Here is a 57,671-nt window from a genome sequence, read left to right on the forward strand (position 1 = left end):
AATATACCGTTATCGGACAGGTCTTTTTCGTTTCATCCGATAAGTTTATTGAGTCATTTGATTTTAAAGAAGTAATTGAATCTGTGACGATAGATTTATCGGCAGCACACTTTTGGGACGTCACCTCCGTTTCAGCATTAGACAAAGTCGTCGTTAAGTTTCGCCGCGAAGGGACACATGTGGACTTGATAGGAATGAACCAAGCCACGCGCACTATTGTCGACAAATTTGGCGTGCACGATAAACCCGAAGAAGTTGAAAAGCTATTGGCCGGACATTAAGGAAAACACATGAAAAACATAATCGCTTGTATTGATGGCGCTAACTCTACAACTTCCACCTGCGAAGCCAGTGCTTGGGTTGCAAACAAAGTAGATGCTCCGTTGGTTCTCTTCCACGCTTTGGATCATTCGACTCAGCCCGTGGTGAGTGAATTCTCTGGCCAAATAGGTTTAGGGAGCCAAGAAGAGTTGCTTGAAGAGCTGGCTGAACTGGACGAAGCGCGTAGTAAAATCATGCTAAAACACGGTAATACATTACTGGAAGAAGCTCAAAAATGGGCGTTAAACCAAGGCGTGAAAGACGTACGTAAATTGCAGCGTCACGGCAGTTTATTAGAAGGACTCTTGGATCTTGAAGAAGAGTTACGTGTGTTGGTTATCGGCAGATCAGGAGATTCTCACTCGGTCGGCTCGCAACTTGAAACCGTCATTCGCTCGATTAAAGCTCATATACTCGTTGTATGTGAAGGCTTTAAGCTTCCAGACTCATACCTGATTGCGTTTGATGGCAGCGCCATTAGCGAGAAGTTAATCGACAAGGCGATTCAAACACCTTTACTAAAAGGATTAGATTGCCACTTGGTGATGATCGATGATGGTGGAAATAAAGACGCCGCGTTCGAGAAAGCAAGAATCCAACTTGAAGAATCAGGGATCAGCGTAACCGCAGCATCACTAACAGGTACGGTCGATAAAGCACTTATCGATTATCAACAGCAGCATGAAATTGGAATGATGGTAATGGGTGCTTACGGGCATTCTCAACTGAGACAGTTTTTTGTAGGAAGTAATACCACCAAAGTTCTGTCGAACAGTCGTGTTCCGTTACTGTTAATTCGATAGGTTTTCGTCGGGTTTCAGTTCATTGGTGAAATCCCGATAGATCCTTATCTAATGCAATAAAAAATGGCTAAACATCGTGATTTAATCGCGCATGTTTAGCCATTTTAACAATCCGTCTTATTCCACCAGCCATTTGTTCTGGCCTAAGTTAGCATCCCATTCTATAAGCCATCGACCCTATAAGTCACCGAACCTAAAAGCTATCCAGACTATAAATCACCCAACGTATAAGTCACCAAACCATCATTGTTAACGGTGAAAGTCCAAACATTATCACCTTCAACGAAACGATACTGATTGTCTGAGTCAGTTGGCTTCACTTGTTGTAAGAAAGCCTGAAGGCCCGACTTCTCAACCAAAAACCCACCATGTGAGGTGTTATTGTCGAGATTATTAACCACCTCAATATCAATCGTCGATTCAGGCAAGATGTCAGGCAACCACCCTCTTTCGAACAAGCTATCCTGTTGCGCTTCTGCGTATGTCGCGTATTGATTTGTAACAGCATCAGAACAGCCAGCTAATAGAACCAAGGCTGATAGTAGAGATATAGCTTTCATTTTATGACCAAATACTTATAAATTTCAGGCTGGAGCACAATACAAATTGGCGACTCCAGAACCACTTCAAACACATCATTGTTAAAACAGCCAATCACCGTCTTACTTCCTAGACACCAATATAAACTTGTCAGTGAGCATTAATGCCACGATCTGGTACCACACTTTTCACACTTAAATTCTTCTTCGTGATCAAGATGGAATGATCCAGTATGAGAATCACCTTTAAACAACAAAGTCGTTAAATACTCGAATAAGATATGAAAGCTAGATTGCTTAACTTCTAATGCAGAATCTTCAGATCTTTGGATAGGAACATGCGGAGTCAAACATTGACACTTTTCGCAATTGTGCGGGTGTTTAATGTATTTATTATCAAACATTTATATAAACCAAGCGAAGATATAAAACAAACTGCACAATATCAGTTTATCAATCAAATCTCTAACATCATATTCAAGGCACCATTTGGTTAAATGGCATCAACAATTCGATAATTTAGACCTTAAAGGTCACCATAAATGCTTAGAATCTCTTGGCTTCTCGTCAGCAGCAATCCTGTCGATTCGAAAGAAATGTCAAAATAGAACACATTAGAGTTCTACGTGACACATGTTGATTCGTTAAGTTGATGGCTGTAAAATCATCACCAACTCATTTCCATCGGTAGTCTTAGTTTCAAAGCCAAAGTCTTGATACACCTTAATAGCTGCGACATTGCTGGCAAACACAGTCAGTCTCAACTCTTTTTCAGAGCGTGACTCTAAAATTGTATTAGCTTTAGCCAACATTTTAGACCCAATGGCTTGCCCTCTAAATTTTGCAGAGACATACATCTGAATAATTTCTAAAGCGTTCCCGTCAGCTGGAGTTAAACCGCATAAACCAACCAAATCCTCACCGACAAAAGCGCCAATCATGACACTTTCTTGAGTATCACTTTCAATGAGCCCCTCAAAATACAGAATCGGTAGTTGCGATTGAGCTTCGTAACCTGAACCAAAGCATTCAGGGTGTAATTTCAAGCTTTCAAGCCTTACTGCACGGTACTTTAGGCTATCTTTACTTGCTACGACTTTACAATCAACGTCCATATTCGATCCAAGATAATGATGAATTTTGCGTATTTCAAGCAACGCAATACATGAAATACTTAAGAGTGGTTTAACGTACTTTTTTAGCCATGCTTGGGTGGAAACATGATGATCGCCATGCCAAACAGTGCAATAGATCCGCCAACCAGATCCCACATTGTCGGCTTTTCGCCATCAACAAGCCAAAGCCATACCAGTGCAACTGAAATGTACACCCCGCCATACGCGGCATAAACACGGCCCGTTGCAGTCGGGTGAAGCGTTAACAACCAAGCAAAAGCAGCCAGACTTAACGCAGCAGGGATTAGAAGTAATATGCTCTTATCTTGCCTAAGCCACAGATAAGGTAAATAACAGCCCACTATCTCTGCTATGGCCGTTAAAACGAAAAGACCCACGGTTTTAAATTCAAGCATAAAAGCCTCAAACTGATGAAAGACGATACCTCACTTAAATGCGACTATCGAAGCATTCAACCAAAGTCGTTGTTCCTTGTATGTTACAAGCAATCGACATCACTTGTTAGAGGCAAACTCAAAGATAAATACCGAGCATAATGAATCAACTTAGATACGCTATCTTGTGTTTAGATACCGTATATTGCTATTTAGATCCACCGCCTTACTTTTCGGCAATAGTCTTCATAGTCTTGACCAAACTTATCGCGCATCATTTGTTCCTCAAATTTTATGTACCATCGGTCAGTCACAAGGACAAAGACCGCCGTAAGCAAAAAAGAGGAATTCGCGGCACCGGTCAGTATTGCAAAACCCAACAATGAAACAACAAACCCCAAATACATTGGGTTTCGAGTGTACTTATAGACCCCTTCTGTTACCAATAGAGTTGGCTCATCAAACGTCATGATATTTGTGTTTCGTTTTTTAAATAGTCGCTTGCCAGACATCGCCAGTAAAAGCCCAACACCAATGACAACCAGTCCAGCTAGGTTATACGGATAAAGCATGTGATGATGAGAGCCAAGCCACCAGCATATTAAGCTCATACTAATGGCAAAAATCAGGAAGAGAATGGGTGGTAATAGTTTTTTCATTTCGATACTCCGTTAAAAGAGTCATCAAGCATATAAAAACCGAATTGCCTTCACCTTAACCTATGTTAAGCCCATCTCCCGACGAATTCTCGATAGAGTCACGTCAGTAACCCCTATATACATAGCCACATGGCGAAGCGGTATTTTCTTACTTTCGTCACCAAATTCAGTTAAGAATTCTTGGTAGCGTTCTTTGGCACTCAACAGGAGAAAGCCAGCTTCCCTTCTCTCTTTCTTAAGCACAAGACGTTCGAATAATTTGCGCAGGAACTCGCCCCAATTACGGTGACTTCTAGATAGCTCGACCAAACTTTCATAACGTATCGAAGCAACAGTACATTCCGTCAGTGTTTGAGCAAAAAACGGGCTGGGACTCGATTCGATCAATGAGCCCATACTAGTGAACGCGCCACCTGTTCTTACCAAGGATTTATTACGCTCATTCCCCTGTTCGTCGATATAAAAATACCGACCGATCCCATCGAGAACAAAGTGAACATCTGATACCAAATCACCACAATGAAATATGTACTCTTTCGGTTGGTATGTCTGAGTCGTGAAGTATTGAATAGCCAATTCCACATCGTTTTGACTCAATGGAGCTATTTCCGAGAAAGTATCGTGTAATCGTATTTTGTGGGAATTATCCATAGTTCCTACTCAACCTAATTCGTTGACAGTTCACAATTACGCGACACCTGATGCAATAGTCATAACCTGTCCCTAAGCTCTTGTTATGTGTTTATTTCGCTTACCACTTTCTATCTAAGTCTTTGCTATAGAGTAAAATAGCTCGCTGATACTCTTTAATTGCATCGCTATTTGTTGTCGACACCAAAAGGTCGAGCAATATAGACATCGCTTCCTTATGACGTCCTACATTGTACAAACACATAGCATAAAAAGGCTGAACTTCTATTGAATCAGGATACTCACTCAGAGTTTGCTCGAAATAACTCAAAGCCTCTAGATATTGACCCAAGCTTCGATAAGTAGAAGCCAAGCCAAATAAAGCATCAAAGCGTTCTGTCTCTGACAATTCGCCAGACAAAGACAAGAGGTAATGATCGATAGCTTCTAGCTCTTTACCTTCGTTATCATATGACCACGCAATCTGTAGGTGAGCCTTCGCCGCATAATGGCTATTGGTTAGCAACCTACCTAGCAAAGAGCGAGATTCGTGATACTTAGCTTCTTTACGTAATTCAATGGCTTCTTTGATGACCTGTTCCATAATTCCCTCGAAACTTATAACGATTATCGACTAATGCTTAACCTTAACGATTAATCCTAACAAATATTGAGAATCAACCATCAAAATTTACCGCCCTACCGCTGACTAGTACAAATAACCTAACCAATAGACGTGAATAGAATGGCTCTTACTAAGATAAAACTTATGAAGAGAACGTCATTAGGTGATAACTGTCTAGCCCATCATCATAAGTTGAAGCAATCACAAAACCATTTGAGTGATAGAAATCAGTAGCGCTTTCATTAGCAACCAAGCATTTTAAGCTCAACGCAGAGTAATGTTGTTTACTGATACTCAATAGTCTTGCACCTGCTCCATGACGTAATTTGTGAGGGCTAACAAAAAGATGGTGGATAAAACCATCGGGCTCCCAAATTGAGATAAACCCTAAGACTTCGCTACCTTCGACAGCAACCAAAATTTGTTCGCCGTCAGTATCTCGTTCAAAATCTGACAGCTCGAATACGGTGGTATCTTGCCACGTAAACGTCGCTGTTCGAGAATCTAAATATAGCTGCCTTAGCGCAGGTAAATAGTCACGATGATACTTTTTTATTTCCATTATTCGCCTTTATATTGGAAGTCCAATTAAGCACTTTTAGCGCGACCAAAACCCAAAGGCATCAATCACCCTTCAACATGTCTAAGAAAATCTGTCTGGATTCTGGGGTATTGTCTCTATGTGTTTCATAACGTACGTGCATTTCTGAATCCACCGATGGCTCTAATTTAATGCTCCAAAGCGCTCTCAATTGGTTCGGTACAATTGAATACCGGACATCGATAATACGCATTTCATCCGTGGGATCTTGTGCCACATAACCATTTGAGAACCAGCGGAAACGTTCAATGTCTTTTGCTTGCTGTGAATTAAGGTCAAGCCACGGGAAATCCAGGCTAACATTCAGTTTTGCGATTGATTCACCAGGGTATGTCTTAACGGAGGTACCTACCCGTACAGCATCTACATAGTATCGATTCTCTGTTTCGTAGACCACTTTCCAAACTAAGATATTCGCAAAGCTCGGCTTAGCCTCTAACCGGATAGGCGTATGTTGTCGCTCTTGCGCTAGTTGCCACCCTACAGCCTCTGCCCTGTCCCTTTGTATCATTCCGAGAGTTGGATAAATCAAAGCCCAAAGAAACGCGACACGAGCCAACCAAGGGACTCGTTTCCATGTTGCAAACACAAGCAAGATTAAAATAGGCAGTGTATAGACAGGGTCGATGATCGAAATGGTGTTCCAAGCGTAACGCTCGTTGGTGAGTGGCCAAAACAACTGAGTGCCATACGTAGTGCATGAATCCAACAAAGCATGAGTGCCATAACCTAACGCGCAATACAGCCAACTTTGTTTAAAAGAGAAACCACGCCTTTTGGCGATCAATGAATGTAAAACCAACGCGCAAATCAAGCTGCCAATGGGGATAAACAGAAGTGAATGAGTAAATTGTCGATGGAACTCCAAAGCCAACAAAGGATCATTCTGCGATCGAATAAACGCATCTAAATCTGGCGCTAACCCAGAGAGTAAACCCAAAACTCCAGCAACCACCAAGTGCTGCTTTTTACTCGCTGATTGCGACAACGAAGCGCCTAGCACGCCCTGCGTTAACGGATCCATACGTCACTCATTTTTAGCATTCCATTGAATCGAATAAGTACATTTAGCTATAGCAGTGAATCGAGTCAAACAACAAGATTTCGTCAGCAGACTCATAGACATAATCGTATTAATGTAGACTGGCAAACAAAAAAAGAGCAGCTTCATGACTGTTATTTTTTGCGCTCACCGATAGATCACACGTCATATGAATAACTTTTCGCTTACAACTCTTCCCAACTTGTCAGTTCACACTTCCGATACGTCCAAAGATAATATGCGCTCATAAAAACAGCATAAAAGGCACCAGCGATGAATGATTCATACAATATGTTTGAAAAGGTCACTCCCTCTCTCGATATGCTTAGCAGCGATGTTAAAGGAAGAAAAAAGGCGAAAAACTCAACAAAGCGCACCACTACATTTCGTAGAAATGGAACATAGTAAGGTGGTCTTAACTTGATCCCAGCCTTACGCAACCATTGATGTAAAGGAGCGTTGTAGTTCCATTTTGAAATCTTAGCGGCTTGGAGTTGTTGCAATGCCCTCTCAAGCTTTCTTTCATAACTCATGTTGGTGTGCTCCTTAAGAGTTAACATTAAACACTTGGTTGCCTAGCCTTGCTTAAAGTATCCGGTCAGATCGCTCAGCCTGACGCTTACGAACATTGCCCTTGTGGTAACCTTTCTAAGTTAAACCACCTTTAGCGCTACCAACACAATTCGTATTGGTTATTTCGTTGTTTAAGCGTTAAATCAGAGAAACCATCAACGATGAGATCAGCTAATAGTAAATCTTCTTTTTCGTGACTGGTCAAAATGGCGACCGTAAAACATCCTGCATCTTTAGCCGACTTAACCCCTGCTGGAGAGTCTTCAAACGCAACACAATTGCCCGCATCTACACCTAAGTTTTGAGCAGCTAATAAAAATGGATCTGGATGTGGTTTCCCATTAGTGACGTCTTCTGCACAAATCATATTGGCGGGAATCTGAAAACCAGATGCAAGCAAACTGGTTTCCGCTACTTTCCTAGGCCCACTGGTTGCGATAGACCATGAATGCAAAGGTATGGTTGACACAAAATCCAATGCACCATCGATTTCGGTCGCAGCATTCATAGCTTCCATTGCAATCTCTTTCACAACCGCTTCTTCTTCAGAGTTTGAGTATTTTGAGCCGACTAGCGCAAGTGTTTCACTGATTTTTCTGCCATGCACGTGGGGTAATACTTTTGAGAACTCAATGGCATTTCGTGTTGCCCATTTCTGCCAAATATTATTGATAACCTGTGTGGTATCAACAAGAGTCGCATCGACATCAAAGATAAAACCTTTACAGACAAACGTATTCACTCACCTAACTCCTTAGAATTGACACTTCGATACTTAAACACAACGCAGACTAGCGCTTTATTAAAAAACTGCATCGTATAAATAGATTGCAACTTTAACCTTTCTTAGCGTCCTAGCTTGCACGTAATTGCTCTCCAACTTTACCTACGAACCCTCAAAAAGTTCGACCATTTGTCTTTTACTTCGGACGTCAAATCCAAGGTAAATTCATAACCTAAATGGTTCTCGCGGGTAATCTCAAAGTCGAGATGCTTGTGAAACTGTACTGACAATTCGTTCATGCGTAACACATTACTGACCAGAACATTTGCTTGATTGTTCTTGAGTGTCTCGGCAATTGAACGGAACAACGCAAGAAAAGCGGCCTTGCTTCGGTAATTAGGATGAACAACGAACATCGGCACAAACCATCGCCCATCACCTAAGTTCCGTAGCGTTGTGTACCCTATTAATTGGTCTTTCCTGCGATATTCGAAAAGTAGCCCTTGCTCGATGGATTCAGCTCGTGACGCTAAGTAAACTTCTCTCTCGATTGGAAACCCGGCCTCTTTCGAGATTGCCTCCAAAGTCAGTATGTCTAGTTCTAAATACTCTTCCATAACTCCCTTAAACCAACGAATGCTTGAATGAATGGCTATCCGTATTAAGTCGCTACTCAATCATGCGTCACTAACGCTAAAACCCAACCCTAAAGTGCCATGTATAATGAATCAACTTAAATTATCTATTTGAGCTAAAACTCATCGCTCGTATCTCGCTCATCATAGTTAGGGAAGTCGATTTTCAGGAAGCCATTTTCATCGAGAGTAAATGAGACTCTCCCACGCTCTATTCCTGATTCATTCATATCAGAGCAGCCACGGAAGACCTCCCAATCAAACGAATAATTGAGCTGATACTGAATACCTTCTACGTAATGAACACTTTCGATCTGAATACCGTTCACGTTGTGAGCCATATGATCTATGTGAGAAAGGTCAGGGATCAACTTACTTTCAAAGCCACTCTTATTTTCAGTGAGGAAAACGGCCAATTCAGAGCATAGCTCCGAACCACGAGCTAAAGATTTAGACGAACTAGAAAAGATCACGTTCAATTTCTCCCGAGAACAGTGTTGGATTTGAGTATTCACGCATCATTAAAGCGAGGAAAAAATTAACATAAAATATTTTATTTCAATAACTTAAAAATAAAACCTTAAACCTAGGCTTCGTAAAACAAGTATGTAACTTGATGATTCTACATGTTTGAAACCAACAACAGGCAAGTATTAACTCATGTCTGAACAATTGTAAGTTAGGCGTTTTAAACATTAGCGATACATCTTAGATGGGCATTATCAGCTAGCTAGAACCGACTACCCGATAATTGTCATACGATTAGCCGAAAAGTGTAATGGTTAAAGCTGACGCTATTAGCCCAAATATCGATATACAGAGTCTCTTTGTTACCGTCTCATTATACTTATACCAACCAATCAAAATTGAAAAAACAGTCGAGAATCGTCTTAGCGAAGATACAAAAGCAACGTTGCCTATCGAAGCAGCTTGATAAAATGTCAGCAAAGTTAGTAGGTGAGCCAGAGCGGGGACAATTAACGAAGAAAAGTCACTTAAACTTATAGTCGATGCCCGTATTCTGATCAGAAAAGGCAAATAATATAAGAACATGACTAAGCATATGTGCGCCGTCCAATTAACAGCTCCAATCTGAACAGAACCATCTTTATGAATGATTGAGCTAAGTGACCAAAGCAGAACGACACATATCATGCTGTTTACTGCTTTATCTTTTATTATGCTCATTAGGTTTAAACTCTCGCCATAAAATATAAAAAAGATCGCCGAAATTATTCCTATGAATCCAAACAAGGAAGGGACTTCATTGTAAAAAACAAAGTTTAAAACTAGCTGAAATACAGGAACAAAGCATAAAAGAGGAATGACTTTGGCTAAGGATCCATTGCGCAAAGCTAAGAGATAAAATGTCATAGCAGCGGCATCAAGAGTGGCAGCCGAGAACATCATTATCACTAGATCAACATCGTAGTTCACCTTTTCGAGAATGAATATGGTGGATAGACAAATAGGACAAAGAATGAACAACATTACCGCTGTAGATTGTATTGCTGATAATCTAGATGTCGACTTTTTTAATGAGACATCCTTCACGGTTAAAAAAACAGCAGATAGAAGAGAAAATAAAACCCACAAAATAGAGTTCTCTAAGTAAAGAATAGTGGTTCTATGTTCTATTGAAATTCAATGGTGTTAATTAACAATTGTTAATGCGGTTTTTTATTCTTGATAAACTAACAGGGCTTATCCCCATGTAATTAGCGATATCAACGCTTGTTAAGTGCTTGACCCAGTGGGGAAAATCATAAACTAAATGTTTATACCTTTCTTCATGCGTATTGAGCAGAAAAAAACTTTCTTTTTTTTCTTTATAAAGCAGTTGCTGTTCTAGGAGCTGAATTTTTGTGTTAACCCATTCTTGAGAATTAAGCATACTCATTGGGACTTTAATGAATTCTACTTTAGTTAATGATTCAATTTGATAGCTAGACTCTCGATTCTCTATCCAACTCGAAAAAAGTATGCAAAGGCTTTGTGGAAAATAAAACTCCTTACATCGCTCTACTCCTGAATCGGAATAATGGCAGGCCTTCAAGATACCAGAGATCAAATAGAATGCATGGGTCTGCTCTTCGCCTTGACGTAGCAATACACAAGATTCATCGACTAATGAAGTTGAAAACGTAGAAAAATAACGTTCAGGATGAGCAATACCTAGCCCTTCAAAAAATGAGCATACGGATTCTATATTTGTCATATTACCTACAATATTTCCTTGAATGGTAGGCTTTGCATTACCCTACACGTAAGCCTTTCATACAGAAACGAAAGTTAACCACAATATAGTCTAACTTGTATAGGGGCAGATCTGAGCTAGCTTGCACTTTGAGAGAGAAGTGCCACTAGTAAAACTTCGGGCCGATGAAGCCTCTGGACAAAACCAACTTAACGTAAAAGCTCTACAGTCCCGCTTTCAGATAACTTTTTGTATCGCAAAAAGTCATAGACCACCGTTCTCAGTGGTGGTTGGGATGACAGGGATTAGACAAAAATTTCCACCATAGAACGCTCTTGTTAGATTCGTAACAAAACGATCTTTAGCAGGATGTAGCATCACTATTACATGTTATCTGTAATAGCAGCTGTTATGAGTAATCTGCTCTCCGAGTTCTAAACTAATTTTCGTCTTGGAAAAGTTGCATATTACCTAATAGCCGCTCGGTCTTACCCGTCATTGTCAAAGGCATTATTCCTTCATCTGAAATCTTTTTTAGTACCAATGCTGATGGGCTTACGCCATAACAGCGAGCTTCTTCTCTAGTTTTCTTCACAATGTGTTTGTTAGCTTCGCTGTCGTAGTTATTAGGTAAAGCTCCATCAAACTCGAAGGATCCATCTAGTAGTGGTGAGTAAGCGACCAGGTTGATGTTTGGGTTCCTTTCTCTTAGTGCACTGATGATCTCGGTATCAAGACAAATTTGTACTCCCAAGTCGACTCCTTTTAGCGGTTCAATTACTGTGTGACGATACTGTGCATAGCTAATAGGCGTTAAATCATGAGCACTAATGACTTCCTGCAGTTCTTTGATTCGGGGTAAGGAAAAATTAGAAATTCCAAGTCGCTTAACTACACCATCGTTAATCAGGGAACTAAGTGCAGACCATGTTTCCAATAAAGGTGTCGATATATCATCAATGTGGGCATACAGAACATCAATGTAATCTGTCGATAAACGGTCAAGACATGCTTGCACTGCTCTGTCTATAGCTACTTTGCTCAAGCCTTCTGCTCTATCAAAGTTCCTACCATCAAGGGGTTGTGCGCCAATTTTTGTATGAATTTCGATTTGTTTCCTTTCTTTAGTTCTAAGCCAGTTACCAATAACTCTTTCACTTTCTCCGCCTCTTCCTGCCCAAAATGCATAATTGTTAGCAGTGTCGATTATGGTTCCACCGTTTTCAATAAAGGTATCCATGATTTCATGAGCTTGTGATTCAGATATTGATGTCCCAAAGCCTGCAGTTCCAAGTCCTACATTCATTATTCGCACCTCTTAACAGTTAGTTACATGTATTTTTTAAGGCAAAAAGATCAGTATGCCCTTTCTATGTTCTAAACATTACAGGACAATAGACTTTCAGCAATAAAACGATATGCAAAGGTCTTTTCATGAGTGAAATGGATTTAAACTGGAGTGATCTACAACTGTTTCTTTACGTTGCTAAGGAAGGAGGTCTATCCGCAGCCGCAAAATCAAGTCAACGCAGCCCCGCTACACTTGGTCGCAGAATGCACGCACTCGAAAAAACTCTGGGGAAAGAGTTATTTTTTCGCCATGATCGGGGATATGAGTTGCTTGCTGCTGGAGAAAAGTTGCTAAAAGAACTAACAGCGCTGGAGTCACAAATAACAACAATTACAGGAGTGTGTTCACAAGACAATAGACCTTTAGTAAAAATCTCTGCGGGCACATGGACTACGTTATTTTTGATACAAAATATAAACCAATTTTCAGCTACTCTAGATAAAACTCTTATACGCTTTATCTCTACAGAAAAAATATTGAATATATCCCATAGAGAGGTCGTCATAGGTATTCGGAATATCAGACCTACAGATGAATCCTTAGTTTGCCGTAAACTGAAACGAGTTGAGTTTGCTCCTTATTCAACTAAAAATTCCCCTGAAATATGGATAAAGGTATTATCAGATACCCCTTCAGGTCGTTGGCTCGATCGTTTTGTAGGTTACAACTCGATTTGTGAAGTTAGTGAACCACGAAATAGCCTTGATCTAGCTCTTCAGAATAAAGGTATTGCACTTCTCCCGACTTTTATTGGAGACGCACAACGTCAACTTCATCGCATAGGAAACATTATTGATGAACTGGGGCATGACCAATGGCTAGTAACACATCACGAAGATCGTTACTTACCCGAAGTAAAGACTCTGATTAGTACGTTAGGAGAAGCTCTGAGATAAGACTTGCATAGATACGCAGTAGTAAGTGGTTTTTATTATGCACTAATGAAGTGAGGATAATCTGGTTTCTATCAGTTCTGAGAAGCTTTGGAGCAGAAACGATTTAGGGTTATCGATCTAAACCGTTTCTAGCAGATTAGGAAAAGTATTTTGAAAAATTAAACGTTTGTTATATATCTTATTTAAATCTTATCCGCAAAGTAAGCCATGATTTCTTCTGTAGTCATTTCCTTGGTCTCGTTGGAAAAGCAATAATAGCTCGGGCGCATATCAATAAAGTATTGCATGTCCATTTTCAAACCCTCTAAGTTTGGAAAGAGACCTACTGGCATATTATATTCACCTGTTTCTTTTAACTTATAAAATAGATGCGTACCACACTCAACACAGAACCCACGAGAAGCCCAAGATGAAGACTTATACATTTTTACTTTGTTTTCACCCTCGATTTTCACCTGAGTTCCACATTTGACTGCGAAAAATGGTGCTCCTCCCCAAGTTCGGCACGACTGGCAATGACAAACAGTGAAGCTAGGGTTGATGTTTTCTGCGGTAATTTTTACAGAACCACAAAGACAGCTAGTCTCTGAATAAGACATTAAATTTCTCCTAAACTGATAAAAAATTTTTAGGCATAAAAGGTTCTGAGCCTACATTATGACTGCTTCAATTTTGTTTCCATCCAGATCTCGAATAAATGCAGCATAATAGGTTTCACCATACTCTGGCCGAAAACCCGGTTTACCTTCGCATTTACCACCTAGTCCAATTGCAGTGGCATAGAATTGTTCAACAGACTCTTTAGAAGGGGCATTGAAAGCTATATGTAAACCATTACTTGGAGTCGCTTTTCCTTCACAAGGACTACCAACCCAAAACTCAAAGTTTTCACCATAAGCAGCAGCAAGATTTTCTATATAGTGAGTACGCTTTATGGACAATATAGACAGAACCGAATCGTAAAACTTAACGGCTCTTACTACATCAGAAGTACCAATTGAGACGTGATTTAAAATCATTTGAAGTCCTTTTTATTGTTCAAGATAATAAGCTTGCAAGTCCGGAAGATGTTTATCGCATTCTAACAAGAACAACAAATACTGTATATAAAAACAGTATTTGTAAATATTAGTATGGGAGTGCAAATTTAATAACTCAATCAGATAAGCTTTATTAAGGCAAAAGCTCATTAACAGAATGTGGATGAGTAAAAGGTCTAACAAATAATGGGGTATAAATGCGTTAGCTGATATCAAGCTAGCATTGTGCTCTATGTCTTTATTGGATGGAGCTTAAGGCGTTCGGATAACTCCCATAAAGCTATTCGATTTGAATCATACTTGAGAAGCTTGTTCGCTTCAGATGCCTTACACCAACGAAACTCTGTGTGTTCCGAAGACAACTGTGGTTCACTCGAAAATAGCGCTGAGAATGAATATTCTGGTATCACATAAGGGTGCTCGCTCCATTTTTCATGACCAGAATAGAACACTCTAGGTAACATACACATAGAATCTAGCTGAACCCATTTAATACCAGTCAACGAAGTTTCTTCATACAATTCTCTTTTTGCTGCATCAAGCAAAGACTCTTGATCTTCGCCACCGCCAGAAATTGCCTGCCATTCACCATTGTCTGTTCGGCAAGCAATCAAGAAGATGGGCTCTGATGTTTCAAATTTATATGGAAATATTAGTACCTGAAATGGTGCTCTCATCGGGTTGGCTCCACTATTATCATGCATCAATAGATACTAATGGCATTAGGAGAAGTTGGGCAATTATCCGACCAGATTATTCTCTAATTTGTGGCGTGAACTCATAAAGGAATACGAATTACCTAGATTGAAGCATAACCCTTTTGACCACGTCATGAACGGCAAGGTTGAGAGGGCTTTGGCGATCGACAAGACGCATGCAGGACACAAGATTCAGATCGATCCTTAGAAGGCGTTTATTCAACACCTTCTTATGTAGTGACACTTATTGTAAGTCTACTGCTTTTAAGAGCTCTTTTAGTGCCGCGCGTTTATCGAGAGTTAGTTTTCTAAGCCAAATGCAGCCAATGCATTTTGCGCAACCTCAATGCCATACTCTTGAACGAAATGACCGGCATCGGCAATCTTCATCGGTTCTGGGCAACCTTTAATAAAGGTGCGTAGGTACTCCATTGGTCCCTCACCTAACGCGGTATCTTTCATACCAATAGCCATATAACTTTGGCCACTCCATTGTTTAGACCAGAATTGACGAGCACGTATACCATGCTCGACACCATCCATTGATGGATCTACAGGAACTATCGCCGGGAAACGTCTTGCTCCAGCTTTGTAGCTGTTATCAGGGAACGGCGCGTCATAAGCGAGTACATCAAGCAGATTAACTTGCGGACCTGCATCACAAGCAAAGATACCTCCAACCGGAATTTCGGGGGCATTAGCACAGAAATCACGCCACTGATAAAACCCTTCAGGCGCCGTTTCTCCCACGGATATTGCAGTATTCATTACAATGAGGTTTTTAAATCTGTCTTGCATATCCATTGGAATAGTTAATCCTAGGATGCCTCCCCAGTCTTGGCAGACCAAGGTGATATTTTTCAGATCAAGACGCTCGATAAAGCGAAGTAAACTATCTCGATGGAAGTCAAAGGTGTAGACCGATTCATCAACGGGTTTATCTGAACGGCCAAAACCAAATAGATCAGGGGCTACAACACGATGCCCTGCCTCGGTAAATACCGGAATCATCTTGCGGTATAAATAGCTCCATGACGGCATGCCGTGTAAGCAAAGAAAGGTATTTTCAGCCGTCGCATCACCTTCATCAATGTAAGCCATACGCAGAGAATCAAACCCCTCCAAATCATCAACATAATTTGGTTGATATGGGAAAGCAGGCAAAATAGAAAAGCGTTCATCTGGTGTTCTTAGTGCGTTAATCGTCATAATTTTTCTCTTAATATTTAGGGTATAGATGGATATAAAATACAGATATCTTGCTTAACGTTGATTCGGTGAGCCACCTAAAAGCAATCGCTTAAAAGGCAAGCCAGAGGCCTTAACACTACCGATGAAATAAATAGCAGCAACAATAAGGTCCATTACTCCAATAACAACAAAAGTAAGGGGAGCCACGCCTAATACCCCGGCATAAGCAACAACTAAAAAGCCAACACAACGCACTAACCCACCCCATACAATAATCGATGAACGCGTTTTGAAATCGGCCGTTGACCAAAGCAAGGCAACGCCAGTGAAGATCAAAAAGGCCCCTAATGTCACCGCTATAACCAGCGTGTTTGGGTTTGGATTTACCAGCTCTGGGATCATCATCCCCAGCCCAATAAGAAAGTTGAACCATGCGGTCAATTTTACAAATGATTTAAACATGACTTATCCCAATTCATAGATTCATAGGTTTATTGAGGCTGGTTTCTAAATGGTCGTGTTTTAGAAACCAGAGTGCACTGTATCGTTAACCGTTAGAATTCTTGTACAGTCGGGCGTAATACGATCTCGTTAACATCGACATCAGCAGGTTGTTCAATCACATAAGCGACAGCATTAGCGATAGACGTCGCTGAAATGGCATCTTTATACACCTCGTTTACAAATTGAGAGGTCGTTGCATCTGAACTGCCATGTTTGAGTTCAGAATCAATGAGTCCAGGTGAGATAACGGTTGTGCGAATATTACGACCCACTTCCATACGTAGTCCTTCACTGATCGCACGAACAGCAAATTTAGTGCCTGCATACACACTGCTCGCTGGCGAAACTTTATGGCCCGCTACAGAAGCAAGGTTGATGAAGTGTCCTGTTTCTTGTTGCTCAAACACAGGAAGCGCGGCAGCAATACCATTGAGCACACCTTTGATATTCACATCGATGGTGTCGTTCCACTCTTGCACTTTCAGTGCACTTAAAGGAGAAAGCGGCATAATACCAGCGTTATTGATCATCACATCTGCGCGACCAAACGTCGTTACGGCTAAATCCACCAATGCTTTCACACTCTCAGCTTTAGTCACATCTGTCGCTAACGCTACTGCATGTCCATTCTCATTTTTAATATCCGCAACAATCGCGTTCAGTTTTTCAACTCGGCGAGCACCCAGTACGACACTTGCACCTTGAGAAGCTAGCTTTCTCGCCATAGCTTCACCTAGTCCACTACTCGCACCTGTGATCACAATGACTTTGTTTTCAATATTGGTATTCATGATTTATTCCTAATGTCTTTCATTTATTTCGGTTTGTGTTGGACGGAGGTTATGCCGCTAAGGTTTTTTCCAAAGCTATTCTCTCGATAAGTCGACATGCATGTTCATTTGCAATATTAGCCGCTCTATCACGTTCTGCTCGGTTCTCTACGGTTGGGTTATATGACACACCATATGAAATCTCTGGTTTAAGGAAAATCATACCTGTCGCACTCGCAAGGCGATAGAAAGGCTTAAGGTAATCTTCAACAGCATAAAGGTGAGCACCTGTCGCTGAATAAAGCTCTTCTCTCCCGCCCACAGTGGTGGAAAGTAACAATTGCTTTCCTTTCAAGTGGTCAGCATCAGGGCCATAGGCAAATGAATGGGTCAGTACCGTATCCATCCACTCTTTTAATAGTGATGGCACACCAAACCAATAAAACGGGAATTGCAGTACGATGACATCAGTATTAAGCAATGCTTGCTGCTCTACTTCTACGTCGACAATACGGTTTGGGTACATCTTGTATAACTCACGTACCTCAACCGAGGTTGTATCGTTTAGAGCATCAAGAACAATTTTGTTTCCGATTGAGCCATTTTCCACATCGGGATGAGCAAAAATAACAGTGGTCTTCATAATTAATTCCTACGTTTACATTTTGGTGTGATTAACTAATACATACATTATGTATCGATCGTTACACTTTAAGTTGCGTGCATTTTGTATCGATCATTACAGAATGTCAATAGGCCAATTGACATTTTGTATCGATTACTACAAAATTATGTAAACAAGGTTATTTAGAAGAAGAGAACATTGATGGCAGGACGAAAACGAATATTTGATAAAGATGTTGCGTTAGATAAAGCAATGCGCACATTTTGGGGGAACGGTTATTCAGGAACTTCGATCTCTCACTTAACATCAGAAATTGGGATAAATTCACCTAGCCTGTATGCTGCATTTGGCAATAAAGATCAGTTATTTAAAGATGTTCTAGTGCATTATTCAACACAATACGCAGCTCCCCATTACTATCACCTCACCGCTTCTTCTGGCGCGAGCCTTAAAGAAAGGCTGAGAGCTTGCTTCTATGGACTCATTGAATTGTTCACAGATAATGAGACACCACTTGGGTGCTTGTTGATAAAAAGTTTGAATGAATCAGATAGCGTTGCCTTTCCAGAGGAAGCAAAAACTTACTTAAGAGATGTTGGGATAAAAACAAAGTCGACATTAATTGCTTTAATTGATTCAGAGATTAACTCCGAAGAATTACCTAAAAATACGAGTGTCGAGCTCTTGGTCGAGTATCTGTTGTCCGTTAGTTACGGATTAGCGATACAAGCCCGAACCGGCCAACCAAAAGAAGCTTTGAATGAAATAATGGACTACGCGTTGAACACGCTTCCATACAATGACAAGTAAATGGAATAGCACACCCATTAACGTTCCCTTGAATACAACTGCCTGATAGAGAATAGAGCTACCTCCATGTGTAATCATCTTTTACGTATTGATAATTATGAGAAAAGGTAATTCAGATTGACCTAGAGGAACGCGATAAATCACCTACCATCGCTGGAATGAGGCATGCATTACCTAGATTGAAGCATAACCCTTTTGACCACGTCATGAACGGCAAGGTTGAGAGGGCTTTGGCGATCGACAAGACGCATGCAGGACACAAGATTTAGATCGATCCTGAGTTCTTGGGGTGGCTCTATGGTGTAAAGCGAAGCGTCCTTCCAACTATCGCTTAATACGCAGGCGTGTTCACCCTGCTCTAGGATTTGCCTCGCAACTGAAAAATTGTCCACCGTGATACTGATGTGCGGCTCAATCCCACTACTTTTCAACATTTCTAAATATCGGTAACGATCTTCATTCCAGCCTTGGCTTCGGATCTTGATAAAAGGCAATTTCAACGCCTCTTCCCATGTTAATTGCCCCAATGACTTTGAAACAGCGACCACCAGTTGATCGGCCATGATGCGTTTCTGGAAGATATTCGTACTGCGGTCTTCAGTTAGAAAGTGCACACCTAAGGTAATGTCACCCTGTTCTAATTTTTGCTCTGTATCGGATGCCCAAGTCTTCAGCTCTATTTGCGCTTTGGGAAACGTTTTCGAGAGTTCCCTAAATAGATCAACACCTGAAAATTCCAATGTATAGGCGAAAAAAGCAAGGGTGATAGGCCCATCATAGCTGGCAGAATCGAATGTCACTGGTGAGGTAGCGGAGTGCATCAAGGACAAGGCGTGTTCAATATCGGGCAAAATAGATTTGCTATAATGTGTTGGCCTTAGTCCTTTCGTGGTGCGTTCGAAAAGTGGGAGCCCCAATTGCTCTCTTAGCTTGGTCATTTGCTTGCTGACTGCGCTCTCAGAGATCCCCAGTTTCATCCCCGCCCTTTTAAGGCTGTTCGACTGACACAACAATACAAAGGTACGCAGCAAATTCAGGTCTATACTTTCCATTTGGGCAAGTCCTATTTTCCATACTTTCCATTTGGGAAGTATAAAGTAACCTCTATCGGCAGAGCAAATAATACTCTTCCAAATGACATTCACTTTGAAATATAAAGGTCGCTACTATGAAAAAGCTATTCCCCCTTACTGCTGTCGCTTTATTCTCAACCAGCGTTTTTGCAGCGCCAACTATCGTCACGGAAGATAATTTTGCTCAGGCATACACCAACATGCGTCTCGGCGCGGTCGTAGAGAAAGCCGGTGGTATCAATACATTCTTTGAGATGCCAGTACCGAGCAGCGTTCCTGAAGAACAGTTCGTTGTACGAATGAATCGAGACACTTTTTACTCCGTTTCTGTCATCGATATGTCGAACGATGATGTTTACGTGACGGTTCCAGAAACTGACCAATATGTGTCACTGCAAGTCGTGGACGAAAACCACGAGACTCAGCCAATGATCTACGGTTCAGGTCGTCATAAAATCAGCGCAAAAACCGACCACGCATTTGTCATTGTCCGTGCTCTTGAAGATGACGCACGCCGTAACCTGAAAATTGAAACCGGCAGTGAGAAACCGTTTGAAGTAAAAGAGTGGGATATGGCGTCGTTCAGTGCCACGGATAAAGCTGGCAACATCGATTTCAGTGACGGATATGACCAATCAAAAGCGTTTGGTAACAAAGAAAGCGGCCAAACTGATTATATGAATTATGTTGGCGCAGCTGGCGGTTGGGGTGGCGCGATGGTCGAAGACAATATCTACCAAACCAGCCAGTACTTCGATGCGAATGCATGTTATGAGACGACTTTCAAAGATCCAAAGGCAGGTTCATTCTGGTCAGCGACGGTATATAACGCTGATGGTCGAATGTTTAACGATAAAGCCAATATTTCGAGTGAAATGGCACCCGTTATGAATAGCGATGGAACCTACACTCTCCGCTTTGGGTGTGAAGGTCAGCCAAACAATATCCCAACGATGGAAGGTAATAAGACCGGAAAATTTAATGTTCTTGTGCGCCATTACAATCCTAGCGAGCCCGTAAGCAAGGGCGAGAAAGGTTACAATCCAGCAGTTATGATTAAGAAAGCAGGCTAACTTAAGTCATCAAATTGATGCTAGCCAACGCAAGTGAACGAACATAACTCATGAAAAGCGACGTGATACCGAGTAAGCAAAGTGCTTCAAAGGTATCGCGTCTTTTTTTTATGACTGTTTTCAAATAAGAACAGGTAAAGCCAATGTGTGTGTTTCCTTTTCAATTGATGGCTTTAAATGAATCGCTTTCAATGAAAAGGAATGGGGCAAAATTAGGTAAGCTGAGATTTCACAAACTTGAAGATAGACAAAAACAGCTTACAGAGTATTGCATTAGGAGCTAGGCAGCACTGCCGCCTGATGTAAACCATCAAATCATCAGCCAGCGCTGCTAAACAAAAACTATAGAACGGTAACGCCTTCAATCTCGATCACTGAGTTAGCGTTCGCTCTCTCGATTATTTTTAATAAGGTTGTTTGAATGAGCTCATTGTCTCTGATTTCAGTTTCACATGAGAAGCGCTCTTCTTGGACACTGTCGCCCTCGCCTAACGTGAATTGAACAGCCACTTCAGTCGCGCATTCTTTGGTAGCGCCATAGTACGCTAGAGTGATTTTAGGGTAACCGTTGAATCCCTTTTTGACCTGTTTAGCGATACGTTTTTTAGCTTTATCCAAGTTCATACTACTTCCTGTTTAATAGTGTTCCTAAGACCAATATAACGCCCTATTCAATCGTAAACCAACACAAATCTGAACCTTACGTAAAACACCTTCACTGTAAAATTATTAAGGGATGAAAATGCCAAGTAATAGGAATTAACTTCCAGTGCTTAGCTATCAATCTAACTCTGCGTTAAACCTCTTTTCTAACCACATAGAACTGATGTACTGCCCGTTTTTCTTTGCGTACTCTTTGAATACGCCGACTTCTCGAAAACCAAAACTCTTGTGTAACGCAATTGAAGCATCATTTGGTAACGCGACACCAGACAAGGCTCTATGAACACCGTGGGTGCTAATGGATGAAAACAACTGAGAATACAATTTCGAACCTAAGCCTTTACCTGTCGCTTCTTCCGCCAGATAAACGGTGACTTCGACAGTATCTTCAAATGCTGACATCGCTCTGTACTGTTGAGAACAGGCGAAACCTAATAACGCACCATTTTCTGTCGCGACATAAAGCTGATGTTTACTGTTGTTTGAAAACTGAGCGAACCACTGTTGGCGATTTTCCAACGTAAATTCCTCTTCTTCAAATCGAGCATTGGTGTGTTTAATATAGAAGTTGAAGATATCCGTGATGCCTGCAATATCAGGTAATGCCCCTACTCTGATTTCCATGTAATGTCCTTTTTAATTGGTGCACTAAACACTAAAACCAATACATAGAAAATTGCCAAATATGTTGAGTTATCTTTGGAGTATTAGTTTTGCGTATTCCTACCAGTTGTACTCCATTTGCCGAGCAACTACCTTGGCAAATTCTAAACCATAGCGCTCAGATATCAGATGTAAGCTCATATCTATACCAGCAGAAATACCACCTGAAGTTGTGAATTTACCTGATGTCACCCAGCGCTGATCGGCAGTCACATTTAAATCAGGGAACTGTAATGCTAAGTCGGAAATATCTTCCCAATGGGTAGTGACAGTGAGCCCCTTGAGTAAACCAGCTTTAGCCAATAGAAACACGCCAGTACAAACTGACACAACTTGTTCAGCATTTGGCTCAACAGATACCAACCAATCCAGTACATTCGACTTGTTCATCTCGTCAGTATGCACACCGCCAACTACCATTAACAAATCTATCTCTGGATGATTTTGTAACGAGTAATCAGGCAAAACTTTAAACCCACCACGGGCTACAACTGGCTCGGTGTGCTCAGAAACCATGAATACATTTAGATCTTCAGCACCTAAACGCTTTGCCGTACTAAAGACTTCAAATGGGCCAGAGAAGTCGAGAACTTCTGCTTGATTATAAATATAGATACCGATGTTCATTGTACCTCCATGTACAAAATGATGAATGTTTAAACTTACCTTCTCATCTTATTTAACTAATTAACACACCTATTTAAGAACTCGTATATGCAGACATTTGACTTGTTCAGAGCTTCCTATTTTCAACTGCGATAGAAAGGAGATGTGCCTGTATAACAGATATCGTGAACACGATTAACGGTACGACTATTGAAAATAACGAGACGAAAATTATAAAGCCAGACATAAACAATTTATCAATGTAACCAGTGCTATGAGCCCAACCCGCAACGTGGCCGTCGGCAAAAAGACCGAATGCACCATAGTAATAAAATGCATAAATCACAGCAGACTTATGCCATGAACCTCGCTGAAGGTCATCTATTGTATAAATCGATGCGAAGCCTGCTAAAACAACGCCCAACCATAAGAACACAAAGTCGGTCGGGTAAACGGATGCTGTGGCTAGATAGTCTCCTCGAGAACTTAGCCATACAATTACAAACCCTATAGTCAGCGTAATTAACGCATTTTTAATTATTAACCATCTCATACTTTCCTCCTGGATTTAGTATGGATAGGTGCCAATATAGGATTGTGTGAAAACCCGATCTTTTCGAGCCGCCTCAATAAAATTGGGGAGAGAAGTCAACATGCCTTAAGCATTGGGCAACACCAAGCACGTAGCGCATCATCACTGTGCGATTCAAAGACTCGAAAGCTCGATTAGCTTGTGCGCCCTTCTGAATGTTTTGGTAAGTCTGGCTGTAATTCACACCAGTTCGCTTTGTATTTTGTATAAATCTGAGCATCAATTTTGACAGGAATATCGACATCGAACGTTGATATCGCCAACTCGATATTTTCAAGAGGTTCACCTTGTACTCTGAAGCCAAGGCTTGATCCACAGTTGGAGCAGAATGTTCGTGTTGTGCCGTTTGATGCGACAAACTCTTTGAGTCGATCTTTGCCTGAAAGCCAACTTAAGCCTTGTACGCCAACTAACGTACCGAAAGCGGCGCCATGAAATTTTCGGCACATCGAACAATGGCAGTTTGCTGCTTTTTCGCTGAACCCTTCAACCGAAAAACGAACACTTCCACACAAACACGAACCTTTAAAATCTGTACTCATCCTGAGCCTCCTTCCCTTTCATATACTGAGTTAACCCACTGGTTAAAGTAGGCTTCTAACCATTTAACGCATTGCGCCAATATTGCACCGTTTTATCAGACACAGAACCGGTTTCATTCGCTGTTGCGATCAAGAAGTCACATAAGTTGGTCGCAACCTCTTCATTGCCTAACAAGTATAAACTGCGAATGACTCGTGTTAGTCGAAGCTGGTTATGGTCATGATTTTTAAGCCATACATGGTTCGCAGGGCTACGTGGCAACAATGACGATATCTCACTTCCATCTCGCTGCATTCCCCAAAACTCAAGCATCAGGTCAAGCACTTGTAGGTGAGCTGTGCGGAGGTCTTCTGAGTTAGAAAAAATCGCCCTATCTTCTTGAGTAACCAACGGTGCATGTTGATTAAACTTAGTCCCTTCATCGATTGGGAAAAACACTTGAATATACTTATGGTCATGCTCCAACCAAAAATGATTGTAAGCCAATAACTGTTCTATATTTCGACCAAATTTATCTAGCACTTCACCAGAGATAAAGCGAGCGATCTCACTCATTTTAAAATCCTACTGACTATAAACCCCCACTTGTGGGCGAATGCATTATTACGCAGTAAGCCGTGAAAAGCCTAGTCCTTTACGTTGTAAGTACCGATCTTACTTCGAACTCCACATACCACGCATTAGGAATCATTTTCGAATACTTTCGACTCACTTTTCTAACAGACGACACTGGTATTCTGCGACATATTTTGGCTCTGCTGCATGTTCAAGGAAGCGTTCATGAAGAAAAAACAATGCATCCACTGGCATTACCTAGAGGCAGGAATGGCACTAATGTGGTGTATAAAGACTATGCATTAGCTTCAATTTTGGTTGGCGTTGGCGTTGGCGTTGGCGTAGCGTATAAGTTTTAGATTTAAGCCAGCAACCAGTGTGTTAATAACTGAGTACTAAAACCTGAACGGCTAAAAGAGATAGGTAATATATGCACCGATAGATTACATCTTTCAAAGACAAAACCCTTCAGAAAGCGTCCTTCGGTGCATACAATTTCAAGCGACTTACATTAGTGACTAATGTAAGTCGCTAACATAAGAGACTAACGCAAGCGTCTCAACACAACCTGCTGGTCGAGCTCATTCTGATAGTCCGTGTAATCAAGTCCTTGATCAAATATGTACTCAGTGACAAGAGTACGAATGCACTCAACTAACGTGCTTGCTTGCCAAGGCTTTTCAAAGTAACGGTCGATACCTGCTGCATTAATCGCATTGATGGTATCGGTGTGAGTGGCCTGCCCCGTAAGAAGAATTTTCTTTGTATTCGGAAAGCGGCTGTCATGGAACACGTCAGTGAGTAACTCCACACCCGTTTTCCCTGGCATCACATGATCAGACACGATGACGGTAATGTGTTCGCCTTCTGCGTCAAGTTCATCAATGAGATCAAGCACTTCTTGCGCTGATTCACAATCTTCAATATTCAGCCAACTCGCCAGCGGCTCTAAATCTTGTATCACTGCGCTCAGTACTTCTCTCTGGTCATCGACACAGATTAAATTAAGCTTCTCCATGTTCACCCTCTACTGGTAACTTGATTCTAAATACAGTTTTAGAAGCATCACTTTTCACAACGATACTTCCGCCATAACCCGCCACAATCCGCTTAACTATTGATAAACCCAAGCCCAATCCAAACGATAAACCACCTTTTTTCGTGGTGAAGTTGGGCTGAAATATCTTTCTACGAGTCACCTCGTCTATCTCAGGGCCGTTATTCGTGATCGTAACTAATATTCTTTTCTTACTTAATCTGGTTTGAATTTCTATTGCAGCATCGTCTGACTTCGACATTGCATCACAAGCATTCTTTACAATGTTGACCCAAATCTGAACGAGCTCTGTTTTCGAGCCTTTAAAAGACGGTAAATCCGCAGGACTCAATCGCACAGACACTCTACGTAACTCACTTTGTAACAACGATAAGGCATGGTTAATGGAGTCGTTAATATCAACCGCTTCTTCGGTGTCAATATCAACTCTGCCAAGTTGTTTAACCGATTTTACAATGCCGACAGTGTGTCTAGATGCCAAGCGTAAATCATGTAAATCACAGCCCATCTGCCAAAAGCGAATCGCTTCTTCTGGGTTTTTCAGCCAATGTTTTGAAATAACGTCTGTTGCAGATAAAGCGTCAATTGGAATCGCCTTCGCAAGAGAGCGAGCAATGTTTTTGTCTAAACCATATTTTCTTTCAAATTGTCGCCCACGTGTTCGCGCTTCTGACGACGTCGTTTTCTGACCATGCATTAACCCAAAATCGAAAAATTGACTGGCTTCTGGATGCACTTCTTCAAGCAGATCCATGATGACCGTTTCAAGTCGGCCAGATTTACTATTTACTACACCAATAGCGTTGTTAAGCTCATGGGCAATCCCCGCAGCCAATTGACCCAAGGTCGTCATTTGCTCAGCAGTATGTAACTTCTCTAGCGCTTTTTGTTTCGCTATCGCTTCTTGTGTTGCACGGCGTTGACGACGCGACAACTCATTGACAATCACAGGTGTGAACTGTGCGGTAAGAGGACCAAATTTACGTTCATCTTCTGCAGGCGTGTCTTTATCGATCCACGCTAACTCAACATCGGTTTTAGCAACAACCGTTGAAGATGCTGTCCAATTACCTGAAAAGAAGCTATGAACGCCTATAAAAGCCCCACTACCCGCGCTAAATACTCGCACTTGCGGTGTATTCACATCGGTATAAAACCCTTCAAGTTCTCCACTAAACACATAATATAAACGTGTGTTTAACGCTGATTGTTCAATAATGGTGTTACCGGCACGGCACGTCACCCGACGTTCTGTCTGATTAAAATAACGATCGATAAGTGCTTCTAGCTTTTGTTGATACACGTATCGTTATCCTATGTGACCAATTGAATGTAGCACCCACACCATAACAAAACTCAGTAGCACACCAACCACACCCAAAATAATACCGATTCTGGCCATTTGATTACTTTGCACATGACCAGTGGCATGAGCCAACGCATTCGGTGGCGTACTGATTGGCAGCGACATACCTAATGAAGCGGCAAAAGTCACAACCAGAATTAACGTTAACTCACCGCCTAGTGGCGTGAGTGAAGCCATAGACGAACCTAATGCAGCCATAATTGGCATTAACAAGTTAGCCGTTGCGGTATGAGACATAAAGTTTGCCATTACCAAACACAAGAACGCCGCTCCAAACAACACCACATAGGGTGAGTAAGTATCAAACGGAATACTGTGTACCACCAGCCTTGCTAAACCAGTTTTATCGAGAGCTAAACCAAGCGCAATACCACCTGATACAAGCCACAATACGTCCCAAGAAATTTTCTTCAGGTCTTCTTTATTGATGATCCCAGAGAGAGAGAACACAGCAACAGGAATCAGAGCGACGGTGTAAGAATTCATGCCATGGCTTGAGCCCATTAACCAAAGAATGATGGTCAGCGCAAAAGTGACGTACACCGCAATGGCTTTGGGCGTTTTAAGGAATTTACCTTTAATGCTTAGCTCGATTTTCTTTTGGTCAGCTTTGTACATAAAGCCGATTAAAAACCACGCTAACGCCATCATAATAACGACAAACGGCACACCAAATGCCATCCATTCACCGAACGTAATGAGGTTATCACCAACTAAATATTTAAGTGCGATAGCGTTCGGCGGGGTACCGATCGGGGTACCAATGCCACCGATGTTAGCGGCAACAGGGATACAAAGCGCAAACGCTATACGTCCGGGGTCTTTCGGGCCAAACACAGCCAGTACTGGCGTTAAAATAGATAGCATCATTGCCGTTGTTGCCGTGTTAGACATAAACATCGAAAAGATACCAGTGATCAGCATTAAGCCGAGCATCACAAACTTTGGGTCTTGTCCAAATGGCTTCAATAATACACGGGCTAAGTTTACGTCTAATCGATATTTAGTGGCAGCCATCGCTAAGAAGAAACCACCTAAAAACAGCATGATGATTGGGCTAGCGAATGTCGCCATGATATCGCTGTATTTTAACAGCTCACCAAAATGTTCTTCCCCATGATCAAACCTTAAAAAGATCAGCCCTTTATCCGACAACATCAACAATTGCAGAACGATAATAACAACAGACGTCGCGTAAATCGGGATAGGCTCGAACACCCAGCACAATGCCGCTAATAAAAAGATCGCGATAACGCGTTGTTGAATAATCGTAAGGCCTTCAAATGGAAACGCTGATAGCGGCATTACGAGGATAATGAAAGGAATTAAAATAGGGATAATGTATTTAATATAGGGGCGCATAGCACAAAAACTCTTCCTGAGATAACAACTACTTAGAAATTAGATTTAAAGTTCTAATTTAGTCCGACAACGAATTATCGACCTCTTATCACTATCTCACTATCGGCTAGATCAATGATTCCGTAATCGCGATATCCCCTTTTTCGATTCTGTGCGCTACCTCTACGTTTGTATGTGATTTACTGTGGCAATTAAATTCCGAGAAACAAAAGGCAAACGTTCGCCTTTGCGTAGGAGATCCGTAATATGTGAGCCATATTTGACACCGGATTGGCTTTCAGAAGTAAAGAGCATAGCTGCATTATCGAGTAGCTCTTTTTCTCAATTTGAGACCTGATTAGCGTGTAAGTTGTACTTCTGCGCTAACTAGACTGATAACGTTGCATAAGTTAAATGCAACGTCCTAATTAAACTCACTTTTCTAACAGACGACACTGATACTCGGCAATGTGCTTTAGCTCCAATGCATGTTCAGGGAATCGTTCGTGAAGAAAACATAATGCATCCGCTAACGTTATCTGGTGCAGGTTCAATGTATACCCAAAAACCAAACGGTGGACATTGTCATAGAACTCGTCTGAATTATCTGAACTTTGACACTGAGCTAAGATAGATTGATCAATCTCATCGTCAGGATCTTCCAAAGGGCTATTGGCCTGTTGATAGAGATTAGAAATCATCGAGTCATATTGCTCTTTCGACAACTCTTCCTTGCAACGCATTATCCACGTAAGCGTAATTAGGTTATGCCCAAAGAAACCAAACTGTTTTAAGCATGCTTGTAATACCCTATTGCGCTCTACGACTTGGCTTATGTCAGTGCTTCGGTCGCCATCAGAACGAGTCGATGTGACAAATTCAGTGAAGCGGTTAAGGAATGCTGGAACTTGAGACGGCTCTAAACCACGGTAAACACGATTCAGCGCCAATAAGATAGTCACATTGTGGGAAAGGTATTCGCTTGTTTGAGAAGCCTGCGAAACGTAATGCGAGAAGATATCTTGAAAGCCCTTATTCTCATGCCACTGCATTAAAGCAGCATACGCCGCTGGGTATATCCCGTTATCCAATATCCTTTTAATACGAAAATCTGAGAAGTTGGGTGCTTGCACCATTACAGAGTACACGCCTAACACTTCAATCTCAGTTTGGTCTATCAGCTCACTCGTTTTAAGCCACACATTGTCTGTTTTAGCGAAATAGTTGTTAAGGTGATTCGAAGCCAAATAGGCTTTTAAAGAATGAGGTTGATGGATGCTGGCACTGCTATAAAGTGCCTTTTCCAATAGTTGGTCGCTTGTCATGTTTCCTCCGTGAAACTGACGATGAATAAAGGTGGTGGTTATGTGACTAGCATCTTTGAGAAGCATATCTACTCAAATACTTCTCTATAAACTCGATATCTGCACGATAAAAATCATCAAGAGGAATCGCTGAGGGCTCTAGACAATAGAAAGTTTGCTGTCTTTCTGCGTCAACCACTTTAGGCTCATCATCCTGACCCGCACGCAAAACTACATAATGAATTTCACCACCTAAGTCGTTCTGACCTTGATGAGTGCCGAGAAGTTGTAAATCTTTAAGACCTGTTTCTTCCCACAACTCTCTAATTGCGGCTTGGCTACCCGACTCACCGGGATCAACTGAACCTCCTGGGAACTCAAAGACCATACCTTGACCATGTCTAAAGCGCTTTTGGACGAGGACTTTCCCATCTCTTACAACCACCGCCATAGCTATGTTTTTCATGTAGCTCTCCTTGTTACTCCAAAGGTAATCAATGCGGTCATCGACAGCTAAAACATGAAACCCAACGATAGTATAAATATACCGTACGTTAGATTTCACTCTTAAGTACATGGTTATAAATTATTTAGAAGCACTAAGGTTTTGGTATTCTTCAAGAGCAAAACCATCAGTCATCCCACTAATATAATCAATGACTAACCTAGAACGGTGGTAAATTTCATCTAGTTTTTGAGCATTTGAAGGGGTCTCAATGTCATAAAGATCAGACACAGCAAAAAAGTAAGTGTTCTTATGTTTACTTGATAACTTATGGAACAAACGAGTTTCAATCGGATGACTTTTCAATCTGTTACTTTGTGCTAGCGTCTTAAATTCAGAAAACGATAGTTTGATTAATGGAGAGTATATTTCCAATAGTCCGGATATTACTGCATACCCCTTTAACTCTAAATTTTCCACTTCAGCATGATTAAATACGTTATTTACCGAAAGAAGCCTTAAAGTCTCAGTCGCAAGGTTATACTTATCGCATCCATCAAGCAAAGATTCGTCAAAAGCACCCGAGAAAACCAAATCATGATATTTAACATAACGGTTAGCGGCATAGTGCGCGAGATCATTAACTAAAGTCGTACGAAGGGTCAAAATATAGGTATGGTTACCATTAAATTTTTGCTCCTTTGCTTTTTTCATAGCTATATCAGAAATCTTCAGCAAATAACCTTCATCTACTACTGAGTCGTCAACACCATTTCTCCCTCGGAAAGACTTCCATATTCTCGCTATTTCAGAATGAAGTTTATCTATTGAAAGAATTCCTTTATCTACGGCATCATCTACGTCTGCGATACAGTAAGATATATCATCTGCGGCCTCCATAATGTATGTTAGAGGGAACCTTGCACCATCTTCAATACCAAGATTTTCTTGTATTGATTTGTACAACGCTTCTTCCGTTAGATAAAAACCCGGCTTCTTTTTTCTGTATTTAAACTCATCATCAGTGGATGAAGGCTTGTCTTCATAAGCAGCTCTCGTATACTTTACTAAACAAGCCAACTGCGTATATGTAAGATTCAACGCTTGGATTTGATGTAATAGTCTAATCCCCTGCGCATTGCCTTCAAAGTTACAGAGGTCTTTAATTAACTTCTGACAATCAGCTTCTTCAGAAAAAACATCATTTATGGTTTTTGCGAGAAATGACTTCGTCCATAAATTAATAGCCTCTTCACCAAAATGACCAAATGGTGGGTTACCAATATCATGTAGCAAGCATGATACTTCGACAGCGCTAACAAAACCTTCCGAATACTCCGAGAGGTCAATTCCCTGTTTGCCAAGTTCTTTAAGGATAATTTTACTTATGTAGCGTCCAACCTGCTGAACTTCTAGCGAATGCGTTAAACGACTACGAACTGCTGCATTAGATTCTAATGGGAAAACCTGTGTTTTCTGCTGTAAACGTCTTACAGCGGCAGAGTTTACCGCTCTGCCACGGTCACTTTCCATTTCTTCGTTGAAATCTCGACCTCCAATAGTCGAAGATCGATGTCTATCTGATTTTAGTTTTTCTTTATAATTCATATTATTTCCAAATGATTGAAACAACACCACGTAACGTAGTGATTCATTTTCTCTTGTAATCTCAATTAATTTATTGAGCCTTGCATACAAAATCCTACTTGAACTAAAAGTATTGAGCACTGTGAATAAGGCTCAAATACTTTTTTATAACCTTATGAGTATTGCTCAATGATTTGCCTAATTTTCTGCGCTGCCAAAAATATTTGAAATGCTGTTAAACCAGAAATAATAACCGCGTTTAGTAAGATAGCACCTAAAACTACTTCGCTTAAATCTGATATGAAAAACCAAATAGAAAAGCTTGCTGCGCTACACAATATTGCTATTAAGTATGACGCTATTATTCTATCAGTTATTTTATTAAACGAACTCCACTCGTAGAGCTGCTTATTTGATGTATTTTCCAAAGGAGCATGAAGTTTTTGCGAAATTTTAAACGTAACACCGACAAATACAAAAGGAAGTGTCGGGATAAACTTCCATAGCTCATCATTGCCTTTTAGCTTCTGACCGACAAGCTCAAAAAACTCTGGGAAGTTGTAAGTGATAGCAATACTCAAGAGCAAAACTAAAAACTCCGGTGAGATAATACTGAAACGGATAATGTCTGCTAATCGTTTCATCAGTGACCTAGGTGCCTTTTTTCTTTGATTTCATCAAATATACCTATAGCTTTAAGATATAGCTCTTCTGGCTCGGGATTTTTATCAAAAGAGAAGTTTTTTACCGTTTCAGAGGTTTTTATGGTCACTACTTCATTATCTCTTTTTCCTCTTACTGTACCGTGCCCATACCCATCAGCAGCCATTAATATCGCAGCGTCACCAATTGGCAGAGGCTCTTCTGAAACATATTGTTCTTCTATTGTTTGGTTTGCCGCTTTTTCGATATGGTAAGGAAGATCTGTGTTTAATGGCTGATTTTCTGGAGCATCTTCAACGACAGTCATACGATCTGTATTTCGCTTAATTAGGTAATCTTTTAGCTCAGCCCACAAACAACCAAACATAGGGTTTGGTGGAGAAATCTTAGCGTTAACATGGTATATACCGTCAAGAGAAGAGACTTTTGCAGCAAATGAACGTAAATCTGATACTAACTCGATATCACAGTCTACAAAAAACCTTTGATATGTCTCTTCTATAATCGAACAAAAACGGTTCACAAACGCTTTCTGTTCAATATGATTATATACGTTTAAAAAAGCTATACCTGAATGGGATGGAATGTAAACAAAAGGGCTAGATGCCACTTTGAGATTTGGCTCAATTTGTGTTTCTTCAGTTCGCTTATGAGTATCCACAACCGTAACCTCACCCAGCGGTTTATATTTGCTAAGTCGACCAAATATGTAATTTACACCATCTGACTTAACTTCTTGCACATCGATAAATGTCCAAGATGAGCCTCGATGAGATATTGAGACTGGTTCTTTTATTGCGTTCATTAACTTTTCTTGATCAAGAGTACCAAGCTTTAATACTCGACCTAAATAATACGTACCTGAGCTAGACACTCATGACTCCTTAAAAAATTCATAATAGATACTAAACAAAAATTCTTTATTTAAGTGGAAAGCTGTCCGTCTAGTTCCCTATGTAGCCTATCTTAAGCGACTTACTTTATTCATAACAATTACTTATCGTTCTTAGTTTGCGATTGAACAAGAAAATGAAGAACTTTTTTATCTGACAAAATCAAATGAAAAAAACTTGATAACTGCTCTGACTGATATTGTTAAAACAAGTTTACTATTGATAATAAAGACAATATCCCCACTTCAAAAAATCAGTTATTTACTCATCTGTAATTAAGATAAAACCAAAAATATCGAGATTAACTTAGATACTTTCATTCTATAAATTAAAACAAAGCGGATTTTAATAACTACCGATTCTTCATATGTTTACGATAAATAATAAAATTTGATTTTATAAAAACAATTTGATCAATAAGGATTTTTGTAAACTTTGAATTACATACTCTAAAAATAAATCTCCCTGATAAACTTGTCATAATTCTAAATGCTCTTCCAATCTTGATTCGCAACACATGGCATCAGCGTGTTGCATATAGACTTCCTATAAAGCCGTTGGGAAGAAGGAGTTTATATTAAAATCAGGAACGAAAAATGAACCAACAACGTCAATTAAGCTGGAAAATAGCAGCTATTCTAGGTACGTCTTTCGGCTTTACTGCACACGCTGCAGAAATGGTCAGAGTCGATAACGATACACTGCTACAACAAAGCCTCGTCGCTCAGTCGAAGAGTGTTGCCCCACTAGAATTAGGTTTTTCTGAAGTTAAACGGGTGGTATTGCCCAATGGAAAAACGAAAGTCCGCTACCAACAAACTCACTTAGGTTTACCCGTCTTTGATACTTCGGTCGTGGCCACCCTTTCCAAGAACCAACCCACTCAAGTGTTCGGTTCCATGGCACAGGGGATCAGTGGAGACCTATCCAGCATCGCGCCAAAACTGAATCAAGAGCAAGCGATTGAAGCCGCACTGTCCGCTCACCGCACGTTTACCGTCGGCAAAAAGTCGATTGAAAATAAAAATGCGAAACTGATGGTGAGATTGGATGAGAACCAAGTCGCCCAAGTGGTGTATCTGGTCGATTTCTTTATCGCATCCTCTATGCCAGAGCGCCCTTTCTACTTTATTGATGCCACGACTGGCGATGTGCTCCAAAAATGGAATGGACTAAACCACGCTAAAGCATTAGGTACTGGCCCAGGTGGCAACCTCAAAACCACTCGATATGAATATGGTAGTGACTTCCCTAGCTTTCCCATCGACAAAACAGGCACCACGTGTAAGTTAGAAAATGAATCAGTTAAGACAGTCGATTTGAGGAACGGAACGTCTGGCAGCGCAGCCTACAGCTACAACTGTGCCGACGGAACCAACTACACCGATCATAAATACATCAACGGGGCTTACTCGCCGCTTAACGATGCGCACTACTTTGGTAATGTCGTATTTGATATGTACAAAGAGTGGATGAATACATCGCCTTTAACTTTCCAGCTGACGATGCGAGTTCATTACAGCACCGATTATGAAAATGCCTTCTGGAATGGTACATCAATGACTTTTGGCGATGGCAAAAATACCTTTTACCCATTGGTCGATATTAACGTGAGTGCTCACGAAGTCAGCCACGGGTTCACAGAGCAAAACTCCGGTCTTGTATACAGAAACATGTCGGGTGGTATGAATGAAGCCTTCTCAGACATTGCAGGCGAAGCGGCTGAATACTACTTGCGTGGCAATGTGGATTGGGTGGTCGGTAGCGATATCTTCAAGTCTGAAGGTGGCTTACGTTACTTTGATCAACCTTCAAAAGATGGTCGCTCGATTGATCATGCCTCTCAATACTACGATGGTTTGAACGTCCACTTGTCTAGCGGTGTTTACAACCGCGCCTTTTACCTTTTAGCGAACAAATCGGGTTGGAATGTACGTAAGGGCTTTGAAATATTCACAGTCGCAAACCAACTGTATTGGACGGCAAACAGTACCTTTGATGCCGGTGCGTGTGGAGTAGCGAAAGCCGCAGCAGACATGGGCTATGTGGTTGCCGATGTTGAAGATGCTTTCAATACAGTAGGCGTTAATGCGAGTTGTGGTGTAACGCCTCCCACTGCCAATGTGCTGACTAAAGGCACGCCGATTGCGAACCTAAGCGGGAATCAATCTTCGGAGAGCTTCTACACGTTCACCGTTGATTCTGCATCAAACGTGACGGTTTCAATGTCTGGAGGTTCAGGCGATGCAGACCTTTACGTGAAATCGGGCAGCAAGCCAACGACATCGAGTTACGATTGTCGCCCTTATCGCGCTGGCAACAATGAGCAGTGCAATGTGAGCGCTCAACCGGGTGTGACCTATCATGTGTTACTGCGCGGATACTCGAACTACTCTGGCCTAACATTGCGTTTAGATTGAGTTAATACGTAGAACTAAGCGCTGAAGGTAACAACCAATAACAAAGCCTACTCACATGAGTAGGTTTCATTGTTTATTAAGCGGTTAGATTTATCTAGAAACTTGGGCGACCTATTAAGAAGCCAAATTGGTCACGCAGACAGTTTTAAGATCTCACTGGTAAACAATTCTCTTAGCCATCGGTTGACGATGTCATCATTGCGGTTACTGTGCCAATACACGCTCAGTGACGGTTTGGTGTATTCGAACGGCAGTTCTAACATCTTTATTTTTTCTCCATCGAAGTAAACTTTCGCCACGCTTTTGGGGAAGGTTGCGATCCAATCACTGTTGTAAATGGTGTCGGAGAAGTCAGCGATCGAATTCAGCTTTCTTGCCACTTTCCTCTCTGAAAAGATTGGGCTGTGAAACTCAGAGAGCTGGTTCACTCGGTAGTTATCATGCGTGAGTGTCACATGCTTTTCTGATAGGTATTGCTCTAAGCTGACTTGCTCGTCGATGTTAGAGTGGTTTTGGCTACACACGATACACAACTCGTCGCTCCATACCTCTTGGCTTAATAAGGTTGGATGTGCACTGGTTAAGTCGACAACAAGGTCGATCTTTTTCTCTCGAATGTCGGTCGCCATGTCTTCTTTGATGTTCACGATTTCAATCACGCAGTCTGGTGCTTCTTTCTGAATCCTATCCAGAACTTGCGGCAACGTCACACTGCTAGAAATGCTCATCGCGGCAATTCTAAACGTGTAACTGCACTCTTTCGGTTCAAAGTCGTGGGTTTCAGGCAGCGAGTGAGAGACAAGCTTGTGCGCTTGCTTGAAGATTGGGTACAAGTCGTTAGCAACAGGCGTTGGTTCAAGTGTGTACGATTTTCTAACGAAGAGCAGATCGCGATATTCGTCTCGAAGCTGCTTCAAGTGAGCACTGAGGCTAGGTTGTGAGATGTTGAGCCGTTCTGCTGCGTACGTTAAGTTTCCTTCTTCATATATCGCAATAAAGTAATAGATGAGGTTCAGATTAAATCGTTTCATTCGAGCCCTTTAGGCGGTCATTTATATCAATAAACGGTGAAAATAATATCGTTTAACTTACCTTCTATTATCGTGTTTCATTCCCATCATTCAGTTAAGGGCATGACAGTTCATTGTAAAAACACCAAGTTCAAATAACATGAACTAGTACGATAGGATCGAATTGAATAGCGAGAAAAACAGACAAGGTTAATAGGCAAGGCTCTGGTTTATATAGAGATATAGGATTTCCTGATATCTAGTATAGGCGTGGCATTATATTAGAACGCAGATGACTTTGACATAATTCTCGGTTCCTAAACAGACACGTATAGAAATAGATAATGATGAACCGACTTGTAAAACCGATAATAATCTCAATGAGCCTTGTGACCTTATTTGGCTGTGTGGGCAGCAATGCTGTGACAGGAAAATTAATGGAGTTCAACGTTAAAGCCGTTGATAACCGTTACGCTCGTGGTGGCCTAAACATGTTACTTGCCCCTGCTTACGGTATTACCGTTGCCGCCGATTACATCGTATTTAACTCACTGGAATTCTGGACGGGTAAGAACCCAATCAACAAGAAGCCACACATCTTTGACACCAAAGTAGATACCTACATTGATATCAATGATCAACTGGATGACAGCCTAACAGATGCGCCAATCGACCCGCTGGCAAAGCATGTGATTGACCACAGTGACATGAGAGTGATCAACGAAGACCAAATCGCAATTGAGCTAACTTACAACGACGGTTCTCACGCGACATTAACGGGCGAGCGCTTTGGCGATGAAGTTCACTACTCGATTGATAACCAAGTTATCGCAAAAACAAGCTTAGAAGAGATGCAAATGTACATGGCATCCGCAGAGCAATCACAAGGCTAAACGCCATTATTTAGCGCTGCGTCGAACTGATAGTTACAGTTACAATTACAGTTACAACCGTCAGTATTTATAAGTACTGCCGTGTACTTATAGACATAAAAGGGTTAGCCAATCGCTAGCCCTTTTTCGTATCTATCAATATGACAACCAACCTACATTCGCCTATCTAAACATATATAAGAAAAGCCTCAGTAGTTAATAATCTTGTTAATTAACTATTGATTGGTTTATAAATTCGCATATATCAAGCCAACATCCGTTTGATATTTTATAAATTACTTAAATTGGGATCCTGTGCTGCACAATGAAATAAAAATAGCTGTCTAACTTTTAAACACATTCACGTTACTGATAGGTTAATCCTTATAGGGCAAATGCTCTATTAATGATAAAAACTAAAATAAGGATTATTTATGAGACCATCTTTTTCTATCAGTATGGTACTTGCAACGACAGTGGTTGGCTTTCAGTCCTATGCAAACAACATCGACACAACAAACTCACGCTCTCTTTCGGAGAACGTCTCAGCACAAAAGCAATCTTTGGCGTTGCAAATCAGTGCCCGCTACTCCGACCTTGAGCTCTCTTTAAAAGACCAGATAACAGAAAAGCAGCTGTCTACGCCGATAGACAAGCTTAACTCAGCCAAGCCCTACTCTGCGTTTTCAAGCAAGATGCAAAAAGCCGATCTTAGCTACCGTAAGATGAAAGGGGTCAACGACTTCAGTGACTCTTTGCTAGAGATTCGTATGGCCGATGAAGCGATGATTGAAGCTTGGAAAAATGGTGAGAGCCCGCTGTTTGCTTTCGAACCATCAGGTGATGATTCAAACTGGCAATACATCGAAGCTTATGATGTGTATGGGCAAGTTCACGAACTAGACGTGTACCAAACACCAGACGTTCCCGTGTTTGTTATTGATAGTAACGGCGCAGAAGAACTCAAAGCAGGCCTAATGGCGATGCAGGCCGAGATGCAGAAACTAGGTACAACAACGCAAATCAATAACGATAGCAAAACTGACACCAGCATTTCCAAAACGCAAAAACAAACGTTCTTAGGCAAAGCGGCTCGATCAATGACCATGTCTGAACCAGAGCCGTTGAACACCACACAATTAACGAAGATCCGTTTGGCTGTCGACCAAGAACCGTGGATCTCTGGCAAAGCTGAAGTCTATGCCATTGTGACGGGTGTCGATTCAAGTCGTTTAGAGCCACAGATTGACCTGGTTGAGATGCCTTATCTGGACTACGACAAACAGACATACTACCCAAATCAAACGGTAATCTTCTGGCCTCGCTACCGTTGGGGCGCAGCAGATATGATTTTGATGGAGCACGATGACGGCACCGATTATAAAGCGTTAGCCAAACTGCTAGTTGAAGCCGCAGAAGAGATATTGAAGATGATTCCAGATCCTGAAGTTCAGGGTTATGCGATCATTCCTCAAATCACAGGTAAGATCATTGATGTGATTCCTGAAGGCGTATTAGTGAATGATGATGACTTTGTAGACGTGTATTACACCTTAATGCAAAACACGCCTTATGTTGATCGCCCGGGTGCTGGCGGTAATGCGGTTGCTTCGTTCACCCCTGTTACGATTTCACCGACAGAGTAAATCGTTCTTTATTGGTTAGGGCTTAGTCACACAAGCCCTAACTCTTCATTATCAAAGGTGAGAAAAACATAAGAGACGTACTGAGAAGCTGATTACAGGGAGTAATCAAACACGATAATGTCATCTAACAAAGGACGAAACACATCTTTCAGCGCATCATGCTCTGGGTGTGGAAGGTAGTTCTGGCGACCTGCTTCATCAGCGAACGTCATTAGTACCGAATAGGTATAACCTTGGTTCTTATTTTCAGGGCTGTCATTTAGCCCCCACTCGACTGAAGTCACGCCTTCAACCTTGCTTGGCATCGCTTCAAACAGTCCTTTCAGCTTCTCTATTTCAGAAGCTTCAGCCTCTTCTTTAAACTTAATCAGCAAAATATGACGAATCATTCCCGTTTCTTTTCGATTCATTCCTAGTCCTTTTCGAGTCTTCGTTTGCTTATGTGTCTTTCTGAGCCCACACCGAGTCGCGAGTTAACGTTAATAGAAACACAAAATGCCACACGTTACACACCATGCCAAGGCTAGATGGCTGAATTTTATAAAAGATTTTCAAACCCAAAACGAAAAATGCTGCACCCGAGGGCACAGCATTTTTCATGACAATGGTAAGCACTGTTCAAGCGTTAGTCACGACGACCTGTTAATTGAATAGCTTGGTCTTGTGGCGTATTCGTTTCGAATTTCAAACCGCCAGTTGACGCTTCATTTCTTCCTTCAAGAGTAAGATCAGACTCAACACGCTCTACGTTTACTTGATTGCCTTCGCTCGTTGTCATATCAATGGTGCCTGTATAGGTTCCATCAGCAGCAAAAGCAGTATTCATTGAAATAGCCATCAAGCCTAGTGCGATTAACTTGTTCATACATCACCCCTCGTTATTTTTAATATTATGTTCGTTTGTTACTGTGTTTCTTTGTTGAGGTGACTTTAACAACCAGATACGGGTGATTCGAGGAAAAGCAAGATTTACAAAATGGAAACTTGCCCGAGAAATCAACGAAATAGTTCACATCTTGACGTTGTGCTGTCTTAAAACTTAGATCTCATGACTATGATATTAGAGTCAGATGCTTTTACGTTTCTTTGCTGTCGCGCTTTTATGCTTTAACGCTTCATTCTCAACAAAGAATCGCATCGCTATCACCTAACCAATTCGGAGTGCTTGTGGACATCAATCTCGATATTCAGAATATCTTGGTCATCAAACGTATGTATGAGCTTCGCAATGTTGGTTTGGTTGCAGAGTCGCTAGGGAAAACCTCTGGGGCGATCAGCAAGAACCTGTCGAAGTTGAAGTTACAACTCGACGACCCACTGTTCATTCAAACCAAACACGGCTTTGAACCAACGACTTTTGTTGAAAACAATATCGACAATTTTGAACAGATACTGAGCAGTGTCGAAGCAATAAAACATCAAGTGTTCTTACCTGAATCTTATCAGGGCGATATCAAGATCTACGCCAATACCCTGTTTTGGGAACGCTACGGATCTAAGCTCTACTTCGCACTCAGCCAAGAAGCGCCACATGCTCACTATTCATTTGTGAGATGGGGAACCAATGTTAAGAATAGGCTCATCGACGGTGAAGATGCTGTCGCGGTTCACTACTTTGATGAAGGCTTGCCGCAATCCATTTCACAGAAGGAAATCGGCAAAGGCAAAGCGGTGTTTTTCGTTCGAAATGACCACGAAGCACAAACCTTTGAGTCATTGGTTAACTACCCAATCATTCTATTCAAGACCCCTGGGTGGAATGACAATAAATACCCAATTATCGACAGGCTCAGAAGCGTCGGTTTCAACGTCACGCCAAAAGTCGAAGTCGACCACCCTGCGATGATCCACGATGTTGTGTTGAAGTCTGATTATTTTGGGATCACCTTAGATGGCAGTGTTCCAGAGGGATGTCGGAGTATTAATTTACCAGAGAAGCTGACTATCGGTGTCAGCTATGTGATGAGCTGTCGTCGTTCACAAAAAGACGCACCTGTGAATCAATGGCTTTTGAAGATCCTCAAGTCAGTATTGCAAAACAAATAGCCCGCTTCTAATAGATCTGCTCAACAAAAAAGAAAGGCTCCCGCAAGAGCCTTTGTAATACGCAAGAGCCTTTGTAATAGTGACTATTCGCTTATGTTTTTATTTTAAAATGCTTCTTCGAGCGTTTGTTCATTCTTTTTTCCTGCTTGTTTCTCGCTCATTTCTACCTCTTTCAAGCGCGCAGTAAAGTGTCTTAACACTGGCGGTTCATAGGTAAAACCGAGCCCCTTCACTTTGCTTGCGTTCTCTTTCACTTTCTCGAACGCTTCAATAATGAAATCCATGTGTGTTTGTGTGTAAGTCGCGCGTGGAATGGTCAGGCGTAATAGCTCTGCAGGACATGGATGCTGCTCGCCCGTTGCTGGGTCACGACCTTGCAGTAAAGAACCAATCTCAACCGCTCTGATACCTGCCACTTTGTACAGTTCACACGCCAAAGCATGCGCTGGGAATTGGCCTGCTGGAATATGAGGAAGCAGTTTACCCGCATCGACAAACGCAGCATGACCGCCTGCTTGCTGACATACGATACCCATCGCTTCTAAGCCATCAACGAGATATTGAACCTGACCGATGCGATACTCCAACCAATCTTGACGCATACCGTCGTATAGGCCAACTGCAAGGCGTTCCATTGCACCGCCCTCTAAGCCACCATAGGTTGGGAAGCCTTCTTGCACGACGCACAAGGTTCGACACTCTGTGTACACATCCATGAAGGAGTCGTCTTTAAAGCACAACAAACCGCCCATTTGTACCATCGCGTCTTTCTTGGCCGACATAGCCAAACCATCCGCGTATTTGTAAGACTCACGAGTGATTTGTTCGATAGTCCAATCTTGATAACCGGCTTCACGCTGCTGAATGAAGTAAGCATTTTCAGCGTAGCGAGCAGAGTCCATGATCACTGGAATATCGTACTTCTGTGCGATTTCATACACCGCTTTAAGGTTAGCGATAGAGACAGGTTGTCCACCAGCCGAGTTACAGGTGATGGTGCTCACGATGTAAGGAACGTTGGCAGCGCCCGCCTCTAAGATCGCCTCTTCCAATTTGACGATATCGAAGTTGCCTTTGAAGTCAGCATTCACTGAGGTATCGAACGCTTCTTTGGTATAAACGTTCTTCGCCACGCAGCAATTCACTTGAGTGTGGCCTTGCGTGGTATCGAAGAAGTAGTTCGACAAAGCGACCATTTTGCTGCGATCGAGTCCCTTTTCCATTTCACGCTTTTTAATCAGTACAGGGATGTAAATCTGCTCTGCACCACGCCCTTGGTGAGTAGGAATAGTCAGCTCATAGCCAAAGATATCTTTCACCGCATTTGACAGTGCATAGTAACTGCGACTGCCGCTGTAAGCTTCATCACCCATCAACATCGCTGCTTGCATACGCTGTGTGATTGAACCCGTACCGCTGTCTGTCAGCAAGTCGATAAACACGTCATCACTGTCGAGCAAAAATGGGTTCATACCAGCTTCGACAATGGCTTGTTCACGATAGGCGCGAGTTGTTCTTTTTACTGGCTCTACAACGCGAATACGAAACGGTTCTGGTAGATGTTTGAAGTTTTCCATAATAGTCCCTTTTAACAAATTCAGCCTTAAAGCGAAAAATCTGAATTCATTATTTTAGATGTCACGAGTCATCACCATTAATTTAGTTTCACGCACGATCACTCTCGTGATAATTACGATAAAAATTAATAGCTAGAAATAGATTATTTAATCAATACGGATTGATTAGGTTCCAATTAATAATGACTAGAAGATAAGAACTGCATGCACCAAAACACAAAAATCGAACGCATGAGTTACGACATTTCTTAAAGACAAAATTAACAGGATTGGGCAAAGCTCAAGGCTCTGCTGGCGCGTGACGCCTAGAGGGTACTACTCTGAAGAAAGGTGGAACGAGAGCTGATGATCTAAAGTATACCAAGCTAACAAGGTTAGCCATGTTGTTGATTGCCATTTCAGATACATGTTCACAATATATCCCTACGTTGAAATCAAGGTGATCCGAAATTTAAATATAGTGCAATTGTTTTATAAATACAGTTAAAGAAAGTATAAATGTGATCAATATTTAGAATGACAATTAAGTACGATAGCGTGTTATATAAACTGTGAAGACCATCATTTTATATACTATTAAACTAGTTCGTGGAATTAACCAATCGTTGAAAAAAAAGCTGTAGTGATACGGAGTTGCGGTAATAGAGGTTTAATTATAAGTAATGGTCGATAAAAACGAGCTCTGATAATCACTGAGTTCCGTTAACTTCAGCTTAATCAGAGCTTGGTTGCTATTGTTGTTGCCATAGCTGTTGCCATTAAATCGGGTTACTTCTTCTTAACCACTTGTTTAATCGCCATTTCAGCTAACTTCGGTGTCGCGGCTTTCAGTGCACTGGGTGCCACCTTCTTACCGGCTTTTACCGCTTTGTTCAGCTGTCCTTTAACCGACGTCCCTCTTTTCATTGCTTCAAAACGTTGGCGATTTCTCTGCACATTATTTGCGTCAGCGATACGCTCAAGCAACGTCTGCCTTAAAGCATCTAAACCAAACTGCGCCTTTTCAGGAGCAATCGCCAGTGGCAAAGCAATGTCCGGCTGTAACAGTGTTTGATTGTATTCGAGCGCCTGGGCAATGATCTTAGCCTTGGCCGATGTCGGGTTATCCAAATCATAAGGCGGCTGCCATTCATCAACAGGCTTTAGTCGATCGACCTGATTAACAACCGTGACAAGTATTGGCTTCTTGCGTGAGATGTTCTTCGGATCGTCATAGAAAGCGTCAAACTTATCCTTCAACTGTTTATCCAGTTCACGAGCCGATTGATTGGCTTTAAGCACCCAAAGCACCACATCGGCTTGAGTCATCTCTTTAAGCATCAAGGCTTCGGTTTTGGCATTGCCATCAAGCCCTTGCAGATCAACCACCCGAACGTCATTGTCATCGACAAACGCGTTGTAAACGGTTGAAGTATCGGTTGATGGCAGAACATCGACTTCGGCAACCAGCTCTTGCTTAAGGGCATTAATCAGAGAGGATTTACCCGAACTTGTTTGCCCCACCAGCACAATTCGCACGGGCTCTAATTCAGGAGCAAAACGTTTCTCGTCGACTTCAGACACATCAGATGCTGTTAACGCTTCGTCTTCAATGCTGAATCGCCCGCTATAAAGATCAATCGCTACCGCAGCCACTTCATCAAGTAAGGCTTGTTTAGCGGCATATTGCATGTCATCGACCACGCCTTTGGTCATGGTCGATGTGGCTTGCTCCCGACCTAAATCGGAAATCACCTTCAATGGATTCAAATACAGGTTTTTAAGGTGATTTCCCCAGATAGCCGCTTTGAAGATCTTTTGCCCTAGCTCACCGTATTTATCATAGGCTTCGTAGCCCGCTTTGATGTAGGAAACCTTAAGGTATTCAATACCCGGAATGTGTTCTTTCACCACCAACTTGTAACGGCGGCTAACCTCTTCAAATAACTTAAGCCCTTCAGGAATCGAAAAATCGAGAGCTTTCTTATCAAACTTTTTGGCGACAAACTCAAGTACCTCTAAACCAGTTTGGTCGAGGTTACCCCACTCTACCTCGTTACTTAATTGCTGACGTACGTAGTGTTTCGAGTCGTTCCAAATCAATAGCTCAGCTTGCGACCATTCATCAGACGCTTTGACCATCGCATCGTTTACTAACGCATCATTTACTAACACATCATTGATGTCAGCACTCTTTGTCGGTGATTCGGTTTCACCCTCGCTTGCTGAGTTTAAAGAAGTATCGCTATAAGTAGCTTTACGCGAAGAACGACTAGAAATGAATAAAGGAATGGTGAACACCAAGGTACTTACCGCAATGGCAATCGACATTTCCAATAAGTAGCCATATTTGACCGCCAAGAAAAGACCAAAGCCCATCATGATAATGCTTGGGAGGATGGCCGAAATCAGCGCAATACCCCAGCGGCCACTCGATAGAACCGCCAGTAATCGAAATAGGTTTCTAATTTTCTTCATAGCCCGACGCTGCCTTACCTTTTTTCAGGGATTCTTTGTAGATCTTTTGCATCTCTTGTTCAGAGACTTCTTCGCCTTTGTTCTTATGATAGAAGTAAAAACAAGCTGCTCGACCTAAACCATAGGAGGTTCCGAAACTCATGGCCGCAGCAGCAACTGCCCCCACCGTTTGACCATACACTGGAATCAGCTTTATCAGCTGTCGAGTGCCCAATTTCATTCCGTATTGCAGAGCAAAGCTGCTTCCCAAGGTACCTATCAATTCACTGAAGACTCTCTTATTCCATTCAACCCCATATTGGTTCGCCAAACTGTGGAGCATCTTCGCTTGAATTGCAGGCACAGACACCAAACCAACACCTGGAATCAAGTCACTGGCCGCTGCACTTCCTGCATACCAAAGCACTTCGTTTTCTACTTGATCAAAGTTGGCTTCTTCTTGAGTAGAATGCTCTTTGTCTACCACCATCATGCCAATCACAGGAAGGATGCTAGTCAGCTTCTCTAACAAAACGTCATAGTTGTAGATTGCGCCACTGTTGTTGCTAGATCCATCCGTTTCAAAATCCACTGCAACCGATTCAAATCCCTTTCCCCACACCTTTTCTATTTGATTGGTGTTGAATTGAATTTGCCTTGCGCGGTCTGCTTCATTGGAAGACAAAACCGCAGTATGAACAAGCAGTAAGTGCTTAATCTTCTTTTGCTTTTTAATCTGTTTCAGAGCAGCAAGCACGGCAGATTGTTCAGGCTCATCGGCTTTCATCACCACGACTAACGCATTACCCGCTTGACCGATCTCTTTAAGATCCTCTGTAGGATCATAATCGGCCTCACCCAAGCCTCGGGTATCGAGAAATCGCATTACAGGTTTGTCTTGAGGAAACGCATACGACATTGCCGTCATGGTGCATGGCGCAAAACCATTGCCCACTTCAACAGAGGAGTCCCCCGTGACCGCTTGAATAAACGATGACTTACCTGCGCCCGTTTTGCCCAACAGCCATATCGTCGGTAGATGCTGACGCTGATATTCATGAGCCTGCGTCAGATCGGGGTTCTTGCTCGGATTAATGAAATCTTTAATTTGATCAAACATGGTTAGACTAACGCTCACTTGATGTTGAGATTCGGGTTGGTGACAAGATGCGATGACTTATATAATCACATCATCGCATTTAACTTACGTTTATTCAGTGGCGCGTTTGTTCAGTGGCACTGCTTTACAATGCTTAAGCGCTTGTTTTTATGAGCCTGTTTATATACGGTTCTATCACGTATTTAAGCATGCTCCAAGCTATTGAATGCTTGAAGCCTCAACAGTTTAGGCTGCCTATCAGTAATCTACAGTTATCAATTAGAAGCTAGCAACAAACACAGAGAGCTCAAAGAGAAGTATGGAACAAATTTATTTAGCAGGCGGATGCTTGTGGGGCGTGCAAGAGTTCATCAAGTATGTGCCCGGCGTGATCAGCACAGAAGCAGGTCGTGCCAATGGTAGCGCCCAACCAACAGAAAACGACACAACACAAAGTGATGGCACCCAAAACGCTTACGATGGCTACGCAGAATGTGTCCAAATTGAGTTTGACCCGAGCATCACATCTGTCACGGTTCTGATGGAGCATCTGTTTGAGATCATCGACCCATACAGCGTAAACAAACAAGGGGTTGATGTAGGCGAAAAGTATCGCACCGGTGTTTACAGCACCGACGCTCAACACTTAGCAGAAGCCGAGCGCTACATTGCCTCTCGTGATGATGCAGACCGAATCGCTCTAGAGGTGTTGCCCTTGACCAAATACGTTGCCAGTGATGAGATCCACCAGCATCACCTAAGTCAGTTCCCTGAAGATCACCACTTATGCAATATCCCTTGGGATCTGCTGCATAAATACAGATCACGGTAGTCACGACGTAAGATCGATAAAGCCTCAACAGGCATTACCCGTTGAGGCTTTTTAAGTTTTAATGACCTAGACAGCTATCGTAAATTTATTTGATAGCTCAAACCATTAAGCGTTTAACGGTTATAAATAAGTTACTTAGTTGTATTTTCAAGCACGTAATCTGGACCTACCGTTTCAGCCGTCACAACCGCAAGTTTAGACACGTCTGCACCTTCGCCTTGATAAGCGTTGATGCCGTTCTCGACCGTCATTTTTGGCAGCTCAACCGAGTAGCTTCCGATCAGTTCTGAGTCCGTAACTTGACCCACGTAAGTTTCGTCTGTGTAGGTTGCACCCACTAATGGGAAGTCATGTGTTGCACGTACACTGACAAACTCAGGTGATTGCGAGTTATCAACCACGTTGTGTTTGAACGCCACATCCACACCAGCGTAAATACCTTCAACTTCTGCGTTGTTGAACAGGCTTACACGATGACTTTGGTTACCGTAAACAATGCCCCACTCAGTGTCGACTAGAGAGTTGTTTTCGATGGTGATGTTTTTCGGCGTCCACTGCTTGTTCAGCTCTTTGCCCTTCACCGATTGATCTAACTGCTCGCCATTCGCAACATCGATAATGCCGGTGTTAATAACGATACCGCCACGCAGGTCTGCGTTACCTTCAATCACACCATCGCGGCCACGAGTGTTCGCAATATAGTTATTACGAATCACATGGTTTTCATCGTAGATACGCATACCGCCGGTTAGGCGTTTCTCGTTACCCAGAATCATGTTGTTCTCAACCGTATTGCCTTTGCCGTGACGTAGTGAAATCAGTGCTGAACTTTGGAAGATGGTGTTGCCTGCAATCGTGTTGTCGCCCGACTTAATAGAGATAAGCTCGCGCTCGCCATCCATATCGATCATCAAGTTATTTACGAACTTAGAACTTGAATCCCACTGTGAAGATTTAGAATCGCCGATGCGAATCGCTTCCCAGCTGTTGCCGTTGTAACGAATCGCTTCTTTGATATCGAATTCATTAAACTGGTTCGGCTTTTGATCCATAAAGATGTTGTTAGCGATCAGGTGGTTGTCTGACGTGTCATCCTTTTGAACACCAATCAAAGTACCGCGCTTTTGCTTACCTTCGAAACGGTTGTTGATCACTTTGCCGTCTTTACCCCATAGAGAAACCCAAAGGTACTTTGGATACTCAGAGCGACGTTCATCTGGCTCGTACGTGTAATCGTGGTTGAAGTAGTAGAATGTTGAGTTCTTAAGCGTGTTGCCATTACCCATCATACGTATTGCGCCAAAACGTTCGTTTGGACCACCTTCCGTAAACACTAGGCCATCAAGCGTGATGTCATCACCTTTCAGTTCGAACTGGATCAAGCCAGTGATCCAAGCTGAACCGGCTTGCTCAGCTTTGATAGTGATGTCACTCGCCGTAATCGTCACTTGACCTAAATTCGCGTATTTGCCGTTAGGGATAACAACTTCATCGCCATCTTTTAGGTTTTCAAATTGTGCTTTAAGCGCGGCCACTTGCTCTTCTGATGCAACGTCTAATGTATTGCCATCAACCTCTGTTAAGCGGTCACTACTTAGTAAGTAACTACGGTCAATTTCGTTAATCGAAGGTACCGCTTGTTCAGCCGCGCTGATCACGGGTGCTGCTTTTTCTTGAGTCGTGCAGCCTGTCGCGAAAGCTAACGTAAACGCGCTAATAATGCTTACCGAAATTAATTTTTTCTTCATCTTACATCTCACATTAAAGTTTGGATTATAAAATTGACGGCCACCCATTCAGGTGACCGTGATGTTATTTTGAATGCGTATTAAATTAACCTTCAGCTGGCGTTACTTCGTCTTGTTGCTCAACCTTGTCATCGACCGCTTTCACAAGCAGCAAACCAACAGAGAAGACAATCAAGCCACAAAGAACAAACACCATGCGTCCCCACATTGGGTTAGGCAGTACGAACATTGTCATTACGCCCACACCCGCGACTGCGATAAGTGAACCCAACATACGACGTTGCTTGTTATCCAATTTCTTCTGTTCATTACTTTCAGCAACTAATGGTGTCGCTAGGTTGTTGAAGAACTTGTCTACGTCTTTCTCGCGGTGCTCCGGTAATGGCTTGTAGAACAGCGTTGAAAGAACAAAGAAGCCAGCAGTAAATATGATGTGACCGATAAGACCGATAGCTACTTTTAGGTCAGACCATTCGCGGCCTGTCAGTTCATTTAGACCGAACCAGTTTTGGATCATGTCTGCAGTGATAACGAAACCAACGAAGTAAGAAACCACACCACCGACAACTAGCGTGCCCCAGCCTGCCCAATCCGGTGTTTTACGGATGAAGAAGCCACAGAATGCTGGAATTGTCATTGGGAAGCCGATCAACGCGCCCACGTACATCATGGTGTCGAAAAGGCTCAGACCTTTAAGCGAGTTGATGAACAGCGCAACCAAGATGATAGCGATACCGAAGAAAGTAGACGTGAGTTTAGAAACGACCATTAGCTCTTTCTCTGTCGCTTTAGGGCGAAGAATCGGCTCGTAGAAGTTCTTAACGAAGATACCTGAGTTACGGTTTAGACCTGAATCCATTGAAGACATGGTTGCTGCGAACATAGCGGCAATCAGAAGACCAACCATACCTGCAGGCATGTACTCTTGAACGAAGTAAAGGTAAGCGAAGTCAGCAGCTTTGCTGCCAGCTTCAGGGTAAGCGGCTGCTAAATCAACACCTTGACCTGCCATGAACCAAGAAGGCATAAACCAGATGATTGGACCAAGCGTCATCAGGATACAAGCAAGTAAAGCGGCTTTACGTGCGTTGTTTGAATCTTTCGCTGCAAGGTAACGGTAAGAGTTCAGCATGTTATTGGTGATGCTGAACTGCTTTAAGAAGATGAACACAGCCCAGATGCTGAAGATGCTTAGGTAGTTAAGGTTGTCACCTGTAATGAATGAGTCCGTTGGGAAGTCATTGATGATCTGCGTAACGCCGCCACCGTGGTAAATAGCAACCACTGCACACGTCACGGTTACTGCCATGATGATAACCATCTGCATAAAGTCAGAGGCGATAACCGCCCAAGAGCCGCCCGTTACTGACATCACCAGTACAACCAGACCCGTTAGGATGATTGTTGTTGTCATATCAAAGCCGAAGATTCCCGACGCGATGATCGCAAGACCATTCAACCAGATACCTGCAGAGATAACGCTGTTTGGCATACCAGACCAAGTGAATACTTGCTCATTCACTTTACCAAAACGCATACGAATCGCTTCAATTACCGTAACAACACGCAGTTGGCGGAACTTCGGAGCGAAGTAAAGGTAGTTCATGAGGTAACCGAATGCGTTAGCGATGAAGATAATCGCTACTGCAAAGCCATCAGTGAAGGCTTTACCGGCTGCACCCGTAAATGTCCACGCACTGAACTGGGTCATAAATGCCGTTGCACCTACCATCCACCACAGCATGTTACCTCCCCCACGGAAGTAATCACTTGTCGTACTTGTAAACGTTCTGAACATCCACCCTATCGCAATTAAGAATAGGAAGTAGATGCCAACTATCAGGGTATTGAGTTCCATCTTTAGACCTTTTATTTATGTTTTTTTGTTAAGGTCACTATAGATAGATGGTAATCATATTTGTACTACAATAATTTAAATGCGTGACAGTGATCTTACAGTCCAGCACTCAAATAATCATACAAGTGATCGAGTTCAAATTTGCACCACTCACGAGCGTAATTCATCAACTTAGTGCAACCATCCGTACTGTAAGCGCACCAAAAACCTCGACAAACATGAACAACGTCACTAAAAATCCAGTTATCACCGCTAATTATCGAGTCTATATCGCTAAAAATCGAGTCTGCATCGCTAAAAATAGTTAATCGTGACGAATAGAGATCACTGATGAACAACCAAAACCTCGTTAGATATAGTTTATAAAAATGAATAAACACAACATATTTGTATTACAAATATTATGAAGTTTTAGTCTGAAATTGCGTTAAAAAGTTCCCTTCATTAGACCGCTAATAATGGAAACTTGAAAACCACTAATAGGTGCTGACAGTGGCTCATGGAAATGAAATGCTTTTAACACACCGGTTACACTTTCCCCCTGTCCAATAAAAAGGTGTCATTATGAAGAAATACATCCCTATATTGATTGCTCTTAGTACGATGTCTTCTATGAGTTATGCCGCTACACCGCGTGAAGATGCTGTCGACTATTTACAGATGCGTAAAGGCGTGGCTTACCAAGTAAACCACTCAAAACCCTTTACTGGTCAGTTTGAAGAGAAGTTCGATAACGGCCAAGTCGCGACCCAAGCTCAATTTGCTGACGGCCTAGAACTGGGTCAAGAAACCAACTGGTATCCGAACGGCCAAGTGGCCTCTAAAGTGAATTACGTTAAAGGTGAATTACAAGGCAAAGCAGAAACCTGGTATCCCAACGGCCAGAAGAAAGCCGAGCTCAACTATAAAGACAACGAACTATCGGGTGTTGCCTCTCGATGGTATCCAAATGGCGAACAAAGCCTAACCGCTGAATACAGCAACGGACAAAAAGATGGTCTGGTAACGGACTATTACCCTAACGGCAATAAGGCAAGCCAAGCGAAATTCAATGAAGGCGAAGTGGCGAATGGAAAACTAACGCGCTGGAACCTTAACGGAGACAAGGTTGAAGAACTGACCTTTAAAGACCACAAAATCACGTCTAAACAAGTTTGGATGCCGACAGAAAGCTAAATACAAACGGATGAGTGCTCGTGTGACAAAGCACAAGTACTCATCTTCTTTAATCTCAGGTAAGCACCGCGTTCTCCATTAACAAGATCTATCGATCTCATCTCCCTTCTTCCTCTTCCTCTTCCTCTTCCTCTTCCTTTACGCTCTAAATAATCACTAATAACAAAACAATCATCAATAGCCATTGAAAATAATAAATATTTAACTTGCGCATAACCTTTTCATAAAATAATGTAAGCAAACGTTTTCGTTGCGAGTGAGTTCTCAATTATCAAGCTCGTAAGCGACTTGTCACGCAAATAGAGAAACACAATTCTAAATACGTTGTTGAGTCATATTGTTTTGCTTTGGTGCCCACCTATGAAAATTAAAACCTCCCTTTTTAGCCTAGCTTGCTTATCCATCGTGTCTTTGTTGGTTGTTGTGTCATTCACTGAACTGGCCAACCTGAAATTGATCAAGCTTGAAAAAACGCTGATCAAAGTAAAGTCACTCGAAGTCTCTATGCTTCAGCTCAATCGAACGGAATTAGAGTTTCTAATAAGCCACGAGAAAGCGCTCAAGCCAGTATTCGCCAAAGAGTACTCACACTTTCAACAGTTGATGGGTAGCTTTTCCATCTTGCTCAAAGAGTCTGACATTGCCGTCCCTGAGCTGGAAAAACTGACACTTGAAGTAAAGCAATACGACAAAGACTTCTCTTTGATGGTGGACGCGATTGATCGAAATCCGGCAAAGGTCGCGGAACTGAAATCTGAAATGAAGATGCTGTTTGAAGACATCATCTCGATATTCATCAGCCTTGAAGGCCGCTTGGAACAACAGGTCGAATCAATTCAACAAACCATTACGACCTTTATTGTTGGTTCTATTATTACCATCGCTGCATTATTGATGGCACTATCTTTTGGCATTTCATCTCGTGTCGCGAAGAAAATAGCCTCGTTGAACTCAACCATGTTGCTGGTCGCACAACAACGTGACTTTACCGTAAAAGCGGAAGACAGCGGAACGGACGAGATAGCCGATATTGCAAAAGCGTTTAATACCGTACTCACCGATATTCGTCAGTTGGTCGGTCAAGTTCAGGGCTCTATTCAAGAGCTCGGTAACATCTCTAACCAGCTTCAACACGATGGCATGGAAGTTGAAAGTGCTTTAAACAAACAACAGCGACAAACCGAGAATATTGCGACCGCGATAAACCAGATGGGCAGCAATATTCAAAATGTGGCAACCAACAGTGAAAATGCCTCATCCAATGCACAAACCAGCTTCGCCACGGCGAACGATGGCCTTAACGACGTGGCATTCACCAGAGATACCATCAATACACTTTCGACTGACCTAGTGAGCGCGAGTGAAGAAGTGAATCGCCTCTCTGCTCACTCCGAGAAAATTAATACCGTATTAGAAGTGATTAAAGGCATTGCAGATCAAACCAACCTGCTTGCTCTGAATGCTGCGATAGAAGCGGCGCGCGCTGGCGAACAAGGTCGTGGCTTTGCGGTGGTTGCTGACGAAGTAAGAACCCTAGCGGGCAGAACTCAGCTTTCAACCGAAGAGATTTCGACGATTATTCAAGGCGTTCAAGACCAGACCCAAACGGTAGTAAATACCATTCAAAACTGTTGTGAGAAAGGCAACAGCAGTGTCGACTCTTGTGAAAATGCGCATTCAAGAATCACTTCAGTTATTGCCGATATGGAAACGATTCTAAACAACAGTTTGGAAGTGACGAATGCGATGAAAGAACAAAGCGCTGTCACCTCAGAGATCATTGAAAACGTGAGTACAATTAAACAGCTCACACTGGCGAATGTGACTGGAGCATCGAAAAACGCTGCTTCTGCAACGTCTGTGGTAAAACAAACGGATTCACTTGAACGTGCGGTCATCCATCTGAAAGCTTAATCGTCTGGATAGACGCTCAAAACAACCCTCAACTCAAATTTTAAGCAAAAAAAACGCTCATGTTGCCTGTATCAACATGAGCGTAAAGGCAGATCTTCACTACCATCTCCTACCTTTCTATACGAAAGCAGAAGTTATAATTAGAATAGTTGGGAGCAATAATCAAAATGCTCTTACAAGCACTTCAACGATTTCTTCTTTTCATCGATTTTGAGAGACGTTAACCGTCTTAACTAAATTCGATTCTATATAGCAGGCTATGTCACTGCCTTGCCTACTACATTTCAAACCTGCTCTGATTGAAGCTTTAATCACCTCAAGCAAATGCCTCGTCCTTTGAACTATCCGTTCATCTATCGACTTTACTTCACCACTTAACGCCTCTTTGTTGAATGTACATATATTCAACGAACGAAAGATAAGTGCTGCTACATAAAGTTAGTAAATAATAATGTATTACAAATAAAAATAACATCTAAAGATTCAATTTTTTGCTGTAGCGCACATTTATTGCCAAACAAGAAGTTTATAAACCGAGATACCGCAAAACAATATCAAATAAAAACAATGAGTTGCATTTTAACTTAACTTTGTAACCCTTTGTAAATAAGGGTTTTGTCACGACAACACGATCTAATTCACAGATCATCACGCCCCCAATCGTTACCATATTTGTATTATTTTAATTCAAAATAAAAGGCGTAAATATGAAAGCCCCCCGACTCCTACATCTGGCTGCCTGTATTGGTGCTATCACTTTCGGTTCACAAGCTATGGCCGCTGAATTCGTTTTCCTCGATGAAGCAACATTAGAAGCGAACCGCACTCTTCTTCAGTCAGATAAAGCTTCTGATTCAATGAAAGATGCTTACACCAAGCTGATTGAAGAAGCAGAACTAGCTATGAACGATGGTCCTTTCAGCGTTGCTGATAAAGGCATGGTTCCACCAAGCGGCAGCAAAAACGATTACATGAGTATCAGCCCTTACTGGTGGCCTGATGAATCAAAAGAAGATGGGCTTCCGTGGGTACGCCATGACGGAAAAACCAACCCAGCATCAAAAACTGACGAAACTGACTCAAAACGTATTGGCCACTTCACCCGTTCTGTTCGCGCATTAGCGATCGCCTACTACTTTAGCCAAGACGAAAAATACGCTCAGCAAGGTATCGAATATGTAAGAACTTGGTTCTTTAATGAAGATACGAAGATGAACCCGAACGTGAACTACGGACAAGGTGTACCTGGCGTTGCTGAAGGTCGCCGCGGTGGAATCATCGATACCAGAACACTGACTGATCGCATGCTAGATTCAATCGCCATTCTGTCTCAATCCCCAACGTGGACTGAGTCTGATGAAACGCAAATCACTCAGTGGTACAGCGAATATCTAGATTGGTTGATCATCGATGATCTGTCTGGTGGCCCTAAAGGCGAAGCTTACGCAGAAAACAACCACGGCACTTGGTACGACTATCAAGTAGCAGGCGTTTCTTACTTTATTGGTAACGACGCACTGGCAAAGCAGATGGTTCAAAAAGGCAAAATGCGTATCGACACACAATTCGAGAAAGACGGCTCTCAGCCTCACGAAATCGAACGTACACGTGCTTACCACTACCATTACTTCAGCCTAGATCCATTGGTCGGTATGGCTCAGATTGGTGACAAAGTCGGTATCGACCTTTGGAACTACACAAACAAAAAAGGTGGCTCTTTAGACACAGGTATTCAGCTAATGGCTGACTACAACGACCTATCCAAAGAGTGGCCATACACACAAAAAGATGAACGTCGTCGCGTTGAACGCATGACTCCGCTTTACCTGAAAGCCGGTGTTGCTATGGAAAACCCTGAGTGGGTGAAAGTGGCAACAGAGACTGACTTCAGCCAGTTCACGGTTAAGAAAAACCTAGCGGAAGTTTGGGCTCAACGAGACGTAGAACTGCTTTACCCACAACTTTAATCCCAATACGACAAGGGGCTCAATGTCAGCCCCTTAAACAACCATTTTTTATTTAGATACAGTGGAAAAAATAAAATGATAAAAAACAATAAGATTACTTTAGCGATCGTAGCAACTCTTTTTGCTGGCAGTGTTTCTGCCGCTTCACTTGACGCACGCCAAGAGTACAAACATGGTTCTGAAGACTGGGCAAGCCGTATCAAAATGAGCGGTTCTGTAGACAACCACTTCTTTGGCGCTGAAATGAAGCAAAAAGGTAAGCCTTTCTCTGAATGGGAAGCGGCGGATAACGAGTTTGAATACGGCTACAAATTCAAAATCAGCGATCACTGGTTAATCCAACCAAGTATGCCAGTAACATTTGGTTCTGATAGCGTAACCTACAAACCACAAGTACGTGTTCAATACTCTTTCGATTCAGGTGTGAAAGCGAAGCTTCGCTACCGTCACGAGTTCCGTGACTACACATCTGACTCTTCAAACGAGAATAAGAACCGCAGTAAAGTAACAGGTAACATCGATTACAACTGGAATGCTTGGCAGTTCGGCTTCGAAGCTAACTACGCAGAAGACTTCATTGATAATGAGTGGACTGGCGGCGGCGGTGCTGACAACGAGTGGGATTACAACGTTAAAGTTGGTTACAAAGAGGCTGACTGGAGCTGGCGTCCATACGTTGAGTTCGGTAACGTTCAAGACAGCCGTGACCGTCAACTACGTAGCCGTGTAGGTATTACTTACAGCTTCTAAGCTGCACGGTACATGAAGAATCTAAGATAATTACTGTCCTAATTTTCTAAGACCTAAACAAAAGCCAGCTTAATCGCTGGCTTTTTATGTTTTAAATCAGGTCATTCAACGATGATTCACTTACAAGAAGCTACTGCCCTAGTGACTGATCCGATATAAAAAGGAAAGCGTCACTTCATCGTTAGGCACTACTCGCTTCTGCTGAGCTAATAGCAGTTCAGCTGTTGAGACTGCATCCGCTAACGCATTGTGGCTGTTGTACTCGGGAAGCCCATACCTGTGTCGCGTGCCCGCTAGAGTTAAATCCACCTCTTCATGGTTGCTGATCGCTTTCTCCATGCTCTTTTCAATACAGAGTGTATCTAGCCAAAGTAAAGGTAGCTGCCTTAAGCCATAGCATCTTAGTAGATACTGGCTAATGAACTTCTCTTCGACCACACAAGCGTGCGCGACGATGATCTTGCCTTTCGCTGCTTCGAAGAAAGTGAGCATCGCATCATGAATTGAAGCCCCCTCTTCCAGCATTTGAGGTGTGATGTGGTTAATCACCGCCGTTTCAGCATTGATCTGCGAATCGTTATTGAGATAGATATGCTTGGCAGAAGCCAAATCGATTCGCCCCTTGACCACATCGACCCACCCCATGGACAAAATCAGATCTTGTTCGCTGTCTAAGCCTGTAGTCTCAAGATCCAACACGATGTAGTCGCTGTCTTTGGCCAAGTCCGTCATTTCAGGACAAGGCTGTTCTACCAGATCATGTAACGCTTCTGGCAGCTTAACCGTACCCAGATATTGCTTACGCTTACGTTTAATTCGCTCAAGCGGGTGAAAGTAGTTCAACAAGGCTTTCATTAACGCGCTCCGAAACGAATTTTCGCCGCTTCTTGAAGGTCGGCAATGATCCTAAAGGCGTCTTTCAAGTGCTTACGTTCAAAGCTACCAAAGCTGTCTGGGTTGATGTTGTTGTCTGGCACTTCACCGTTCTTCAGGGCTTCGAGCTGATGGCCGAAACGGAAAGACAGAATGAACTGATACGCACCAAGGATGTTCTTGAACGCGTCATCACTCAGCATGCCTTTTTCATTGGCTGCAGCAAAGCGTTCATCGGTTGCTGACAAATCACATTCCACCGCTAATCCGTAAATACGC

The 57,671-nt window shown here is 42.2% G+C and carries 63 protein-coding genes (2 of these 63 running past the window's edge); 15 read left to right on the forward strand and 48 right to left on the reverse strand.

The features are described from left to right. Both QUF19_RS09605 and QUF19_RS09610 read left to right on the forward strand, forming a co-directional pair. Positions 1-281 carry the 3' portion of a SulP family inorganic anion transporter gene (locus QUF19_RS09605; RefSeq protein ID WP_286292117.1) on the forward strand. It extends 1,207 nt beyond the left edge of the window, so 281 of the gene's 1,488 nt are visible here — the last part of the coding sequence; its start codon lies off the left edge, out of view; the stop codon is at positions 279-281. A 9-nt stretch (positions 282-290) separates the two neighbouring features. Next, positions 291-1,124 (forward strand): universal stress protein, encoded by an 834-nt coding sequence (locus QUF19_RS09610; RefSeq protein WP_286292119.1) that lies wholly within the window; start codon positions 291-293, stop codon positions 1,122-1,124. 209 nt (positions 1,125-1,333) lie between these two features. On the opposite strand, the gene QUF19_RS09615 is transcribed toward QUF19_RS09610, so the two are convergent. The 16 genes from QUF19_RS09615 to QUF19_RS09685 all read right to left on the reverse strand — a co-directional run bounded on the left by QUF19_RS09615 (position 1,334) and on the right by QUF19_RS09685 (position 12,165). After that, on the reverse strand, positions 1,334-1,684 hold the full coding sequence (locus QUF19_RS09615; RefSeq protein ID WP_286292122.1) for a YbbD-related protein: 351 nt from the start codon (positions 1,682-1,684) through the stop codon (positions 1,334-1,336). 140 nt (positions 1,685-1,824) lie between these two features. Next, positions 1,825-2,067, reverse strand: a complete 243-nt coding sequence (locus QUF19_RS09620) for a hypothetical protein (RefSeq protein ID WP_102434464.1) — start codon at positions 2,065-2,067, stop codon at positions 1,825-1,827. A gap of 240 nt (positions 2,068-2,307) precedes the next feature. After that, on the reverse strand, positions 2,308-2,820 hold the full coding sequence (locus tag QUF19_RS09625) for a GNAT family N-acetyltransferase (protein ID WP_286292132.1): 513 nt from the start codon (positions 2,818-2,820) through the stop codon (positions 2,308-2,310). Positions 2,821-2,861: 41 nt separating this feature from the next. Next, positions 2,862-3,194, reverse strand: coding sequence for a YnfA family protein (locus tag QUF19_RS09630; RefSeq protein WP_286292135.1), 333 nt, complete (start codon positions 3,192-3,194; stop codon positions 2,862-2,864). A gap of 191 nt (positions 3,195-3,385) precedes the next feature. Continuing rightward, a complete protein-coding gene (locus QUF19_RS09635) occupies positions 3,386-3,832 on the reverse strand; it encodes a methyltransferase family protein (protein ID WP_286292139.1) in 447 nt (148 codons plus the stop codon). Positions 3,833-3,892: 60 nt separating this feature from the next. Then, on the reverse strand, positions 3,893-4,483 hold the full coding sequence (locus QUF19_RS09640; protein WP_286292142.1) for a Crp/Fnr family transcriptional regulator: 591 nt from the start codon (positions 4,481-4,483) through the stop codon (positions 3,893-3,895). Positions 4,484-4,583: 100 nt separating this feature from the next. Beyond that, the gene (locus tag QUF19_RS09645) at positions 4,584-5,066 is read right to left on the reverse strand and encodes a tetratricopeptide repeat protein (RefSeq protein WP_286292144.1); all 483 of its coding nucleotides are present in this window, start codon (positions 5,064-5,066) and stop codon (positions 4,584-4,586) included. Between the two features lie 163 nt (positions 5,067-5,229). Next, entirely contained in the window at positions 5,230-5,649 is a 420-nt protein-coding gene (locus QUF19_RS09650; protein ID WP_286292147.1) for a GNAT family N-acetyltransferase, read from the reverse strand. A gap of 61 nt (positions 5,650-5,710) precedes the next feature. Beyond that, positions 5,711-6,712, reverse strand: a complete 1,002-nt coding sequence (locus tag QUF19_RS09655) for a metal-dependent hydrolase (RefSeq protein WP_286292151.1) — start codon at positions 6,710-6,712, stop codon at positions 5,711-5,713. A 203-nt stretch (positions 6,713-6,915) separates the two neighbouring features. After that, on the reverse strand, positions 6,916-7,263 hold the full coding sequence (locus tag QUF19_RS09660; protein WP_286292154.1) for a DUF6404 family protein: 348 nt from the start codon (positions 7,261-7,263) through the stop codon (positions 6,916-6,918). Positions 7,264-7,400: 137 nt separating this feature from the next. Next, the gene (locus QUF19_RS09665) at positions 7,401-8,045 is read right to left on the reverse strand and encodes an HAD-IA family hydrolase (RefSeq protein ID WP_286292155.1); all 645 of its coding nucleotides are present in this window, start codon (positions 8,043-8,045) and stop codon (positions 7,401-7,403) included. 140 nt (positions 8,046-8,185) lie between these two features. Beyond that, the gene (locus tag QUF19_RS09670; RefSeq protein WP_286292161.1) at positions 8,186-8,644 is read right to left on the reverse strand and encodes a GNAT family N-acetyltransferase; all 459 of its coding nucleotides are present in this window, start codon (positions 8,642-8,644) and stop codon (positions 8,186-8,188) included. 134 nt (positions 8,645-8,778) lie between these two features. Beyond that, on the reverse strand, positions 8,779-9,135 hold the full coding sequence (locus QUF19_RS09675) for a hypothetical protein (RefSeq protein ID WP_286292162.1): 357 nt from the start codon (positions 9,133-9,135) through the stop codon (positions 8,779-8,781). A gap of 289 nt (positions 9,136-9,424) precedes the next feature. Beyond that, positions 9,425-10,216, reverse strand: coding sequence for an EamA family transporter (locus QUF19_RS26440; RefSeq protein WP_353505927.1), 792 nt, complete (start codon positions 10,214-10,216; stop codon positions 9,425-9,427). 103 nt (positions 10,217-10,319) lie between these two features. Continuing rightward, positions 10,320-10,880: a Crp/Fnr family transcriptional regulator gene (locus QUF19_RS09680; protein WP_286292165.1), complete on the reverse strand. Its 561-nt coding sequence runs from the start codon at positions 10,878-10,880 to the stop codon at positions 10,320-10,322. A gap of 418 nt (positions 10,881-11,298) precedes the next feature. Further along, positions 11,299-12,165 (reverse strand): aldo/keto reductase, encoded by an 867-nt coding sequence (locus QUF19_RS09685; RefSeq protein WP_286292168.1) that lies wholly within the window; start codon positions 12,163-12,165, stop codon positions 11,299-11,301. 128 nt (positions 12,166-12,293) lie between these two features. Here QUF19_RS09685 and QUF19_RS09690 point away from each other — a divergent pair, with 128 nt between their 5' ends. Then, positions 12,294-13,106 (forward strand): LysR family transcriptional regulator, encoded by an 813-nt coding sequence (locus QUF19_RS09690; RefSeq protein WP_286292170.1) that lies wholly within the window; start codon positions 12,294-12,296, stop codon positions 13,104-13,106. A 182-nt stretch (positions 13,107-13,288) separates the two neighbouring features. On the opposite strand, the gene QUF19_RS09695 is transcribed toward QUF19_RS09690, so the two are convergent. From QUF19_RS09695 to QUF19_RS09725, 7 genes are all read right to left on the reverse strand, one after another. After that, positions 13,289-13,705, reverse strand: a complete 417-nt coding sequence (locus QUF19_RS09695; protein ID WP_286292173.1) for a GFA family protein — start codon at positions 13,703-13,705, stop codon at positions 13,289-13,291. 51 nt (positions 13,706-13,756) lie between these two features. Continuing rightward, positions 13,757-14,125, reverse strand: coding sequence for a VOC family protein (locus QUF19_RS09700; protein ID WP_286292176.1), 369 nt, complete (start codon positions 14,123-14,125; stop codon positions 13,757-13,759). Between the two features lie 251 nt (positions 14,126-14,376). Further along, on the reverse strand, positions 14,377-14,823 hold the full coding sequence (locus QUF19_RS09705) for an NUDIX hydrolase (protein WP_286292179.1): 447 nt from the start codon (positions 14,821-14,823) through the stop codon (positions 14,377-14,379). Positions 14,824-15,144: 321 nt separating this feature from the next. Beyond that, the gene (locus QUF19_RS09710) at positions 15,145-16,053 is read right to left on the reverse strand and encodes a haloalkane dehalogenase (RefSeq protein WP_286292180.1); all 909 of its coding nucleotides are present in this window, start codon (positions 16,051-16,053) and stop codon (positions 15,145-15,147) included. A 54-nt stretch (positions 16,054-16,107) separates the two neighbouring features. After that, positions 16,108-16,497, reverse strand: a complete 390-nt coding sequence (locus QUF19_RS09715; RefSeq protein WP_286292185.1) for a hypothetical protein — start codon at positions 16,495-16,497, stop codon at positions 16,108-16,110. A gap of 92 nt (positions 16,498-16,589) precedes the next feature. Continuing rightward, positions 16,590-17,330: an SDR family oxidoreductase gene (locus tag QUF19_RS09720; RefSeq protein WP_286292188.1), complete on the reverse strand. Its 741-nt coding sequence runs from the start codon at positions 17,328-17,330 to the stop codon at positions 16,590-16,592. Between the two features lie 49 nt (positions 17,331-17,379). After that, complete coding sequence (locus QUF19_RS09725; protein ID WP_286292190.1) at positions 17,380-17,952, reverse strand: NAD(P)H-dependent oxidoreductase; 573 nt, start codon at positions 17,950-17,952, stop codon at positions 17,380-17,382. A 183-nt stretch (positions 17,953-18,135) separates the two neighbouring features. Between QUF19_RS09725 and QUF19_RS09730 the strand changes: the two genes are divergently transcribed. Next, entirely contained in the window at positions 18,136-18,744 is a 609-nt protein-coding gene (locus QUF19_RS09730) for a TetR/AcrR family transcriptional regulator (RefSeq protein WP_286292192.1), read from the forward strand. A 170-nt stretch (positions 18,745-18,914) separates the two neighbouring features. On the opposite strand, the gene QUF19_RS09735 is transcribed toward QUF19_RS09730, so the two are convergent. Next, entirely contained in the window at positions 18,915-19,796 is an 882-nt protein-coding gene (locus tag QUF19_RS09735; protein WP_286292197.1) for a LysR family transcriptional regulator, read from the reverse strand. A 116-nt stretch (positions 19,797-19,912) separates the two neighbouring features. Between QUF19_RS09735 and QUF19_RS09740 the strand changes: the two genes are divergently transcribed. After that, the gene (locus QUF19_RS09740) at positions 19,913-20,890 is read left to right on the forward strand and encodes a DUF1254 domain-containing protein (protein WP_286292200.1); all 978 of its coding nucleotides are present in this window, start codon (positions 19,913-19,915) and stop codon (positions 20,888-20,890) included. A gap of 342 nt (positions 20,891-21,232) precedes the next feature. On the opposite strand, the gene QUF19_RS09745 is transcribed toward QUF19_RS09740, so the two are convergent. From QUF19_RS09745 to QUF19_RS09770, 6 genes are all read right to left on the reverse strand, one after another. Next, positions 21,233-21,514 carry a hypothetical protein gene (locus QUF19_RS09745; protein ID WP_102297952.1) on the reverse strand — a complete coding sequence of 94 codons (282 nt, stop codon included), beginning with the start codon at positions 21,512-21,514 and terminating at the stop codon, positions 21,233-21,235. 156 nt (positions 21,515-21,670) lie between these two features. After that, positions 21,671-22,177 (reverse strand): GNAT family N-acetyltransferase, encoded by a 507-nt coding sequence (locus QUF19_RS09750; RefSeq protein WP_286292212.1) that lies wholly within the window; start codon positions 22,175-22,177, stop codon positions 21,671-21,673. Between the two features lie 99 nt (positions 22,178-22,276). Next, on the reverse strand, positions 22,277-22,843 hold the full coding sequence (locus QUF19_RS09755) for a DJ-1/PfpI family protein (RefSeq protein ID WP_286292215.1): 567 nt from the start codon (positions 22,841-22,843) through the stop codon (positions 22,277-22,279). 106 nt (positions 22,844-22,949) lie between these two features. Next, a complete protein-coding gene (locus QUF19_RS09760; protein ID WP_286292217.1) occupies positions 22,950-23,375 on the reverse strand; it encodes a hypothetical protein in 426 nt (141 codons plus the stop codon). Positions 23,376-23,548: 173 nt separating this feature from the next. Next, entirely contained in the window at positions 23,549-23,956 is a 408-nt protein-coding gene (locus tag QUF19_RS09765) for a GFA family protein (protein ID WP_286292220.1), read from the reverse strand. Between the two features lie 55 nt (positions 23,957-24,011). Continuing rightward, positions 24,012-24,512, reverse strand: a complete 501-nt coding sequence (locus QUF19_RS09770) for an opioid growth factor receptor-related protein (protein WP_286292225.1) — start codon at positions 24,510-24,512, stop codon at positions 24,012-24,014. A 62-nt stretch (positions 24,513-24,574) separates the two neighbouring features. On the opposite strand from QUF19_RS09770, the gene QUF19_RS09775 reads away from it, so the two are divergent. After that, the gene (locus QUF19_RS09775) at positions 24,575-24,871 is read left to right on the forward strand and encodes a hypothetical protein (RefSeq protein WP_286292228.1); all 297 of its coding nucleotides are present in this window, start codon (positions 24,575-24,577) and stop codon (positions 24,869-24,871) included. Positions 24,872-25,056: 185 nt separating this feature from the next. On the opposite strand, the gene QUF19_RS09780 is transcribed toward QUF19_RS09775, so the two are convergent. The 8 genes from QUF19_RS09780 to QUF19_RS09815 form a co-directional block, all read right to left on the reverse strand. Further along, entirely contained in the window at positions 25,057-25,530 is a 474-nt protein-coding gene (locus QUF19_RS09780; RefSeq protein ID WP_132765222.1) for a response regulator, read from the reverse strand. Further along, positions 25,517-26,872, reverse strand: a complete 1,356-nt coding sequence (locus QUF19_RS09785; protein ID WP_286292238.1) for an ATP-binding protein — start codon at positions 26,870-26,872, stop codon at positions 25,517-25,519. Before QUF19_RS09785 ends, QUF19_RS09780 begins: the two co-directional genes overlap by 14 nt. Before the next feature lie 6 nt (positions 26,873-26,878). Next, a complete protein-coding gene (locus QUF19_RS09790) occupies positions 26,879-28,297 on the reverse strand; it encodes an SLC13 family permease (RefSeq protein ID WP_286292240.1) in 1,419 nt (472 codons plus the stop codon). Between the two features lie 413 nt (positions 28,298-28,710). Continuing rightward, a complete protein-coding gene (locus tag QUF19_RS09795; protein ID WP_286292242.1) occupies positions 28,711-29,601 on the reverse strand; it encodes a hypothetical protein in 891 nt (296 codons plus the stop codon). 46 nt (positions 29,602-29,647) lie between these two features. Further along, positions 29,648-30,046: an NUDIX hydrolase gene (locus QUF19_RS09800; protein ID WP_286292243.1), complete on the reverse strand. Its 399-nt coding sequence runs from the start codon at positions 30,044-30,046 to the stop codon at positions 29,648-29,650. 120 nt (positions 30,047-30,166) lie between these two features. Continuing rightward, on the reverse strand, positions 30,167-31,633 hold the full coding sequence (gene dgt, locus QUF19_RS09805) for a dGTPase (RefSeq protein ID WP_099165473.1): 1,467 nt from the start codon (positions 31,631-31,633) through the stop codon (positions 30,167-30,169). Positions 31,634-31,785: 152 nt separating this feature from the next. Then, positions 31,786-32,256 (reverse strand): hypothetical protein, encoded by a 471-nt coding sequence (locus QUF19_RS09810; RefSeq protein ID WP_099165472.1) that lies wholly within the window; start codon positions 32,254-32,256, stop codon positions 31,786-31,788. Continuing rightward, positions 32,256-33,149 carry a DUF4747 family protein gene (locus QUF19_RS09815; protein WP_237323377.1) on the reverse strand — a complete coding sequence of 298 codons (894 nt, stop codon included), beginning with the start codon at positions 33,147-33,149 and terminating at the stop codon, positions 32,256-32,258. Before QUF19_RS09815 ends, QUF19_RS09810 begins: the two co-directional genes overlap by 1 nt. A gap of 615 nt (positions 33,150-33,764) precedes the next feature. On the opposite strand from QUF19_RS09815, the gene QUF19_RS09820 reads away from it, so the two are divergent. Continuing rightward, positions 33,765-35,588: a M4 family metallopeptidase gene (locus tag QUF19_RS09820; RefSeq protein WP_286292254.1), complete on the forward strand. Its 1,824-nt coding sequence runs from the start codon at positions 33,765-33,767 to the stop codon at positions 35,586-35,588. Between the two features lie 131 nt (positions 35,589-35,719). Here QUF19_RS09820 and QUF19_RS09825 read toward each other — a convergent pair whose 3' ends face one another. Continuing rightward, complete coding sequence (locus QUF19_RS09825; RefSeq protein WP_286292256.1) at positions 35,720-36,619, reverse strand: LysR family transcriptional regulator; 900 nt, start codon at positions 36,617-36,619, stop codon at positions 35,720-35,722. A 323-nt stretch (positions 36,620-36,942) separates the two neighbouring features. Between QUF19_RS09825 and QUF19_RS09830 the strand changes: the two genes are divergently transcribed. Then, a complete protein-coding gene (locus tag QUF19_RS09830) occupies positions 36,943-37,491 on the forward strand; it encodes a DUF3332 family protein (protein ID WP_054547429.1) in 549 nt (182 codons plus the stop codon). Positions 37,492-37,904: 413 nt separating this feature from the next. Then, a complete protein-coding gene (locus QUF19_RS09835; RefSeq protein ID WP_286292264.1) occupies positions 37,905-39,116 on the forward strand; it encodes a DUF3103 domain-containing protein in 1,212 nt (403 codons plus the stop codon). Positions 39,117-39,208: 92 nt separating this feature from the next. Here QUF19_RS09835 and QUF19_RS09840 read toward each other — a convergent pair whose 3' ends face one another. Both QUF19_RS09840 and QUF19_RS09845 read right to left on the reverse strand, forming a co-directional pair. Further along, positions 39,209-39,526: a Dabb family protein gene (locus tag QUF19_RS09840; RefSeq protein WP_286292266.1), complete on the reverse strand. Its 318-nt coding sequence runs from the start codon at positions 39,524-39,526 to the stop codon at positions 39,209-39,211. A 215-nt stretch (positions 39,527-39,741) separates the two neighbouring features. Further along, the gene (locus QUF19_RS09845) at positions 39,742-39,981 is read right to left on the reverse strand and encodes a VPA0252 family protein (protein ID WP_286292269.1); all 240 of its coding nucleotides are present in this window, start codon (positions 39,979-39,981) and stop codon (positions 39,742-39,744) included. Positions 39,982-40,283: 302 nt separating this feature from the next. Between QUF19_RS09845 and QUF19_RS09850 the strand changes: the two genes are divergently transcribed. Continuing rightward, positions 40,284-41,162 carry a LysR family transcriptional regulator gene (locus tag QUF19_RS09850; RefSeq protein ID WP_286292272.1) on the forward strand — a complete coding sequence of 293 codons (879 nt, stop codon included), beginning with the start codon at positions 40,284-40,286 and terminating at the stop codon, positions 41,160-41,162. A gap of 104 nt (positions 41,163-41,266) precedes the next feature. On the opposite strand, the gene tnaA is transcribed toward QUF19_RS09850, so the two are convergent. The 3 genes from tnaA to QUF19_RS09865 form a co-directional block, all read right to left on the reverse strand. Beyond that, a complete protein-coding gene (gene tnaA, locus QUF19_RS09855) occupies positions 41,267-42,739 on the reverse strand; it encodes a tryptophanase (RefSeq protein WP_286292275.1) in 1,473 nt (490 codons plus the stop codon). Positions 42,740-43,507: 768 nt separating this feature from the next. Further along, positions 43,508-45,196 carry a GTPase family protein gene (locus QUF19_RS09860; RefSeq protein WP_286292277.1) on the reverse strand — a complete coding sequence of 563 codons (1,689 nt, stop codon included), beginning with the start codon at positions 45,194-45,196 and terminating at the stop codon, positions 43,508-43,510. Next, the gene (locus QUF19_RS09865; protein ID WP_286292279.1) at positions 45,183-46,295 is read right to left on the reverse strand and encodes a YcjF family protein; all 1,113 of its coding nucleotides are present in this window, start codon (positions 46,293-46,295) and stop codon (positions 45,183-45,185) included. The genes QUF19_RS09860 and QUF19_RS09865 overlap by 14 nt, the downstream gene beginning before the upstream one ends. 298 nt (positions 46,296-46,593) lie before the next feature. Here QUF19_RS09865 and QUF19_RS09870 point away from each other — a divergent pair, with 298 nt between their 5' ends. Next, the gene (locus tag QUF19_RS09870) at positions 46,594-47,106 is read left to right on the forward strand and encodes a peptide-methionine (S)-S-oxide reductase (protein WP_286292282.1); all 513 of its coding nucleotides are present in this window, start codon (positions 46,594-46,596) and stop codon (positions 47,104-47,106) included. A gap of 131 nt (positions 47,107-47,237) precedes the next feature. Here the strand turns inward: QUF19_RS09870 and QUF19_RS09875 are convergent, their stop codons facing one another. Together QUF19_RS09875 and QUF19_RS09880 are read right to left on the reverse strand one after the other, a co-directional pair. Continuing rightward, positions 47,238-48,854: a polysaccharide lyase 6 family protein gene (locus QUF19_RS09875; protein ID WP_286292285.1), complete on the reverse strand. Its 1,617-nt coding sequence runs from the start codon at positions 48,852-48,854 to the stop codon at positions 47,238-47,240. Between the two features lie 85 nt (positions 48,855-48,939). Beyond that, positions 48,940-50,712, reverse strand: coding sequence for a sodium:solute symporter family transporter (locus QUF19_RS09880; protein WP_102438880.1), 1,773 nt, complete (start codon positions 50,710-50,712; stop codon positions 48,940-48,942). A 564-nt stretch (positions 50,713-51,276) separates the two neighbouring features. On the opposite strand from QUF19_RS09880, the gene QUF19_RS09885 reads away from it, so the two are divergent. From QUF19_RS09885 to QUF19_RS09900, 4 genes are all read left to right on the forward strand, one after another. Further along, a complete protein-coding gene (locus tag QUF19_RS09885; RefSeq protein ID WP_286292297.1) occupies positions 51,277-51,888 on the forward strand; it encodes a toxin-antitoxin system YwqK family antitoxin in 612 nt (203 codons plus the stop codon). Between the two features lie 360 nt (positions 51,889-52,248). Further along, on the forward strand, positions 52,249-53,802 hold the full coding sequence (locus QUF19_RS09890; RefSeq protein ID WP_286292299.1) for a methyl-accepting chemotaxis protein: 1,554 nt from the start codon (positions 52,249-52,251) through the stop codon (positions 53,800-53,802). 707 nt (positions 53,803-54,509) lie between these two features. Further along, the gene (locus QUF19_RS09895) at positions 54,510-55,769 is read left to right on the forward strand and encodes an alginate lyase family protein (protein ID WP_286292301.1); all 1,260 of its coding nucleotides are present in this window, start codon (positions 54,510-54,512) and stop codon (positions 55,767-55,769) included. Between the two features lie 75 nt (positions 55,770-55,844). Next, on the forward strand, positions 55,845-56,519 hold the full coding sequence (locus tag QUF19_RS09900) for an oligogalacturonate-specific porin KdgM family protein (RefSeq protein WP_286292303.1): 675 nt from the start codon (positions 55,845-55,847) through the stop codon (positions 56,517-56,519). 138 nt (positions 56,520-56,657) lie between these two features. Here QUF19_RS09900 and QUF19_RS09905 read toward each other — a convergent pair whose 3' ends face one another. Further along, entirely contained in the window at positions 56,658-57,374 is a 717-nt protein-coding gene (locus tag QUF19_RS09905) for a 3'-5' exonuclease (RefSeq protein ID WP_286292306.1), read from the reverse strand. Beyond that, a protein-coding gene (locus QUF19_RS09910) for a DUF294 nucleotidyltransferase-like domain-containing protein (protein ID WP_102438870.1) crosses the window boundary here: on the reverse strand, positions 57,374-57,671 show its 3' portion. Its footprint extends 1,565 nt past the window's final position; the window shows 298 of its 1,863 coding nt (coding positions 1,566-1,863); its start codon lies off the right edge, out of view — the gene reads right to left on this strand; it ends in the stop codon at positions 57,374-57,376. Before QUF19_RS09910 ends, QUF19_RS09905 begins: the two co-directional genes overlap by 1 nt.

It is taken from the genome of Vibrio sp. FE10 (genome assembly GCF_030297155.1).
GTDB classification, from domain to species: Bacteria; Pseudomonadota; Gammaproteobacteria; order Enterobacterales; family Vibrionaceae; genus Vibrio; species Vibrio apostichopi.

Excerpts from the sequence above, each read along its gene's own strand:
- QUF19_RS09610 (WP_286292119.1), top strand. The coding sequence starts at position 291 with ATGAAAAACATAATCGCTTGTATTGATGGCGCTAACTCTACAACTTCC.
- QUF19_RS09615 (WP_286292122.1), bottom strand. The coding sequence starts at position 1,684 with ATGAAAGCTATATCTCTACTATCAGCCTTGGTTCTATTAGCTGGCTGT.
- QUF19_RS09620 (WP_102434464.1), bottom strand. The coding sequence starts at position 2,067 with ATGTTTGATAATAAATACATTAAACACCCGCACAATTGCGAAAAGTGT.
- QUF19_RS09630 (WP_286292135.1), bottom strand. The coding sequence starts at position 3,194 with ATGCTTGAATTTAAAACCGTGGGTCTTTTCGTTTTAACGGCCATAGCA.
- QUF19_RS09635 (WP_286292139.1), bottom strand. The coding sequence starts at position 3,832 with ATGAAAAAACTATTACCACCCATTCTCTTCCTGATTTTTGCCATTAGT.
- QUF19_RS09640 (WP_286292142.1), bottom strand. The coding sequence starts at position 4,483 with ATGGATAATTCCCACAAAATACGATTACACGATACTTTCTCGGAAATA.
- QUF19_RS09645 (WP_286292144.1), bottom strand. The coding sequence starts at position 5,066 with ATGGAACAGGTCATCAAAGAAGCCATTGAATTACGTAAAGAAGCTAAG.
- QUF19_RS09650 (WP_286292147.1), bottom strand. The coding sequence starts at position 5,649 with ATGGAAATAAAAAAGTATCATCGTGACTATTTACCTGCGCTAAGGCAG.
- QUF19_RS09655 (WP_286292151.1), bottom strand. The coding sequence starts at position 6,712 with ATGGATCCGTTAACGCAGGGCGTGCTAGGCGCTTCGTTGTCGCAATCA.
- QUF19_RS09660 (WP_286292154.1), bottom strand. The coding sequence starts at position 7,263 with ATGAGTTATGAAAGAAAGCTTGAGAGGGCATTGCAACAACTCCAAGCC.
- QUF19_RS09670 (WP_286292161.1), bottom strand. The coding sequence starts at position 8,644 with ATGGAAGAGTATTTAGAACTAGACATACTGACTTTGGAGGCAATCTCG.
- QUF19_RS09680 (WP_286292165.1), bottom strand. The coding sequence starts at position 10,880 with ATGACAAATATAGAATCCGTATGCTCATTTTTTGAAGGGCTAGGTATT.
- QUF19_RS09685 (WP_286292168.1), bottom strand. The coding sequence starts at position 12,165 with ATGAATGTAGGACTTGGAACTGCAGGCTTTGGGACATCAATATCTGAA.
- QUF19_RS09690 (WP_286292170.1), top strand. The coding sequence starts at position 12,294 with ATGAGTGAAATGGATTTAAACTGGAGTGATCTACAACTGTTTCTTTAC.
- QUF19_RS09695 (WP_286292173.1), bottom strand. The coding sequence starts at position 13,705 with ATGTCTTATTCAGAGACTAGCTGTCTTTGTGGTTCTGTAAAAATTACC.
- QUF19_RS09700 (WP_286292176.1), bottom strand. The coding sequence starts at position 14,125 with ATGATTTTAAATCACGTCTCAATTGGTACTTCTGATGTAGTAAGAGCC.
- QUF19_RS09705 (WP_286292179.1), bottom strand. The coding sequence starts at position 14,823 with ATGAGAGCACCATTTCAGGTACTAATATTTCCATATAAATTTGAAACA.
- QUF19_RS09710 (WP_286292180.1), bottom strand. The coding sequence starts at position 16,053 with ATGACGATTAACGCACTAAGAACACCAGATGAACGCTTTTCTATTTTG.
- QUF19_RS09715 (WP_286292185.1), bottom strand. The coding sequence starts at position 16,497 with ATGTTTAAATCATTTGTAAAATTGACCGCATGGTTCAACTTTCTTATT.
- QUF19_RS09720 (WP_286292188.1), bottom strand. The coding sequence starts at position 17,330 with ATGAATACCAATATTGAAAACAAAGTCATTGTGATCACAGGTGCGAGT.
- QUF19_RS09725 (WP_286292190.1), bottom strand. The coding sequence starts at position 17,952 with ATGAAGACCACTGTTATTTTTGCTCATCCCGATGTGGAAAATGGCTCA.
- QUF19_RS09730 (WP_286292192.1), top strand. The coding sequence starts at position 18,136 with ATGGCAGGACGAAAACGAATATTTGATAAAGATGTTGCGTTAGATAAA.
- QUF19_RS09735 (WP_286292197.1), bottom strand. The coding sequence starts at position 19,796 with ATGGAAAGTATAGACCTGAATTTGCTGCGTACCTTTGTATTGTTGTGT.
- QUF19_RS09740 (WP_286292200.1), top strand. The coding sequence starts at position 19,913 with ATGAAAAAGCTATTCCCCCTTACTGCTGTCGCTTTATTCTCAACCAGC.
- QUF19_RS09745 (WP_102297952.1), bottom strand. The coding sequence starts at position 21,514 with ATGAACTTGGATAAAGCTAAAAAACGTATCGCTAAACAGGTCAAAAAG.
- QUF19_RS09750 (WP_286292212.1), bottom strand. The coding sequence starts at position 22,177 with ATGGAAATCAGAGTAGGGGCATTACCTGATATTGCAGGCATCACGGAT.
- QUF19_RS09755 (WP_286292215.1), bottom strand. The coding sequence starts at position 22,843 with ATGAACATCGGTATCTATATTTATAATCAAGCAGAAGTTCTCGACTTC.
- QUF19_RS09760 (WP_286292217.1), bottom strand. The coding sequence starts at position 23,375 with ATGAGATGGTTAATAATTAAAAATGCGTTAATTACGCTGACTATAGGG.
- QUF19_RS09765 (WP_286292220.1), bottom strand. The coding sequence starts at position 23,956 with ATGAGTACAGATTTTAAAGGTTCGTGTTTGTGTGGAAGTGTTCGTTTT.
- QUF19_RS09770 (WP_286292225.1), bottom strand. The coding sequence starts at position 24,512 with ATGAGTGAGATCGCTCGCTTTATCTCTGGTGAAGTGCTAGATAAATTT.
- QUF19_RS09780 (WP_132765222.1), bottom strand. The coding sequence starts at position 25,530 with ATGGAGAAGCTTAATTTAATCTGTGTCGATGACCAGAGAGAAGTACTG.
- QUF19_RS09790 (WP_286292240.1), bottom strand. The coding sequence starts at position 28,297 with ATGCGCCCCTATATTAAATACATTATCCCTATTTTAATTCCTTTCATT.
- QUF19_RS09795 (WP_286292242.1), bottom strand. The coding sequence starts at position 29,601 with ATGACAAGCGACCAACTATTGGAAAAGGCACTTTATAGCAGTGCCAGC.
- QUF19_RS09800 (WP_286292243.1), bottom strand. The coding sequence starts at position 30,046 with ATGAAAAACATAGCTATGGCGGTGGTTGTAAGAGATGGGAAAGTCCTC.
- dgt (WP_099165473.1), bottom strand. The coding sequence starts at position 31,633 with ATGAATTATAAAGAAAAACTAAAATCAGATAGACATCGATCTTCGACT.
- QUF19_RS09810 (WP_099165472.1), bottom strand. The coding sequence starts at position 32,256 with ATGAAACGATTAGCAGACATTATCCGTTTCAGTATTATCTCACCGGAG.
- QUF19_RS09820 (WP_286292254.1), top strand. The coding sequence starts at position 33,765 with ATGAACCAACAACGTCAATTAAGCTGGAAAATAGCAGCTATTCTAGGT.
- QUF19_RS09825 (WP_286292256.1), bottom strand. The coding sequence starts at position 36,619 with ATGAAACGATTTAATCTGAACCTCATCTATTACTTTATTGCGATATAT.
- QUF19_RS09830 (WP_054547429.1), top strand. The coding sequence starts at position 36,943 with ATGATGAACCGACTTGTAAAACCGATAATAATCTCAATGAGCCTTGTG.
- QUF19_RS09835 (WP_286292264.1), top strand. The coding sequence starts at position 37,905 with ATGAGACCATCTTTTTCTATCAGTATGGTACTTGCAACGACAGTGGTT.
- QUF19_RS09840 (WP_286292266.1), bottom strand. The coding sequence starts at position 39,526 with ATGAATCGAAAAGAAACGGGAATGATTCGTCATATTTTGCTGATTAAG.
- QUF19_RS09845 (WP_286292269.1), bottom strand. The coding sequence starts at position 39,981 with ATGAACAAGTTAATCGCACTAGGCTTGATGGCTATTTCAATGAATACT.
- tnaA (WP_286292275.1), bottom strand. The coding sequence starts at position 42,739 with ATGGAAAACTTCAAACATCTACCAGAACCGTTTCGTATTCGCGTTGTA.
- QUF19_RS09860 (WP_286292277.1), bottom strand. The coding sequence starts at position 45,196 with ATGAAGAAAATTAGAAACCTATTTCGATTACTGGCGGTTCTATCGAGT.
- QUF19_RS09865 (WP_286292279.1), bottom strand. The coding sequence starts at position 46,295 with ATGTTTGATCAAATTAAAGATTTCATTAATCCGAGCAAGAACCCCGAT.
- QUF19_RS09870 (WP_286292282.1), top strand. The coding sequence starts at position 46,594 with ATGGAACAAATTTATTTAGCAGGCGGATGCTTGTGGGGCGTGCAAGAG.
- QUF19_RS09875 (WP_286292285.1), bottom strand. The coding sequence starts at position 48,854 with ATGAAGAAAAAATTAATTTCGGTAAGCATTATTAGCGCGTTTACGTTA.
- QUF19_RS09880 (WP_102438880.1), bottom strand. The coding sequence starts at position 50,712 with ATGGAACTCAATACCCTGATAGTTGGCATCTACTTCCTATTCTTAATT.
- QUF19_RS09885 (WP_286292297.1), top strand. The coding sequence starts at position 51,277 with ATGAAGAAATACATCCCTATATTGATTGCTCTTAGTACGATGTCTTCT.
- QUF19_RS09890 (WP_286292299.1), top strand. The coding sequence starts at position 52,249 with ATGAAAATTAAAACCTCCCTTTTTAGCCTAGCTTGCTTATCCATCGTG.
- QUF19_RS09895 (WP_286292301.1), top strand. The coding sequence starts at position 54,510 with ATGAAAGCCCCCCGACTCCTACATCTGGCTGCCTGTATTGGTGCTATC.
- QUF19_RS09900 (WP_286292303.1), top strand. The coding sequence starts at position 55,845 with ATGATAAAAAACAATAAGATTACTTTAGCGATCGTAGCAACTCTTTTT.
- QUF19_RS09905 (WP_286292306.1), bottom strand. The coding sequence starts at position 57,374 with ATGAAAGCCTTGTTGAACTACTTTCACCCGCTTGAGCGAATTAAACGT.